Annotated in this window: 49 protein-coding genes and 1 tRNA gene (2 of these 50 cut by a window edge); 28 read left to right on the top strand and 22 right to left on the bottom strand. The window is 68.2% G+C overall.

Annotation, left to right across the window (positions count from 1 at the left end):
• The 7 genes from ACSYDW_RS09465 to ACSYDW_RS09435 all read left to right on the top strand — a co-directional run.
• Positions 1-894: the 3' portion of an FtsB family cell division protein gene (locus ACSYDW_RS09465; protein ID WP_438338479.1), read on the top strand. 45 nt of this gene lie to the left of the window's left edge; only the last 894 of its 939 coding nucleotides appear in the window; its start codon lies beyond the left edge, outside the window; the stop codon is at positions 892-894.
• A 34-nt stretch (positions 895-928) separates the two neighbouring features.
• On the top strand, positions 929-1,633 hold the full coding sequence (locus tag ACSYDW_RS09460) for a DUF501 domain-containing protein (RefSeq protein ID WP_438338478.1): 705 nt from the start codon (positions 929-931) through the stop codon (positions 1,631-1,633).
• A 13-nt stretch (positions 1,634-1,646) separates the two neighbouring features.
• The gene (locus ACSYDW_RS09455) at positions 1,647-2,597 is read left to right on the top strand and encodes a Ppx/GppA phosphatase family protein (protein WP_438338477.1); all 951 of its coding nucleotides are present in this window, start codon (positions 1,647-1,649) and stop codon (positions 2,595-2,597) included.
• A gap of 24 nt (positions 2,598-2,621) precedes the next feature.
• The gene (locus tag ACSYDW_RS09450) at positions 2,622-4,133 is read left to right on the top strand and encodes a S8 family serine peptidase (RefSeq protein ID WP_438338476.1); all 1,512 of its coding nucleotides are present in this window, start codon (positions 2,622-2,624) and stop codon (positions 4,131-4,133) included.
• A 65-nt stretch (positions 4,134-4,198) separates the two neighbouring features.
• Positions 4,199-5,572, top strand: a complete 1,374-nt coding sequence (locus ACSYDW_RS09445) for an NAD(P)/FAD-dependent oxidoreductase (RefSeq protein WP_438338475.1) — start codon at positions 4,199-4,201, stop codon at positions 5,570-5,572.
• 142 nt (positions 5,573-5,714) lie between these two features.
• A tRNA-Leu gene (locus ACSYDW_RS09440) sits at positions 5,715-5,796 on the top strand.
• A gap of 335 nt (positions 5,797-6,131) precedes the next feature.
• Complete coding sequence (locus ACSYDW_RS09435; RefSeq protein ID WP_438338474.1) at positions 6,132-7,409, top strand: ABC transporter substrate-binding protein; 1,278 nt, start codon at positions 6,132-6,134, stop codon at positions 7,407-7,409.
• 96 nt (positions 7,410-7,505) lie between these two features.
• On the opposite strand, the gene ACSYDW_RS09430 is transcribed toward ACSYDW_RS09435, so the two are convergent.
• The 4 genes from ACSYDW_RS09430 to ACSYDW_RS09415 are packed head-to-tail and all read right to left on the bottom strand — an operon-like array spanning position 7,506 to position 11,565.
• Positions 7,506-8,291, bottom strand: coding sequence for an ABC transporter ATP-binding protein (locus ACSYDW_RS09430; RefSeq protein WP_438338473.1), 786 nt, complete (start codon positions 8,289-8,291; stop codon positions 7,506-7,508).
• Positions 8,288-9,322 carry an ABC transporter ATP-binding protein gene (locus ACSYDW_RS09425; RefSeq protein WP_438338472.1) on the bottom strand — a complete coding sequence of 345 codons (1,035 nt, stop codon included), beginning with the start codon at positions 9,320-9,322 and terminating at the stop codon, positions 8,288-8,290. Before ACSYDW_RS09425 ends, ACSYDW_RS09430 begins: the two co-directional genes overlap by 4 nt.
• The gene (locus ACSYDW_RS09420) at positions 9,319-10,299 is read right to left on the bottom strand and encodes a branched-chain amino acid ABC transporter permease (protein WP_438338471.1); all 981 of its coding nucleotides are present in this window, start codon (positions 10,297-10,299) and stop codon (positions 9,319-9,321) included. The genes ACSYDW_RS09425 and ACSYDW_RS09420 overlap by 4 nt, the downstream gene beginning before the upstream one ends.
• 12 nt (positions 10,300-10,311) lie before the next feature.
• Positions 10,312-11,565, bottom strand: a complete 1,254-nt coding sequence (locus tag ACSYDW_RS09415) for a branched-chain amino acid ABC transporter permease (protein ID WP_438338657.1) — start codon at positions 11,563-11,565, stop codon at positions 10,312-10,314.
• Positions 11,566-12,108: 543 nt separating this feature from the next.
• Between ACSYDW_RS09415 and ACSYDW_RS09410 the strand changes: the two genes are divergently transcribed.
• The 3 genes from ACSYDW_RS09410 to ilvA all read left to right on the top strand — a co-directional run bounded on the left by ACSYDW_RS09410 (position 12,109) and on the right by ilvA (position 15,788).
• Positions 12,109-12,924: a Bax inhibitor-1/YccA family protein gene (locus tag ACSYDW_RS09410; protein ID WP_438338470.1), complete on the top strand. Its 816-nt coding sequence runs from the start codon at positions 12,109-12,111 to the stop codon at positions 12,922-12,924.
• Between the two features lie 348 nt (positions 12,925-13,272).
• Positions 13,273-14,463 carry an AI-2E family transporter gene (locus ACSYDW_RS09405; protein ID WP_438338656.1) on the top strand — a complete coding sequence of 397 codons (1,191 nt, stop codon included), beginning with the start codon at positions 13,273-13,275 and terminating at the stop codon, positions 14,461-14,463.
• A gap of 74 nt (positions 14,464-14,537) precedes the next feature.
• Entirely contained in the window at positions 14,538-15,788 is a 1,251-nt protein-coding gene (ilvA, locus tag ACSYDW_RS09400) for a threonine ammonia-lyase (protein WP_438338469.1), read from the top strand.
• A gap of 238 nt (positions 15,789-16,026) precedes the next feature.
• Here ilvA and greA read toward each other — a convergent pair whose 3' ends face one another.
• The gene (gene greA, locus ACSYDW_RS09395; RefSeq protein ID WP_438338468.1) at positions 16,027-16,521 is read right to left on the bottom strand and encodes a transcription elongation factor GreA; all 495 of its coding nucleotides are present in this window, start codon (positions 16,519-16,521) and stop codon (positions 16,027-16,029) included.
• Positions 16,522-16,772: 251 nt separating this feature from the next.
• Positions 16,773-17,174, bottom strand: a complete 402-nt coding sequence (locus tag ACSYDW_RS09390) for a DUF4307 domain-containing protein (RefSeq protein ID WP_438338467.1) — start codon at positions 17,172-17,174, stop codon at positions 16,773-16,775.
• A 113-nt stretch (positions 17,175-17,287) separates the two neighbouring features.
• Between ACSYDW_RS09390 and mca the strand changes: the two genes are divergently transcribed.
• The 3 genes from mca to ACSYDW_RS09375 all read left to right on the top strand — a co-directional run bounded on the left by mca (position 17,288) and on the right by ACSYDW_RS09375 (position 20,778).
• Entirely contained in the window at positions 17,288-18,205 is a 918-nt protein-coding gene (gene mca / locus ACSYDW_RS09385) for a mycothiol conjugate amidase Mca (protein ID WP_438338466.1), read from the top strand.
• Between the two features lie 49 nt (positions 18,206-18,254).
• On the top strand, positions 18,255-18,527 hold the full coding sequence (locus ACSYDW_RS09380; protein ID WP_438338465.1) for a hypothetical protein: 273 nt from the start codon (positions 18,255-18,257) through the stop codon (positions 18,525-18,527).
• A gap of 94 nt (positions 18,528-18,621) precedes the next feature.
• Positions 18,622-20,778, top strand: a complete 2,157-nt coding sequence (locus ACSYDW_RS09375; protein ID WP_438338464.1) for a thioredoxin domain-containing protein — start codon at positions 18,622-18,624, stop codon at positions 20,776-20,778.
• Here ACSYDW_RS09375 and trhA read toward each other — a convergent pair.
• The gene (gene trhA, locus ACSYDW_RS09370; RefSeq protein ID WP_438338463.1) at positions 20,775-21,479 is read right to left on the bottom strand and encodes a PAQR family membrane homeostasis protein TrhA; all 705 of its coding nucleotides are present in this window, start codon (positions 21,477-21,479) and stop codon (positions 20,775-20,777) included. The two genes, ACSYDW_RS09375 and trhA, sit on opposite strands and share 4 nt — an antisense overlap.
• Before the next feature lie 172 nt (positions 21,480-21,651).
• On the opposite strand from trhA, the gene ACSYDW_RS09365 reads away from it, so the two are divergent.
• Complete coding sequence (locus ACSYDW_RS09365) at positions 21,652-22,413, top strand: isoprenyl transferase (RefSeq protein ID WP_438338462.1); 762 nt, start codon at positions 21,652-21,654, stop codon at positions 22,411-22,413.
• 341 nt (positions 22,414-22,754) lie between these two features.
• The gene (gene phoH2 / locus ACSYDW_RS09360; RefSeq protein WP_438338461.1) at positions 22,755-24,086 is read left to right on the top strand and encodes an RNA 5'-3' helicase PhoH2; all 1,332 of its coding nucleotides are present in this window, start codon (positions 22,755-22,757) and stop codon (positions 24,084-24,086) included.
• A 46-nt stretch (positions 24,087-24,132) separates the two neighbouring features.
• Here the strand turns inward: phoH2 and ACSYDW_RS09355 are convergent, their stop codons facing one another.
• Positions 24,133-24,978, bottom strand: a complete 846-nt coding sequence (locus tag ACSYDW_RS09355; protein WP_438338460.1) for a hypothetical protein — start codon at positions 24,976-24,978, stop codon at positions 24,133-24,135.
• Between the two features lie 136 nt (positions 24,979-25,114).
• Here ACSYDW_RS09355 and ACSYDW_RS09350 point away from each other — a divergent pair, with 136 nt between their 5' ends.
• Together ACSYDW_RS09350 and ACSYDW_RS09345 are read left to right on the top strand one after the other, a co-directional pair.
• Positions 25,115-25,633 carry a prepilin peptidase gene (locus tag ACSYDW_RS09350; RefSeq protein WP_438338459.1) on the top strand — a complete coding sequence of 173 codons (519 nt, stop codon included), beginning with the start codon at positions 25,115-25,117 and terminating at the stop codon, positions 25,631-25,633.
• A gap of 55 nt (positions 25,634-25,688) precedes the next feature.
• Positions 25,689-26,159, top strand: a complete 471-nt coding sequence (locus ACSYDW_RS09345) for an NUDIX hydrolase (RefSeq protein ID WP_438338458.1) — start codon at positions 25,689-25,691, stop codon at positions 26,157-26,159.
• A 70-nt stretch (positions 26,160-26,229) separates the two neighbouring features.
• Here ACSYDW_RS09345 and ACSYDW_RS09340 read toward each other — a convergent pair whose 3' ends face one another.
• Positions 26,230-27,909 carry an MDR family MFS transporter gene (locus tag ACSYDW_RS09340; protein ID WP_438338457.1) on the bottom strand — a complete coding sequence of 560 codons (1,680 nt, stop codon included), beginning with the start codon at positions 27,907-27,909 and terminating at the stop codon, positions 26,230-26,232.
• A gap of 65 nt (positions 27,910-27,974) precedes the next feature.
• Entirely contained in the window at positions 27,975-28,658 is a 684-nt protein-coding gene (locus ACSYDW_RS09335; protein WP_438338456.1) for a TetR/AcrR family transcriptional regulator, read from the bottom strand.
• 150 nt (positions 28,659-28,808) lie between these two features.
• Here ACSYDW_RS09335 and ACSYDW_RS09330 point away from each other — a divergent pair, with 150 nt between their 5' ends.
• Positions 28,809-30,050 carry an FAD-dependent oxidoreductase gene (locus tag ACSYDW_RS09330; RefSeq protein WP_438338455.1) on the top strand — a complete coding sequence of 414 codons (1,242 nt, stop codon included), beginning with the start codon at positions 28,809-28,811 and terminating at the stop codon, positions 30,048-30,050.
• A 53-nt stretch (positions 30,051-30,103) separates the two neighbouring features.
• Here ACSYDW_RS09330 and ACSYDW_RS09325 read toward each other — a convergent pair whose 3' ends face one another.
• From ACSYDW_RS09325 to ACSYDW_RS09315, 3 genes are all read right to left on the bottom strand, one after another.
• Positions 30,104-31,516 (bottom strand): class II fumarate hydratase, encoded by a 1,413-nt coding sequence (locus ACSYDW_RS09325; RefSeq protein WP_438338454.1) that lies wholly within the window; start codon positions 31,514-31,516, stop codon positions 30,104-30,106.
• 108 nt (positions 31,517-31,624) lie between these two features.
• On the bottom strand, positions 31,625-32,263 hold the full coding sequence (locus ACSYDW_RS09320) for a carbonic anhydrase (RefSeq protein WP_438338453.1): 639 nt from the start codon (positions 32,261-32,263) through the stop codon (positions 31,625-31,627).
• 129 nt (positions 32,264-32,392) lie between these two features.
• Positions 32,393-33,055 (bottom strand): DUF4245 domain-containing protein, encoded by a 663-nt coding sequence (locus ACSYDW_RS09315; RefSeq protein ID WP_438338452.1) that lies wholly within the window; start codon positions 33,053-33,055, stop codon positions 32,393-32,395.
• Between the two features lie 136 nt (positions 33,056-33,191).
• On the opposite strand from ACSYDW_RS09315, the gene glpX reads away from it, so the two are divergent.
• Positions 33,192-34,226: a class II fructose-bisphosphatase gene (glpX, locus tag ACSYDW_RS09310; RefSeq protein ID WP_438338451.1), complete on the top strand. Its 1,035-nt coding sequence runs from the start codon at positions 33,192-33,194 to the stop codon at positions 34,224-34,226.
• Between the two features lie 119 nt (positions 34,227-34,345).
• Here glpX and manA read toward each other — a convergent pair whose 3' ends face one another.
• From manA to ACSYDW_RS09290, 4 genes are read right to left on the bottom strand one after another with little or no spacing between them, the layout of a single operon-like run.
• The gene (gene manA, locus ACSYDW_RS09305) at positions 34,346-35,581 is read right to left on the bottom strand and encodes a mannose-6-phosphate isomerase, class I (RefSeq protein ID WP_438338450.1); all 1,236 of its coding nucleotides are present in this window, start codon (positions 35,579-35,581) and stop codon (positions 34,346-34,348) included.
• 23 nt (positions 35,582-35,604) lie between these two features.
• Positions 35,605-37,239, bottom strand: a complete 1,635-nt coding sequence (locus ACSYDW_RS09300) for an LCP family protein (RefSeq protein WP_438338449.1) — start codon at positions 37,237-37,239, stop codon at positions 35,605-35,607.
• Between the two features lie 8 nt (positions 37,240-37,247).
• Positions 37,248-37,778, bottom strand: coding sequence for a 5-(carboxyamino)imidazole ribonucleotide mutase (gene purE, locus ACSYDW_RS09295; protein WP_438338448.1), 531 nt, complete (start codon positions 37,776-37,778; stop codon positions 37,248-37,250).
• Positions 37,779-38,966 carry a 5-(carboxyamino)imidazole ribonucleotide synthase gene (locus ACSYDW_RS09290; RefSeq protein ID WP_438338447.1) on the bottom strand — a complete coding sequence of 396 codons (1,188 nt, stop codon included), beginning with the start codon at positions 38,964-38,966 and terminating at the stop codon, positions 37,779-37,781.
• Positions 38,967-39,162: 196 nt separating this feature from the next.
• Here ACSYDW_RS09290 and ACSYDW_RS09285 point away from each other — a divergent pair, with 196 nt between their 5' ends.
• Entirely contained in the window at positions 39,163-39,717 is a 555-nt protein-coding gene (locus tag ACSYDW_RS09285; RefSeq protein ID WP_438338446.1) for a GtrA family protein, read from the top strand.
• Between the two features lie 137 nt (positions 39,718-39,854).
• On the opposite strand, the gene ACSYDW_RS09280 is transcribed toward ACSYDW_RS09285, so the two are convergent.
• The gene (locus tag ACSYDW_RS09280; RefSeq protein ID WP_438338445.1) at positions 39,855-40,589 is read right to left on the bottom strand and encodes a TIGR03089 family protein; all 735 of its coding nucleotides are present in this window, start codon (positions 40,587-40,589) and stop codon (positions 39,855-39,857) included.
• Between the two features lie 286 nt (positions 40,590-40,875).
• Here ACSYDW_RS09280 and ACSYDW_RS09275 point away from each other — a divergent pair, with 286 nt between their 5' ends.
• The 3 genes from ACSYDW_RS09275 to ACSYDW_RS09265 are packed head-to-tail and all read left to right on the top strand — an operon-like array spanning position 40,876 to position 46,783.
• A complete protein-coding gene (locus ACSYDW_RS09275; protein WP_438338444.1) occupies positions 40,876-41,406 on the top strand; it encodes a WhiB family transcriptional regulator in 531 nt (176 codons plus the stop codon).
• 29 nt (positions 41,407-41,435) lie between these two features.
• A complete protein-coding gene (locus ACSYDW_RS09270) occupies positions 41,436-44,834 on the top strand; it encodes a glycosyltransferase (protein WP_438338443.1) in 3,399 nt (1,132 codons plus the stop codon).
• The gene (locus tag ACSYDW_RS09265; RefSeq protein WP_438338442.1) at positions 44,831-46,783 is read left to right on the top strand and encodes a DUF5719 family protein; all 1,953 of its coding nucleotides are present in this window, start codon (positions 44,831-44,833) and stop codon (positions 46,781-46,783) included. Before ACSYDW_RS09270 ends, ACSYDW_RS09265 begins: the two co-directional genes overlap by 4 nt.
• A 38-nt stretch (positions 46,784-46,821) precedes the next feature.
• Here the strand turns inward: ACSYDW_RS09265 and ACSYDW_RS09260 are convergent, their stop codons facing one another.
• Complete coding sequence (locus ACSYDW_RS09260; protein WP_438338441.1) at positions 46,822-47,400, bottom strand: metallopeptidase family protein; 579 nt, start codon at positions 47,398-47,400, stop codon at positions 46,822-46,824.
• Between the two features lie 110 nt (positions 47,401-47,510).
• Between ACSYDW_RS09260 and ACSYDW_RS09255 the strand changes: the two genes are divergently transcribed.
• The 3 genes from ACSYDW_RS09255 (at position 47,511) to ACSYDW_RS09245 (ending at position 49,681) form a co-directional block, all read left to right on the top strand.
• Positions 47,511-47,909 (top strand): DUF3499 domain-containing protein, encoded by a 399-nt coding sequence (locus ACSYDW_RS09255; RefSeq protein ID WP_438338440.1) that lies wholly within the window; start codon positions 47,511-47,513, stop codon positions 47,907-47,909.
• 10 nt (positions 47,910-47,919) lie between these two features.
• Entirely contained in the window at positions 47,920-48,132 is a 213-nt protein-coding gene (locus ACSYDW_RS09250) for a Trm112 family protein (RefSeq protein WP_438338439.1), read from the top strand.
• 169 nt (positions 48,133-48,301) lie between these two features.
• Complete coding sequence (locus tag ACSYDW_RS09245; RefSeq protein ID WP_438338438.1) at positions 48,302-49,681, top strand: TIGR01906 family membrane protein; 1,380 nt, start codon at positions 48,302-48,304, stop codon at positions 49,679-49,681.
• A 116-nt stretch (positions 49,682-49,797) separates the two neighbouring features.
• Here ACSYDW_RS09245 and ACSYDW_RS09240 read toward each other — a convergent pair whose 3' ends face one another.
• Positions 49,798-51,645, bottom strand: a complete 1,848-nt coding sequence (locus ACSYDW_RS09240) for an AMP-dependent synthetase/ligase (RefSeq protein ID WP_438338437.1) — start codon at positions 51,643-51,645, stop codon at positions 49,798-49,800.
• A gap of 125 nt (positions 51,646-51,770) precedes the next feature.
• Positions 51,771-53,381, bottom strand: coding sequence for a dolichyl-phosphate-mannose--protein mannosyltransferase (locus tag ACSYDW_RS09235; protein ID WP_438338436.1), 1,611 nt, complete (start codon positions 53,379-53,381; stop codon positions 51,771-51,773).
• 59 nt (positions 53,382-53,440) lie between these two features.
• Between ACSYDW_RS09235 and rsmI the strand changes: the two genes are divergently transcribed.
• Complete coding sequence (gene rsmI, locus ACSYDW_RS09230; protein WP_438338435.1) at positions 53,441-54,289, top strand: 16S rRNA (cytidine(1402)-2'-O)-methyltransferase; 849 nt, start codon at positions 53,441-53,443, stop codon at positions 54,287-54,289.
• A 200-nt stretch (positions 54,290-54,489) separates the two neighbouring features.
• Positions 54,490-55,971: an NAD-dependent succinate-semialdehyde dehydrogenase gene (locus ACSYDW_RS09225; protein ID WP_438338434.1), complete on the top strand. Its 1,482-nt coding sequence runs from the start codon at positions 54,490-54,492 to the stop codon at positions 55,969-55,971.
• A gap of 111 nt (positions 55,972-56,082) precedes the next feature.
• On the opposite strand, the gene rfbA is transcribed toward ACSYDW_RS09225, so the two are convergent.
• A protein-coding gene (gene rfbA, locus ACSYDW_RS09220; RefSeq protein ID WP_438338433.1) for a glucose-1-phosphate thymidylyltransferase RfbA crosses the window boundary here: on the bottom strand, positions 56,083-56,828 show its 3' portion. The gene runs 139 nt beyond the window's last position; the window shows 746 of its 885 coding nt (coding positions 140-885); its start codon lies beyond the right edge, outside the window; it ends in the stop codon at positions 56,083-56,085.

Here is a 56,828-nt window from a genome sequence, read left to right as displayed (position 1 = left end):
GGCGACCCGCGCCGGGACGAAAATCAGCCGGAAGCCACCCAAGCCCCGGAATCCCGCGGGGCCGCTGCCCCCCGCGGAGTCGCCCCGGGGAGGCCCGCCGCCGACGCGGTACCCAAGCGCCCGCGCACCGCACGCGAACCCGGGAATCCGCCGGTGCAGCGCGGGGTTGCCCCGCAGCCTTCGGCAGCCCGGCAGAACCCGACGGCCAAGGTGATCCCCATGGGCCGGATCGCCGAGGCGGAACCCGCCGCCGAGCCCGCCCCGGCGCCCCGGAAGAAAACCCCGGCAAAACCCGCCGGAGACCACGCCGCGGCCAAGCCGGCGAAGACCGCCAAGACGCCCAAGGGGGCCAAGCCGGCGGACAAGCGGGACAAGAGCGAACGCCGGAAGTCGATGGACTCCCAGCGCAGGATCGAGGACCGGAACCTGCTCTCCGGCGCGGTGCGCCAGGACGGCAACGCGGCGAAGAAGCAGCCCAAGAAGGCCCCCGAGGGACCTTCCAAGCCGATCCCGGCGCGCAGCTTCTCCGGCCGCATCCTGGCCCTGAGCATCTCGCTGTCCGTCTTCGCCATGCTGCTGGTCCCCAGCATCGGAACCTACGCGCGCCAGCGCGATGAAATCGCGGCCCTTGAGGCATCTATCGCGGAGAAGCAGGCCGAGCAGGAGGGCCTCAAGGACCAGATCGCCCGATGGGACGATCCGCTGTACATCAAACAGCAGGCGCGAGACCGGATAAACTTGGTCATGCCCGGCGAGCGGAACTACATGGTTGTTGGCAGCAAGCCAACAGACGCCCCGCCGGCGGAAGCAAACAAGAGCCCCAACGAGATTCGTACGGATCTTCCGTGGGTCGATGCGCTGTTCGACTCGGTCCAGCGTGCCGCCACGGACTGATCCCCACCCCCGACATGAGGAGAAGGCCCCAACCGTGGACGCCGAAAACCCAAATCACGAAGCACTTGATGCCGCTGCGCGCGTGCCCAGCGAGCAGGACCTGGATACGCTCTCGCGCCAGCTGAACCGCCCGGTGCGCGACGTGGTGGAGATCGGTGCCCGCTGCGTGTGCGGCAACCCGCTGGTGGCAACCACCGCCCCGCGTCTGTCCTCGGGCATCCCGTTCCCCACCACCTACTACCTGACGCACCCGGTCATCACCTCGGCGGTCTCCCGCCTCGAGGCCGCCGGACTGATGATCCAGATGAACACGGAGCTGGGCGAGGACGCCGCACTGGCCAAGGCCTACGAGCAGGCGCACCAGCATTACCTGGCCGTGCGCGACGCCATCGGCGAACGCTCCGGCACCGGCCCGGTCCCGGAAATCGCGGGCATCTCCGCCGGCGGCATGCCCACCCGCGTGAAGTGCCTGCACGTGCTGGTCGGCCACTCGCTGGCCGCCGGCCCGGGCGTCAACCCGCTGGGCGACCGCGCCCTGGAAGGCATCTCCGAGTGGTGGACCACCGAGAAGTGCTACTGCACCGGCGCCTGGGACACCGAGGGCCCGGCACCCAGCCAGGACCGCTCCCGCCACGTGAAGACCCAGTCGGTCGACCCGGCCATCAAGCAGGCCGAGCGCGCGGCGGCCCGTGCGGCCCGCGAGGCGGCGGCAGCGAACGACTCCGACACCGGGAAGTAGGCAGCACCCCTCCATGGCACGCGTTGCAGCAATCGACTGCGGAACCAACTCCATCCGCCTGCTCATCGCAGACATCGAGCAGGGCCCGGAAGGACCCGTGCTCACCGATGTGCTGCGCCGGATGCGGGTGGTGCGGCTGGGCCAGGGCGTGGACGCCACCGGTGAGTTCGCTCCCGAGGCCCTTGAGCGCACCTTCGAGGCGATCGACGAGTACGCGGCACTGATCGAGGAGCACGGGGCCACCCGGCTCCGCTTCGTCGCAACCTCCGCCACGCGCGATGCCAGGAACCGCGACGAGTTCACCGCCGCGGTGAAGGAACGCCTCGGCGTCGAACCCGAGGTCGTGGCGGGCGACGAGGAGGCTGCGCTGTCCTTCACCGGCGCCATCTCCGTCGCACCCCCGGCGGAGGGAACCACTGTCCTTGTTGTGGATCTCGGCGGCGGATCCACCGAGTTCGTCCTCGGGGGAGCTGGCGGCCCACAGGCCGCACGAAGCATGGACATGGGGTGCGTGCGCCTCACCGAACGATTCTGGGGGCAGCAACAGCCCACCGCTGAGCAGATCGATGCGGCCCGGGCCGAGGTCAACGCGGTGCTCGACGAGGCGGCGCGCACCATCGACTTCTCGGCCGTCGACGCCATCATCGGTGTCGCGGGAACCATCACCACGCTCACCGCCGCGGCGCTGGGGCTCGAGGCCTACGATTCGGCGGCCATCCACGGCGCCGAACTCGGGATCGACACGCTGCTCGCGGGCATCGAAACCATGCTGGAGGCCGACCGCGAAACGCGGGCCGCCATGGGCTTCATGCACCCGGGCCGGGTCGACGTCATTGCGGCCGGCGCCTTGATCTACGGGTGCATCCTCGAACGGGTCCGGACGGCCACGGGCGGGGCCATCGGCACCGCCACCGCCTCCGAGCACGATATTCTTGATGGAATTGCCTGGGGCCTCTACGGATAAGCACCGTAGCTGCACCAGCAACGGATGAAGCTAGGAGAGCCCTTGAAGCGACGACTGCACCGCACCGGTGCCCTGATTCTCAGCATCGGCCTCTGCGCGGTGATGACGCTTGCCGGCGCCTCGAGCGCCAGCGCGGACGCCGTGCGGGACAGCGAATGGTGGCTCGAGTCATCGGGCGTCACCAAGGCCTGGGAAGTCTCCAAGGGCAAGGGCGTGAAGGTCGCCGTCATCGACACGGGCATCGACTCCTCCCACCCGGACCTCGTCGACGTCGTGGTCGGCGGCAAGGATGTTTCCGGGGCTGGCGAGGCCGACGGTTCCAAGCCGCTGGGAAACCTGCCGGAGCACGGAACCCTGGTGGCGACGCTGCTGGCGGGCCGGGGCAACAACTCGGCGGAGATCGACGCCGCGCGCGCCGAGGCCGAGGCACAGCAGATCGCCTACGACAGGGCCGTGCAGGAGGCGACGGCGGCGGGGGAGACCCCGCCGGTGAAGCCCGAGCCCGTCGAGATCCCCAAGCCTGGCCCCGGGCCCGACGGCGTCGTGGGCGTCGCCCCGGAAGCGGAACTGCTATCGGCATCGCTTTGGATGGGCACCGAGAACCCAGCGGGCATCAGCGTCGAGGACCAGGTGCCGGCAGCCGTCATCTGGGCCGTGGACAAGGGTGCCCGGGTCATCAACATGTCGCTGGGTTCCACCCGGCCGGAATGGCCGGTCAGCTGGGACAGGGCCTTCAAGTACGCCGAGGACCACGACGTGGTCGTGGTGGCCGCAGCGGGCAACCGCGCCGGCGGCATGAGCCAGGTCGGCGCCCCGGCAACGATCCCCGGCGTGCTGACGGTGGCGGGCATCGACCGCGAGGGCAAGGCCAGCGTGGATTCCTCGACCGAGGGCATCAGCATCGGCGTCGCGGCCCCCGCCGAGCCGCTGGTCGGCGGCCTGCCCGACGGCGGCTACGCCGACTGGTCGGGCACCTCGGGTGCCGCCCCGCTGGTCTCCGGAGTCGCGGCCATGATCCGCTCGAAGTACCCGGAGATGAAAGCACCCCAGGTGATCAACCGCATCCTCTACACGGCCAAGGACGCGGGAAAGCCGGGGGTCGACAACCTCTACGGGCACGGCATCCTCGATGCGAACGCGGCACTGACGGCGGAGGTGCCGATGGCCGCGGAGAACCCGATGAACACCATCACCGAATGGATCCGGGTGCACCGGCGCGGGGCCAAGCCCAGCACCTCGCCAAGCCTGGACCCGGGGGTTTCCACCGAGACCTCCGACATCGCACCGATCGCTGCCCCGCAACCGCTGGCCCCCGCGACGGACGGCCAGGTCCTGCAGCCTGTGCTGGTGCTCGGGTTCGGCACGTTGCTGCTGCTCACCGTCGTTGTCGGCTCCACGCACTACGTGCGTTCCTCGCGGACCCGCAGGCGCGCGGAGGCGGCCGCTGTCGGGTCGGTTGCATCGCTGAAACTGGAGGAGCCGGGCGGGGAACGGGACATCTTCGACGACCTCCCGGAGTCCGGTCCCAAGGCCTGATGACGCCCCCGCGAAGCATTAGTGAACATTTTCACAAACGGCCTTTTTCGCGATAGCATGGAGACATGCCTATCACTGAACAACTTTCCGATCGCCCGCGCATTCTTGTCGTCGGCGGCGGCTACGTCGGCCTCTATGTCGCGATGAAACTGCAGAAGAAGGTCAAGGACCACGGCGGCATCGTCACCGTCGTCGACCCGCTGCCGTACATGACCTACCAGCCCTTCCTCCCCGAGGTTGCCGGCGGCCAGATCGAACCGCGCCACGTCGTGGTGTCGCACCGCCAGCACCTCAAGCACGCCGAACTGATCAACGGCCGCGTCTCCGCCATCGACCACAAGAACAACAAGGCCGTCATCGTGCCCGTGGTCGGCGAGCCGTTCGAGATCGAATACCGCGACGTCGTCATGGCCGCCGGCGCCATCACCCGCACCTTCCCGATCCCGGGCCTGGCCGACACCGGCATCGGCCTGAAGTCGATCGAGGAAGCCGTTGCCCTGCGCAACAAGATCCTTGAGCGCATCGAATCCGCGTCGCTGATGACCGATGCCGCGGAGCGCAAGCGCGCGCTGACCTTCGTCGTGGTTGGCGGCGGCTTCGCCGGCATCGAGACCATCGCCGAGATCGAGGACATGGCCCGCCACGCGGCCAAGCTCAACGGCCGCATCGAGAAGGGCGAACTGCGCTTCGTCGTCATCGAAGCCATGGGACGCATCATGCCCGAGGTCACCGCCGAGCAGGCGGAGTGGGTCGTCGACCACCTGCGCAGCCGCGGCATCGAGGTACTGCTCAACACCTCGCTGGCAGACGCCGAGGGCGGCGTCCTCCAGCTGATCAACATGGCAGACAAGTCCCCGGCCGAGACCTTCGCGTCCGACACCCTGATCTGGACCGCAGGCGTCATGGCCAACCCGATGGTCCGCTCCACCGACTTCCCGATCGAAGCCCGCGGACGTGTCATGACCGGCACCGACCTGCGCATCACCGGAGAGGACGGCGTCGCCATCGAGGGCGCCTGGGCCGCGGGCGACGTTTCCGCAGTGCCCGACGTGACCGGCGGCCTGCCGGACGGCACCTGCGTGCCCAACGCACAGCACGCCGTGCGCCAGGCCAAGCTGCTGGCGAAGAACCTGTACGCAACCCGCTACGGCGTCGGCCGCGTCAAGAACTACAAGCACAAGAACCTCGGCGCAGTCGCCGGCTTCGGTGCGCACAAGGGTGTCGCCAAGGTCATGGGCATCAAGCTCAAGGGCTTCCCGGCCTGGCTTGCACACCGCGGCTACCACGGCATGGCCATGCCGACGTTCGAGCGCAAGTTCCGCGTGGTCGGCGGTTGGTTCAACTCGCTGCTCTTCCAGCGCGACACGCTGCAGCTGAACAACCTGGACAACCCGCGCGCCACCTTCGTGGAGGCAGCAACCCCGAAGCCCCGCGCCTAAGGGAATTCCCGAGGCGCCGGGCATGGTGATAGGTATCGGCCAGGCGTCCCCGAGGACGTGAATGCGGCGGGATCCGGACTTCGTGTTCGGATCCCGCCATGTTTCACTTCAAAGTGCGTGATCGCGTAGGCTGGTCACGTAGGCCCCTATGGTGGAATTGGCATACACGACTGACTTAAAATCAGTTGCCGAGAGGCTTGTGGGTTCGAGTCCCACTGGGGGTACAAAGCGGGAAAAGCGGTTGTTGTGGGTCCGAAAAGGATCTACAACAACCGCTTTTTGCGTGTTACAGACGACTTTCGACATTTCCATTCTTTGGGCCGAATGCGCCGATTGCGGGCGTAGCGAGCGACGTCGGCGGAGTGGCAAGCCATGGGTCGGGCTGAGCTGACTCGGACAGAGGCGCAAGTGAGGTCGGGGGTTCCCGCTTCCCGTTACGTTGCTGTAATCAAATACGCCTTATATTGTCGTGTGATTTACGTTACGTTCCATAGTAGCCGGGGAGCCTCGGCTGCCTCGTGGGCCATAGCGCCGGGGCATACTTTTGAGGAGAGCCAACATGGTCGCACTTGCACGATCGCGTTTTACTCGAGGAAGCCGCCTACTCGCGGTAGGAGCCGCAGTGGCCTTGACCGCAACCGCCTGCGGAGGTGGCGGGGGCGCCTCACCCAGCCCGTCGGCCAGTGGCTCTGGTGCACCGGCGGCCTCGGGGGACGGCCAGCTGAAGCTCGGCACCCTGCTGCCCAACACCGGCGCGCTTTCCTTCTTCGGGCCGCCGATGACGGCGGGCGTCGATCTTGCGATCAAGGAAATCAATGCCGCCGGAGGGGTTAACGGCAAGGACGTCACCGCCGTCAACCGGGATTCCGGCGACACGACGACGAACATCGCCACCCAGTCGACCACCGAAATGCTGGGCCAGGGCGTCTCGGCAATCATCGGTGCCGCATCCTCCGGCGTGACAAAGACGGTGATCAACCAGGTCACCGGCGGCGGCACGCTGATGATGTCGCCGGCCAACACCTCGCCGGACTTCACCACGTGGGACGACAAGGGTCTGTACTGGCGCACCGCGCCGTCGGACGTCATGCAGGGCCGCATCCTTGGCAACGTCATGGTCGGCGAAGGCGCATCAAGCGTCGGAATGATCGTGCTCAACGACGCCTACGGCACCGGCCTGGCCAAGAACATCAGGGCCGCAGTCGAGGGGGCCGGCGGCGAAATCGTCGCGGAGTCGATGTTCAACGAGGGCGACTCGCAGTTCTCCTCACAGGTTGACGAGGTTGTCGCGGCGAACCCCGACGCAATCGCAATCCTCAGCTTCGACCAGGCACGTTCCATCATCCCGCTGCTTGTCCAGAAGGGCGTCCCCGCCAGCAAGATGTACTTTGTCGACGGCAACCTGACGGACTACTCGAAGGACTTCGACAAGGGCACGCTGGAAGGCGCCCAGGGAACCCAGCCGGGTTCGTTCGCCAAGGACGACTTCAAGGAACGCCTTGCGACGGTCAACGACAAGCTCAAGGACTGGAACTACGCGGCAGAGTCCTACGATGCCGCAACGGTGATCGCCCTGGCAGCCACGGTGGCCAAGGCCACCGACGGTGCTTCGATCGCCAAGCAGCTCGAGGCGGTGTCGCGCGACGGCGAGAAGTGCACCGACTTCGCCTCGTGCAAGACGCTGCTCGACGCGGGCAAGGACATCGACTACGACGGGGTCTCGGGCCCGATCAGCTTCGACAAGAACGGCGACATCTCCGAGGGCATCATGGGCATCTACAAGTACGACGACAACAACGTGCCGCAGCCGCTGCGTGAAGAGGCCGGGGCCATCTAGCACCTGAAGCATTCACCAGATTGAACGGCAAGGGGGCCGGTTCGAAAGAACCGGCCCCCTTTCGCGTGGCCCGTGCAGTGGCCCGGGCGATTTGTGTCAGCTCCCGGGAGCCTGGTCCCGGCGCTCCTCGGCTTCCTCCTGCTCAACGGTCTCGGCAAGGTTGCCCAGGTAGAGCTGGATGACCTTGGGGTCCTTGAGCAGCTCCCTGCCCGTGCCCGTGTGGGCGTCGCGGCCCTGGTCCAGGACGTAGGCGCGGTCGCAGATCTGCAGGCAGCGCCGTGCATTCTGCTCGACCATGATCACGCAGACCCCGGCGCGGTTGATCTCGTGGACCCGCAGGAACGTCTCGTCCTGCTTGACCGGAGAGAGGCCCGCAGAGGGCTCGTCGAGCAGCAACACCGCCGGGTCCATCATCAGCGCCCGGCCCATGGCCACCATCTGCCGCTCGCCGCCCGAAAGCGACCCTGCCCGCTGGCTCCTGCGCTTGCCGAGCTCGGGGAAAAGGGATGCGACGAAGTCGAAGCGCTCGGAGAAGTCCTTCGGGCGCTGGAAGATCCCCATTTGGAGGTTCTCCTCGATCGTCAGTGTCTGGAAGACGTTGTTGGTTTGCGGCACGAATCCCAGTCCGCGGGCCACCAGCTTGTTGGCCTTGAGCCCGGTGAGGTCCTCGCCATGCACCACGACGTTTCCCGAATGCACCTTGACCAGACCGAACATGGCCTTCAGCAGTGTCGACTTGCCGGCTCCGTTGGGGCCGATGATGCCGATGAGCTCGCCCTTGCGGGCCTCCAGGTTGCAGCCGTTAAGGATGTTGACCCCGGGGATGTACCCCGCCACCAGGTCGCTGACGGTGACGACGGCCTGGCCGCCTGTTTCATTCATGGCTTCCCCTGGTTTTCGTCGGTTGGTTCGGTCGATTCGCCCATCTGCAGCAGTTCTCCGGCATCTTCCGTGCCGACCACGGAATCCTCGTCCTCGCTCAGGGCGTCCTCGAGCTTGGCGGCACCGTCCGCGGTGCCCAGGTCGACGTCGTGGTGCGCGCCGAGGTAGGCATCGATCACGGCTGGGTCCTGCATGACTGCCTTCGGCGGTCCCTCGGCCACCACGCGGCCCTCGGCCATGACGATGACCCAGTCGGCGATGTGCCGGACCATGTGCATGTCGTGCTCCACGAAAAGCACAGTTGTCCCGGTGCCCTTCAGGTTCTTGATGTGGTCAAGCAGCGACTGCGTCAGCGCCGGGTTGACGCCGGCCATGGGCTCGTCCAGCATGACAAGTTTCGGGTCCGCCATCAGTGCCCTGGCCATTTCCAGAAGCTTGCGCTGGCCTCCGGAGAGGGACGCCGCGTAGTCCTCGCGCTTTTCATGGAGCTTGAACTTCTCCAGCAGCCCGTCCGCGGTTGCCGTGAGCTCGGCTTCGCGAGCTCTCCACAGCCATGGGAACATGGCCTTCCACAGGGATTCCCCGGGCTGGTCCTTGCCGCCAAGGCGCATGTTCTCGATGACGGTGAGCTTGCCCATGACCTTGGTCAGTTGGAAGGTGCGAACCATTCCCAGCCGGGCCACCTTGTGCGGGGAAACCCCGGAGAGGCTGTGCCCGTCGAAGGTCCACGAACCGGAGTTCGGGGAGTCGAACCCCGTGAGCAGGTTGAAGAGCGTGGTTTTCCCGGCACCGTTGGGACCGATCAGCGCCGTGATCTTGTGCCGTGGGATTTCCACATGGTCCACGTCGACTGCATGCAACGCGCCGAAGGTGCGTCGGACGCCGTCGGCGACGATGATCGGGTCCCGTTTGGCGCAACCGGGTTCGGCCGGGCCGACCGCGATGGGCCGTGAGTCGTTGACGTACGGGTTGTCGGTTTCGGGGGAGAGGCCCGTCGAGGGCGTGTCTGCGAACTGCTGCGCGTCGGTCATGAGAATGCCAGTTCCTTCTTGTTGCCCAAGATTCCTTGGGGTCGGAAAATCATCAGCAGCATCAGGGCGACGCCGACCAGGATGTAGCGCAGCTGGCCGGCCTGGATGCTGGTCAGGAACGTGATCGCGCCCGATTCGATGAGTCCCAGCAGGATGCCCTGGGTCAGCGAGAGCACGACCCAGAAGATCATGGCGCCGAGTACTGAGCCGAACACGGTGGCCATGCCGCCAAGCAGCAACGCCGTCCACAGGAAGAACGTGAGTTCGGTTCCGTAGTTGGCCGGTTGGACGGCTCCCGTGGGCAGGGTGAAGAGGATCCCGGCCAGCGAGCCGAAGATGCCGCCGATGATCAGCGCCTCCATCTTGTAGACGAAGACGTTCTTGCCCAGGGAGCGCACTGCGTGTTCGTCCTCGCGGATGCCCTTGAGCACGCGCCCCCACGGGCTGCGCATCAAGGCCCACACGACGCCGGCGCACAGCAGCACCAGGGCCCAGGCCACGATGGAAATCCAAAGGGTCCTGTCGTTGTACTGCAGCGGGCCGATCTGGTAGTTCCCCGGCGGGAACGGGTTCAGCTCGTAGAATCCCCGTTCAAAGGTCGCCAGGCCGTTGGCCGAACCGGTGAGGTTGGTCAGGGAGTTGGTGGTAACGACGTACCTGACGATCTCGGCTGCCGCAATGGTCACGATCGCCAGGTAGTCGGCGCGCAGGCGTAGCGTCGGGATGCCCAGCAGGAGCGCGAAGAGCACCGAGGCCACGACAGCTGTCAAGACGGCCAGTGGCAGCGGCGCCCCGAAGGTCAGCGTGGAGATGGCGAACCCATAGGCGCCGACGGCCATGAAGCCGGCCTGGCCGAAGTTCAGCAGCCCGGCGTAGCCGAAGTGCACGGCCAAACCGAGGGCCGCCAGCGCGTAGGAGGCGGTGATGGGGCTGACGACCTGGGTCAGCGCGTTGGTAAAGATCGTTGCGAAGTCCATGTCTGTTCTCCCTTAACCCACACGCTCACGACGGCCCAGGATGCCCTGCGGCCTGAACAACAGCACCAAGATCATGACGGCCAATGCCCCCACGTACTTCAAGTCGGCCTCGAGCCAGATCGTGGAGATCTCGACCATCAGGCCCACGAGCACCGAACCGATGAGGGCGCCGAACACGGTGCCCAGGCCGCCGAGGGTGACGCCCGCGAAGATCAGCAGCAGGATCTGCTGCCCCATGTTGAAGGTGACGCCGGGGCGGTAGTACGCCCACAGGATGCCGCCCAGGGCGGCCAGCATGCTGCCGACCACCCACACCATCCGGATCACCCGGTCGACGTCGATGCCCGAGGCCGCGGCCAGCGCGGGGTTGTCGGCCACGGCGCGGGTTGCCTTGCCGAACCTTGTCTTGAGCAGCAGCAGCGCCACGGCGATGATGACCACCAGCGAAACCACCAGCGAAACGAGCGTGTTGCGTGAAATGGAGATCCCCGCGAACTTCAGCAACGGGCTCTGCGCGCCGGGCAGCTGTTCGGTGGTTCCGCCGAAGAAGAAGAGGATGACGTAGCGCATGGCCAATGCCAGGCCGATCGAAACGATCATCATGGGCACCAATGCCGAGCCGCGGCGGCGCAACGGCTTCCACAGTCCCCAGTCCTGCACCCAGCCCAGCGCCCCGCCAAGCAGGACGGCGACTACGAGTGCCGCCCACAACGGGAACCCCCAGGCGGAGAGCGCGAAAGCGGCCACCGCGCCAAAGGTCACCATCTCGCCGTGCGCGAAGTTGGTCAGGCCCGTGGTGCCGAAGACCAGCGAGAGCCCGACCGCTGTCAGCGCCAGCAGCAACCCGAAACTGAGCCCCGCGACGATGCGTTCGCCGACGATGGACCCGAAGGAGGCCGCGGGCGGTGCGGCACTTTCACCGACCTTGAAAATCACGCCCATGTTGGATGACGTGCCGAACTCGACGATCCGCGGGTTGGGCTCTCCGCTGGAGAGCGGCTTGTCCGGAGGAAGGGTCGTCACGTCCAGCAGCACCTCGTAGGTCCCCTTCTCGGGGACGACGATGACCCATCGCCCGTCCTTGTCGGTGACGTCCTCGGCGCTGAATCCCGTGCTTGAGGTCGCAGTGATGCGGACACCCTCGAGGGGTTCCTTCCCGTCGCGCAGGGTGCCGCGGATGGTGAATTCCTGCGACTGTTTGGGTACCTGGGCCTCGACCTGCGCCGTGTCCGGCCGGCCTGCGGCAAGCGCCGTCGAGGGAGGCATCAGCGACGCGAACAGCACTCCGATGAACAATCCCAGGATCACGAACAAATGGCCAGTTGATGATTTGGCTTGACGAAGCACGGTGCGAGCCCTCTCGTCGCTTTCAGTCCGAATTCCAAGCAATTCGGGGACTGATGTGGCATAGGTCACTATATGTTTGATTATCGTAGTGCCAAGCCGGACAAAAACGGCAAGCATCCGTCCACGAAGTGCCTGATTCCCAAAACGGTCTGGTAAACGCGGGGTTTTCGGTTCCGGCGCCCACGTTTCCGTGTCGCGATGCACGCCCGTGTCGCCGGGCTCCGGAAGGGCGTCGCGTGCCGTGGCAGCGGGGCAGGGGTGGGCGTCGCCGGGTGCCGGCCGGCCTGCGGCCGGGTTTCACCGGAGCCGGGCCGCAAGGGTGCCGCAGGGCCGTTCGCCGAGTGGAAACCGGGACCCGTTCAGAATTCTTGAAGAAAGGTGGTCGGATCGGGATTTATCGGTCGTGCTCGTTCGTTGTATCAACGTAGGCTATTAACTGACAACCTACCAAGGAGAATCATCATGGCCCTGGGCGGAAACCCGGTCTTCAATTCCAAGAACTATCGCGAGCAGACCCGTGCGGCCGGCCCCGCGGGTGCCGCGCCCACGTCCTACGCAGAACCGGGCATGAGCCCGCAGGCCCTGCAGGATCTCTACTCGCAGCCGTCCGCATCGAACATGCAGATGGGGCGACTGACCTACACCGACGTCATCAACAAGACGGCGCTGTGCCTCGGCTTGGTCGTCATTGGCGCGGCCATCGGCTGGCAGCTGCCGGTGCTGATGCTGGTCGGCGCCCTGGTCGGTCTGGTCCTGGGCCTGGTGAACTCGTTCAAGCGCGAACCGTCGCCGATCCTGATCATGCTCTACGCGGGCTTCGAGGGGCTCTTCCTCGGTGGCATGTCTGCCTTCTTCGAGGCCCGCTACCCGGGCATCGCGGTCCAGGCTGTGCTCGCCACCTTCTCCGTGTTCGCCGTGACCTTGGTGCTGTACCGCTCGGGCAAGTACCGCGCGACCCCGAAGATGACCAAGATGTTCATGATCGCCCTGATCGGCTACGGCGTGTTCTCGTTGCTGAACTTCGTCCTGATGCTCACCGGCGTTGTCGGCGGCGAGTTCGGCCTGCGCTCGGGCGGATGGGGTCTCGCCATCGGCGCGTTGGCCGTATTGCTTGCTACCTATGCGCTGGTCATGGACTTCACCTCGGTTTCCGAGGGCGTGCGCCAGGGTGCCCCGGCCAAGATGGCCTGGACCGCCGCCTTCGGCCTGACCGTGACACTGATCTGGCTGTACGTTGAGATTCTGCGCATTCTGGCTATCTTGCGTGGCGACGACTAGTCATTCTGCTGTGTGACCGCGGGGCAGTACCCACTATTTGGGTGCTGCCCCGCGGTTTTTCTGCAATATGGGCGTCATCTTTGACGCGCGCCGAACTTTCTAGGGATACCGTATGTTCATGAGATTCATCGGCAGTGCAACCGCGGGGGGACAGACCATGCCTCGTGGCATGCGCACGGCCCGACTGTCACTGTCTTCGGCCGCCACGTGCAGGGTCCGCCATGCGGTGCCCGCGATGCGCCGCGTGCCGCATGCCGGAAACGGGGGCGCGGCATGAAATTCTCGGACTTCTTCAACCGCGCCCCGCAGAACGGCCCGGGCCTGCCGTCGGGAGCCGCTGGAGCGGGGTTGGCCCCGCTCCCCGAGGTGCAGCGGGTAGACCACAGCAACGCGGAGGACATGCCCTACGGCGTGCGCATCGCCGCCTCCTGGGGATGGCGCCTGATCGTCATCGTGGTCGCCGTCGGCATCGCCGTCTGGCTGCTGTCACAGGTTTCGCTGCTGATCATCCCGCTGATGATCGCCGCGCTGCTTGCCGGGTTGCTCAGCCCCGTCGTGCACTTCCTCAACGAAAAGGCCCGCCTGCCCAAGGGCCTTGCCGTCGGGCTGACCATGATCGGATTCCTTACCCTGGTAGTCGGCGGCCTTTCCGTGGTCGGACAGCGTTTGGCCACAGGATTCTCCAGCCTGTGGGCCCAGGCGCTGACCGGCGTGAGCCAGATCCAGCACTGGCTCTCGACGGGCCCGCTGGCGATGAGCAACGAGGACCTCGACGCGCTGTTCACCGATGCGTTGAACCAGCTCAAGAGCAATTCCTCGAGCATCCTTTCCGGCGCCCTGTCATGGGGCACCACGTTGGGGCACCTTGTCACCGGCCTGCTGCTGGTGCTCTTCTCGCTGATCTTCCTGCTGCTTGACGGCCCGCGCATCGGCAAGTTCTTCGTCAACATCCTGCCCCGACGTGCGCGGCTGGCCGCCGAGGGAGCCGGCAAGCGCGGATGGGCCTCCATGGTGATCTACGTGCGGGTCCAGCTCTTCGTGGCTTTCATCGACGCGGTGGGCATCGGCGTCGGCGCGCTGATCCTCGGGGTCCCGCTGGCCCTGCCGCTGGGCGTGCTGGTCTTTCTCGGGTCCTTCATCCCTGTGATCGGCGCCATGGTGACGGGCGCCGTCGCGGTGCTGCTCGCCTTGGTGGCCAACGGGCCGGTCAACGCGCTCATCATGCTGCTTGTGGTCCTCTTCGTCCAGCAGGCCGAGTCCCACATCCTCCAGCCGCTGATCATGGGCAAGGCCGTGAGCCTGCACCCGTTGGCCGTGGTCATGGCCGTCGCCGGCGGATCGATGGTCGCCGGGATCCCCGGGGCGCTCTTCGCCGTCCCCGTGCTCGCCGTGGCGAACACCGTCGTGAAATACATTTCCAACCGGGGCTGGGAAAACGACCCGGCCTTGGCCACCCCCGCACGAATTACCGAGCCGGTCCGCAACCCGGAACCGGCGCCCGCCGACCTCGACGGCGAAGAACCCGCACCCGGGTCCTGAATCCCGTCGCACGGCAAAACACCCCCTCATTCAGTTTGACCCCCGCGTCGTGACGCACAGCAGAAAGTCGTTCAATGATCCAGCAGACCAAGCTCCCGGTAAGCCTCGCCGACGTCGAACACGCGCGCACGATCCTTGACGGCGTCGTGGCGCGGACCCCCGTGGAGCACTCCCGAGCACTGTCCCTGGCCATCGGGTCCGAGGTGTTCCTCAAGTGCGAGAACCTGCAGCGGGCCGGCTCCTTCAAGGTGCGCGGCGCTTACGTGCGCATGTCCAAGCTGTCGGAGGAGGAGCGTGCCCGCGGCGTGGTGGCGGCCTCCGCAGGCAACCATGCCCAGGGCGTCGCCCAGGCCGCACGCCGCCTGGGCATCAAGGCGCGGATCTACATGCCGCTGGGTGTCGCACTGCCCAAGCTCACCGCGACCCGCGACCACGGCGCGGAGGTCGTCCTGCACGGTCACAACGTCGACGAGGCCCTCGCGGAGGCCGAACGCTACGCCACGGCCTCCGGCGCCGTCTTCGTGCACCCGTTCGACAACCCGGACATCATCGCCGGGCAGGGAACCATCGGGCTGGAGATCCTCGAACAGCTCCCGGACGTCGACACCGTGCTCATGGGAGTGGGGGGCGGTGGATTGCTGGCCGGCGTGGCCGTCGCGCTCAAGGCCAAGGCCGCGGAGATGGGCCGCGACATCAAGGTCATCGGCGTGCAGGCGGAGAACGCCGCGGCCTACCCCCCGTCGCTGGCCGCCGACGCGCTGGTGCCGCTGGACACCGTGCGCACCATCGCCGACGGCATCGCCGTGGGCCGTCCGGGGCAGCTCCCGTTCCAGATCATCCGCGAACTGGTCGACGACGTGGTGACGGTCTCCGAGGACGGCCTGGCCCGGGCCCTGGTGTTCCTGCTGGAACGCTCCAAGTTGGTCGTCGAGCCTGCCGGAGCCGTGGGCGTCGCGGCCCTGCTGGAGGGCAAGCTCGAGGAACTGGGCATCAACCCGAGCAAGACCGCCGTCATCCTCTCGGGTGGCAACATCGACCCGCTGCTCATGCTCAAGGTCATCCAGCGCGGCCTTTCGGCCGCCGGCCGCTACCTGACGGTGCGCATGATGCTTGACGACCGCCCGGGCGAGCTGGCCACCATCTCGCGGGTCATCGCCGAATCCGACGCCAACGTCACCCGGCTGGACCACACCCGCGTGGGTGGTTCGCTGTCCATGGGCGACGTGGCCATCACGATCGACATGGAAACCAAGGGCCACGCGCACTCGGAGCAGGTGCTCAACAACCTGCGGGCCGAGGGCTTCCAGCCCATGGTCATGAGCTAGCTCCTGACCGCCGCGGCCAGGCCGCACTGGCCGGCACACCAAGGGCCCGGGGTCCGTCGTGAATGCGACGGACCCCGGGCCCTGCTGCGTGTGCCGGATATCCGGGGAAGTGCCCATGGCAATGCCCGGCCTGCCTGCCGTTTAACGGACGATGGCTGCCCGTTCATCCCCGGCGGGGGAGTGGCGGGCAGCCATCGGCACAGCGTGTGGTCGCGACGGAGCGCGACAATGCGTCCTGCTAGGCGCTGTACGGCTTGCAGGAAACGATCTCGACGGCGATCTGCTTGCCGTTCGGGGCCGAGTAGGTGAGCTTGTCGCCGGACTTGGCACCGTGCACTGCGGCACCGATCGGGGACTTCTCCGAGTAGACCTCGAGGTCGGTGTCGCCAGCGACTTCGCGGCTGCCGAAGAGGAAGGTGGTCTTGTCGCCGGCAATGATGGCCTCGACGAGCATGCCCGGTTCGACGATTCCGTCATCGGCCGGTGCTTCGCCCACGTGTGCGCGGCGCAGCAGGTCCTTCAGGTAGGCGATGCGTGCCTCTGCCTTGCCCTGTTCTTCCTTGGCCGCGTGGTAGCCACCGTTTTCCTTGAGGTCGCCCTCGGAACGAGCCTGCTCGATGCGGTCGACGATCTCCGCACGGCCCGGGCCCGACAGGTGCTCAAGCTCGACGTTCAGGCGGTCGAAGGCCTCTTTGGTCAGCCAGACGACTGGTTCGTGGTTGGTGGTAGTCACGGTGGTACTCCTTGTGTAATCAGGGCGGTTGTCCCCGCAGGGGGCGCAACGTGCCGAGACGGTTCCTGCTGATGCTGCGACGAACATCCTGCAAGCAAAGACCCCGCACAGATGGGTGATGAACTTCGTCCGTCACGTTCTGTAGCGGGGCATAACGTATTAGAAAGATATTAGCCGTCGTAGGGCTTTTACCCAAGAGTTTGAGCTTTTGGCGTACTGGGCGAGTCGCCGGCTGATCCGTGGCGGGTGGGTCAGGACGCCTTGACGATCTTGCATTCCTCGATACCGACGGTGGTAGCCAAAGATTCGGTGCGCAGGTCCACGTCGAAACGCAGCGTCTCACGGCCGGAACCCTCGGTGGGTCCAACCGTCAGCGTCTTCCAACCGACGATCGCGTAGGACTCGTTCATGGCCCTGACCTCGCACTGGGCGGTCTGGTCCGCATCCTTGGAGATGTCCACGACGGCGCTGGCCCGGGTCGGGGAGGTGACGACGAAGGACTGGTCCTTGAAGTCGACGCCGCTCTGCGTTGCCCACGCCAGGTAGAACGCGCCGATCACTCCCACGGACAGGCCGCCGACGATCAGGTAGCGGCGCGTCTTCTTGGCAAGGCGTCGCTTGGGTGAACCGTACCTATTAGTTAAGCTGGACAATGGCGCCTCTTTCGGATTCATGGGCGTCGCGGCCGGGGAGAACTCATCCCTACCAGTCTAAGCCTTGGGCAGGGGGAACCCCCGACCGAGCATACGGAGTTGGAGTTACACACGTGGAAGATCACAACGCGGGGCGGATCGCTCCCTCCCAGGGCCTGCGCTTGCTGGCTATCCATGCCCACCCGGACGATGAATCCTCGAAAGGCTCCGCGACGATGGCGGCCTATGTTGCGGCCGGCGCACGTGTCATGGTCGCCAGCTGCACGGGCGGCGAACGCGGGGACATCCTCAACGCAGCTGTCGGCGAGCTGGCCCACGCCCACCGCGACCTCGCAGGTGTGCGCCGTGGCGAGATGGCCGAGGCAGCCGCGGTGCTGGGCATCGAACACCGCTGGATCGGGTTCGTGGATTCGGGCCTGCCGGAGGGCGACCCGCTGCCCGAGCTCCCGTTCGGCGCCTTTGCACTGCAGCCGCTGGAGGTTGCTGCTGCCCCGTTGATCAAGCTCGTCCGCGAGTTCAAGCCCCACGTGATCATTGCCTACGACGAAAACGGCGGATACCCGCACCCGGACCACATCCAGGCGCACAAGGTCGCCGTGCATGCGTTCGAGGAAGCCGCGAAGGCCGAGAGCCACCCGGAACTCGGCGAGGCGTGGGCGACCTCCAAGCTCTACTACGACCGCGCCTTCGCACCCGAACGCTTCAGGACGCTGCACTACGCGATGCTGGAGGCCGGCATGGATTCGCCGTACGCCGAGCGCATCGCCGAATGGGAGAAGCACCCGGACGAACAGATGTTCGGCTGGGTGTCCCCGCACAAGACCACCACCCAGATCCACAGCGCGGAGTACTTCAAGCACCGCGACGCGGCGCTGCTGGCGCACCGCACCCAGATCGACCCGGAAGGCTTCTTCTTCGCGGTGCCCGAGGCGATCTACGCGGAGTCCTGGCCGTGGGAGGACTTCACATTGATCCGGTCCTCGGTCCCCACCGAGCTGCCCGAGACCGACCTGTTCGCCGGTCTAAGATAGATAACGTGCCGGTGCCCCCGGCTGCCAACTTTTAGAAAGAGCCTCGCGCGTGTATTCGTTCCTGCTGTATGCAGCCTCCGTATCGCCTTCCCCCGTTCCCGTCGTCCCGCCGGGTGATGCCGCACAGTCCATCGGCCCGGGTTTCGTCGGCTTCGTGGCGACCGCAGCACTGGTCATCGTCACCATCTTCATCATCCGCGACATGACCCGCCGGATCCGCCGTGTCCGCTACCAGGGCGAGGCCGAGGCCCGCCAGCAGGAACTCGTCGAGCGCGGCAAGAAGATCCAGCCGGACGAGCCCGGGGACAAGCCCGCACGCTAGGCTCCGGCCGCCGGGCCCGGCGGTGTTGCACGCAGGCTGCCGGTGCCGGGCCGTCCGGTGCCGGCAGCCGCGTGCGTGCAGTAGGCTCACGGGCATGGGTCAACGAATCGCCGGCAGTGCGTCGGCCTACCTGCGCCAGCATGCGCACCAGCCCGTCGACTGGTGGCCGTACTCGGATGAGGCGTTCGCCGAGGCCGTGAGGCGCGATGTGCCGGTCTTCCTGTCCATAGGCTACGCCGCCTGCCACTGGTGCCACGTGATGGCCCTCGAGTCGTTCGACGACCCGAGGATCGCCGCCTACCTCAACGAGCACTTCGTGCCGGTCAAGATCGACAGGGAAGAGCATCCCGCCGTCGACCAGGTCTACATGGCCGCCACCCAGACCCTCACCGGGGCCGGAGGCTGGCCCATGAGCGTCTTCACGCTGCCGGACGGCCGGACGGTGCACGCCGGCACGTATTTCCCTCCGGTTCCACGGCCCGGCATGCCCTCCTTCGGGCAGGTGCTCGAGGCGGTGCACGACGCATGGGTCAACCGGAGGCCCGGGCTCATCGAGCAGGCCACCGCCCTCGCCGACCACCTGGGATCTGTGGCCGCCGGGCAGGCCCGGATGTTTTCCGGTTCGCTGCCGCTTCCCGGCCGCTCCGGCGAGCAGCCGTTGGCGTCCGTGCTGGCCACGGCCGTGGAGAAGCTTGCCGCGCTGGAGGACCCCACCGGCGGCTTCGCCCCCGCGCCGAAGTTCCCTCCCTCGGCGGTGCTCGATTTCCTGCTGCGCGCCGGGCTCGGGGCTGGACCCGAGGCGCGCCGGGCCACGGAGCTTGCGGCACGGACCCTGGGCACGATGGCCCGCGGCGCACTGGCCGACCACGTCGGAGGCGGATTCGCCCGCTACTGCGTCGACGCCGGATGGAAGGTCCCGCACTTCGAGAAGATGCTCTACGACAACGCACAGCTGCTGGGCCTTTACGCGCGAGCCGCCGTGCAACTGCCGCGGGCGGCCGACCGTGAACTTTCACGCCGGGCAGCCGCCGGCATCGCTGTCTGGCTGGAGCGCGAGATGCTGCTGTCCGGCGGCGGTTTCGCCTCCTCGCTGGACGCCGACACCGTGCTGCCCGACGGGACCCACAGCGAGGGTGCCACCTATACATTCACCCGCGCCGAGGCAGAGGCGCTGGTGCCCGATCGCGGGAACCCCCTCTGGTCCCTGTGGGACGGGCGCGCCGTGGAGGGCGAACCCGGCGACGCCGAACCACGGCTGACGATTGCGCTGTCGCGCACCCCGGAAGCGGGGGAATGGGCTGAACTCGATGAGGCATTCGGGGTGCTTCGGGAGGCCCGCTCGCAGCGCGCCCAGCCCGCACGCGACGAGAAGGTCGTGGCGGGCTGGAACGGACTGGTGGTGCAGTCGCTGGCAGAGGCATCGGTGCTGCTGGAGGACCAGGGCCTGCTGCGCCTGGCCGCCGGTGCCGCCGGATACCTGTGGGACACCCACTGGGATGCCGCAGAGGGGTCGTTGCACCGGGTGAGTTACAGGGGCCGGGCCAACACCGGAATACCGGGAATGCTGGAGGACCATGCGGGTGTGGCGCTGGGGTTCCAGGCCCTGGCCGTGTGCGGCGGGGACCCGATGTGGATCGGGCGGGCGGACGCCGTCCTTGGCGCTGCCCTCGAGCGGTTCATGCCCGGCGGGCAGCCGGTTGACGCACCGGGCGACGACCCGCGCGTGCTCGCCGGGCGGGCCGGGGCGCGCACCGCGGAGGCACTTGACGACGCGGTGCCGGCTGCGACCTCGCTGCTGGCCTCGGCGCTGCTGAACCGGGCGGGCCTGGCCCAGCTCGAAGGGGAGGACGCCGCTTCGGAAGCCGGCGCGCGGATCGAGGACGACCTGGAGGTGGTGCGCCGGCTGATGGGTTTCGTGCCGTCCATTGCCGGGCGGGCCCCGCAGGCCGCAGGCAGTGCCCTGGGGGTCGTGGCGCGTTTCGCGGATTCCTCAAGCACCGAGCTGGCGGTTGCGGGCGGCACGTCGCAGGAACGCAGAATCGCGATGCGCTGGGGCATCCTGGCCGGCGTGGCCCAACGGGGCGGGATGCCGCCCGGCGGTTCCGCCCAGGCCGCCTACCCGGCGGGGCCCGATGGCGCCTTGAGGCTCTATGTGTGCAGCGGCGGCGTCTGCCACGCACCGCTCGGGGACCTGGGGTCCCTCGGGACGCTGCTGGCGCCCGGCCTGGGGAAGCCGTCCGGCCAGGACTAGGCGGTCCCGAGAACCGCCATCGTGATGGCGATGTAGTGGCAGGTGAACCCGGCGACGGTGAACGCATGGAAGAGTTCGTGGAAGCCGAACCAGCGTTCGCTGAAGTTTGGCCGTTTGAGCGCGTAGAACACTGCGCCTGCAATGTAGAAGGCCCCGCCGGCGCAGAGCAGGACCGTTGCTGCCTGGTTCGCGGCGAAGAAGTCGCCGATGAACAGCAGCGAGGCAAGGCCCAGCAGCACGTAGACGGGGGTGTAGAGCCAGCGCGGGGCATCGGTCCAGAAAACCCTGAAACCGACCCCGGCCAGCGCCCCGATCCAGATGGCGACCAGCAGCGCGGTGGCCTTGGTCTGTGGGAGCAGGGCCCAGGCCAGTGGGGTGTAGGACCCCGCGATGACAAGCATGATGTTGGTGTGGTCAAGGCGCTTGAGCACGCGTTTCACTCCCGGGGACCAGTTGCCGAGATGGTACGTCGCGCTGACGGCAAACAACATCACCCCGGTCAGGGCGTAGACGGCGCTCGTGGTTTTTCCACCCCCGCTCGGGGCCAGGACGACCAGCACCACGCCCGCGGCAAGGGCCAGCGGTGCCATCACCGCGTGGATCCAGCCGCGTACCAAGGGTTTGGGCTCCGGGGCTGAGGGCCCCAGCGGGGATGCGGGGGATGTCGTGTCGGCGGGCTGGGAACGGGGTGCCGTGGTCATGGCCCCATCGTAACTTACGCTTTGGTAGGTTACTGAAAAGTAGTGAACATTTCGCAGCAATTTCACACGTGGCCGCACCGCGTCATGCCCCCACGGGGTCCCGGCAAAAGGTAGCGTTGGGTGTAGGGTTCGGCAATCGTCGCACCGGCCAGAATTATTGCGGGAGTATGCGGTGGAATTACCGGGGTTCGTTTATCGGCTCTATGAGCGGAGAATCCGGCGTTCGCTGAGCCCGGAGAAGCTTCCGACGCACATCGGCGTCCTGGTGGACGGCAACCGCCGCTGGGCCAAGCTTGCCGGTGCCACCACCGCCACCGGCCACCAGGCCGGTGCGGACAAGATCCTCGAGTTCCTTGGCTGGTGCCAGGAGCTCGACATCAACATGGTCACCCTCTACATGCTCTCCACGGACAACATGAGCCGTTCCAGCCAGGAGCTGGACGACCTGATGGGCATCATCGCCAACACCCTCGACCGGCTCGGGGAAACCAAGACCGTGCGCGTGCACCCGGTGGGCGCGCTGGAACTGCTTCCGGACTACCTTGCCGACAAGCTCCGAGAACTTGAGGCCTCGACGGCAGGAATCACGGGAATCCACGTGAACGTGGCGGTCGGCTACGGCGGACGCCGGGAAATCGTCGACGCAGTCAAGGCACTGCTGCTCGAGGGCCAGTCGAAGGGCCTCGATGCATCCCAGATCGCCGCGGACCTGGATCCCGACCAGCTGGCCAAGTACCTGTACACCAGTGGCCAGCCCGACCCCGAACTTGTCATCAGGACCTCGGGCGAGCAACGGCTTTCCGGATTCCTCACCTGGCAGAGTGCCTACTCGGAGTTCTACTTCTGCGAGGCGCTGTGGCCGGACTTCCGACGCGTGGACTTCCTGCGTGCCCTGCGCGACTTCTCGGACCGACAGCGCCGCTTCGGTTCCTGACCGCGCGCTCCAGCTCCCGTGTGCGGCCCGGCGGCCTTGGCCTGCCCTCGACGCGCGGCATGGTTTTCGCCCGCGTTCCCGGCGTCCCGAAATGTTTACTCACCAGACCCCAAGAGTTCGAAAAATGCCACGTGACTAGCCAACCAATCGGGCGTAGGTTTGGGTTAACGGCGTTGTAAAGTTCACCGCCGTTCGGGGCAACTCCGCAGGCAGGACGGGGGGACGGCATGGATGCATATGGCGCTCAAACACCCCCATGCCGGATCCTGCCCGCCCACGGAGCTGCCCCCTCACCCCCGCCAACAACCGTGGTGGGGGACCGCGCCCCGTAGGGAGTCAAAGTGGCAGAGAACCTGGAACACCCGGCAGACGGCACCTCTGAGGCCGAGCGCACCTTTGTCCTGGACACGTCGGTGCTGATCGCCGACCCGCACGCCATGCTGCATTTTGCCGAACATCACGTGGTGCTTCCGCTGATCGTGATCATGGAGCTGGAGCACAAGCGCAACGACCCCACGATCGGCTTCTTCGCCCGGGAGGCCTTGCGCACCCTCGATGAGATGGGCAGAAAGGCAGGCGGAATGGCAAATTCCATGCCGGCCGGCAAGATGGGCGGAACCCTCCGCGTCGAGGTGAACCACATTTCCCCCGAGGTGCTGCCCGTCGGGTTCCGCAACTCGGACAACGACTCCAAGATCCTGGCGGTGGCCAAGTCCCTGCTCGACGAGGGCGTGGATGTCACCTTGGTGTCCAAGGACCTGCCGATGCGCGTCAAGGCCTCGGTGATGGGGTTGAACGCGGAGGAATACCGCAACGAGCTCGTTGCCTCCTCGGGATGGACAGGGGTTGCGGAGCTGAACATCACCGAGGAGGACATGAGTTCCCTCTACGCCTCGGAATCCATCGACCTGCCGGAGGTTGCCGACCAGCCGTGCAACACCGGGTTGGTGATCCATTCCCCGCGCGGGTCGGCTCTGGGCCGGGTGGACCGGAACCACCTGGTCCACCTGGTGCGCGGGGACCGGGAGGCCTTCGGCCTGCGCGGACGCTCGGCGGAGCAGCGATTGGCCCTCGACCTGTTGCTCGACAAGGAAGTCGGCATTGTCTCGCTCGGTGGCCGGGCCGGCACCGGAAAGTCGGCGCTGGCGCTCTGTGCCGGGCTGGAGGCGGTCATGGAGCGCCGCGAGCACCGCAAGATCATGGTCTTCCGCCCGCTGTATGCCGTCGGCGGCCAGGAACTCGGCTACCTTCCGGGCGCCGAGAACGAGAAGATGAACCCGTGGGCGCAGGCGGTCTTCGACACGCTCGGTTCGGTGGTGTCGAAGAACGTCGTCGACGAGGTGCTGAGCCGGGGCATGCTGGAGATCCTCCCGCTGACCCACATCCGGGGGCGCTCCCTGCACGACGCCTACGTGATCGTCGACGAGGCACAGTCGCTCGAACGCAACGTGCTGCTCACGGTCCTCTCGAGGATCGGGCAGAATTCCAAGGTCGTGCTCACCCACGACGTGGCCCAGCGCGACAACCTGCGGGTCGGGCGCCACGACGGCGTCGCGGCGGTGGTCGAACTGCTCAAAGGACACCACCTCTTCGGGCACGTGACCCTTGCCCGTTCCGAGCGCTCCGAGATCGCGGCACTCGTCACGGAGCTGCTGGAAGAGAAGTTCGGCTGACACCCACACCGCCGGCACGCGGACAACGCGTGCCGGCGGTTCAGTCCTAGAGCTGGTGGCGTCCGGGCGGATGGGTTCCTGGCGCGGGGATCGGCCACAACGGCGCCTCGCGCACGTCGGAGAGCGACGCCTGGGGTTGGGTGAACAGCCCGTCGATCATGTACTGGTCCACGGCCAGGATCTTCACATGGTGCTCAGCCCCGGCATCCTCGCCGCTGAGGATGGTGCGTTCGACGCACAAGCCGGTGGCCCGGTCGAGGCGCAGCCGGGTGACGCCGGTGCCCAGCAACGGGGCACCGGGAACCACGGGGGAGTAGGAATGCCCGCGCGAAAGGTCTGCCTCGAGGCAGGGGCGGCCCGACGAATCATGGACCTCGCGCAGCGCATGGATCATGCTGGGGTGCGGGAAGGGCAGGTCGGCCGGGCCGGGGGCGAAGCCGGCGATCTCCACCGGGTCCAGGAAGGCGTTCCACATGCCCACCGGCATGAACTCGTTGACGTAGGCGGCCTCCGGGCGGCGCGAGACAAGCCCGTCGTCGCCGTACACGGGGGCCAGCAGCTGCGGGGGCAGCAGCCAGGACTTCCGGGTGCCGGCGACGAAGGACGCGGAGCGCGAGTCGTTGATGTGCTCGGTCCGGAACAGCACCTTGCCCGCGGAGTCCTCGACGCGCACCGCGTCGGGACGCCGGATGAGCACCGTGAGGCGCTCGGGTCGGTTCTCCGCGTCGAAGGGGATGGCGCGGTGGGCTGGGTCGTGCGCGCTGATTTCCACCTGGATGCTCGTCCACAGCCAGGGGGAGGATCGGGCGAGCCGCCGGAAGTGCCCCATCAGTTCCTTGTCTGGGGAGGCGCCGGGTTCCGGGAGCACCGGGGTGCCGTCGAGTTGGTCCATGGCACAAGTGTAGCGAGGGCGGATCCCTCTGCGACCGGAGGCCGCGGAGGGTCTTTCGGCGCAGGTGGCAGCGGTTTATGCACAGCAGGGGCGCTACCCCTCCCGCACGCCGTGCGGGGCGCATAGGGTGTTGCACATGCCGGTACAAATCTGGGGTTGGCTCACCATGCAGAGCCAGTTGAGCATCGCGGCGGGAATCCTGTCGGCCCTCGCCGCCCTGCTGTTCATGGTCAACGCGGTAAGGCTCAGCGCCATCGACGTCCGCTCGCACCGGCTTCCCAACCGGATCCTCTGGCCGTGGTTCCTGTCCGCGGTGGTGCTGCTCGGGGCCGCCGCCCTGCTGGCGGGCGATCCCGCGATGCTGTTGCGCACGTTGCTGGGCGGCGTCGTGCTCTGTGCCGGCTACCTGGTGCTGCACCTGATCGCCCCCGCCGGGATGGGCCTGGGAGATGTGAAGCTCGCGGCCGTGCTGGGGCTCTACCTGGGGTTCGTGTCCTATTCGCACCTGCTCATGGCCACGGCACTGGCGTTCATTCTGGGGGCGCTGTGGTCCTCCGTGCTGCTGCTGGCGCGCAGGGCCACCCTGCGTTCCTCAGTGGCGTTCGGCCCGTTCATGCTGCTGGGCGCGGCCTTCTCGCTGGCGGTTTCCGCCTAACTTCGGCCCCCGGCGGGATTCGTCGCCGGTTGCGGCGCATGGCAGGATGAAGCGCATGGCCACCCCAGACTTCATCCTCGAGCTCCGCAACAAGATCGGCACGGATCCACTGTGGCTCCCCGGCGTCAAAGTGGTGCTGCTCCATGGGGGCCGCGTGTTGCTGGTCCGGCGCGCGGACAACGGGCTGTGGACGCTTCCGGCCGGGATCCTCGAACCCGGGGAAGAGCCGGCCGTGGCCGCGGTGCGCGAGGTGTTTGAGGAAACCGGCGTGCATTGCCGGGTGACCCGGCTGGTCGGCGTTGCCACCACGGACCAGGCCGTCTACCCCAACGGCGACCGCGCCCAGTACCTCGACGTCATCATGTCCGCGGATCTCCTGGGCGGGGAGGCACGCGTGAACGACGACGAGAACCTCGAGGTCGCCTGGTTCGCATTCGACGAGATGCCCGAGGTGCCGCCCAAGCATGCGCGGGCGATAGCCTGGGCCCGCGAACCGCGCACCGAGGGCCACTTCATCGCCGGTTAAGCGCCGGAGCCCCCGGCCGTGCGGACCCGGATCGGGTGCCGCGCGGCCGGAGGCTCCGGTGCGTGCCTCGCTAGTGTTCCTTGCGTGCCGGGTCGGAGTTCGACCCCGCGGCGTCGTGGTCCTCGCCGGCAGTGCGGGCCGTGCGGGCCTCGGCCTCGAGGGCTTCGGCTTCGTCCCCGCCGATCGCCTCGCCGCGTGCCACCATTCCGGCGGTGTCGGAGAGCTTGACCTGCTTCAGGAACAGGGCCAGCACGAAGGCGATGAGGATGAACGGGATGAGGTACCAGAACACGGGTGCCAGCGAATCGGCGTAGGCGTTCACGATGCCCTCGCGCACGGCGTCCGGAAGCTGCGACATGGTCTGCGGATCCAGCGTTGCCGTGGCGCTGCCGGCCTCCGAGGCGTTGGCCCCGGCGGCCGTGAATACCTCGGTGAGCTTCTCGGAGAGGCGGTTGGTGAACATCGCACCGAAGATCGCCACGCCCAGGGCGGCACCCACCTCGCGGAAGTAGTTGTTCGTGGAGGTCGCGGTGCCCACCATCGTGGGATCCACGGCGTTCTGCACCACCAGCACCACGACCTGCATGATGAGGCCCAGGCCGGCGCCGAAGACGAACAAGTACACGCAGATCAGCCACAGCGGGGTGGTCGCGCTCAGCGTGGTGAAGGCCAGCATGGCGGCCGCCGTGACAAGTGCGCCGGCGATCGGGTAGGCCTTGTACTTGCCGGACTTGGTGATGGAAATGCCGGAGTAGATGCTGGTGCCCATCAGGCCGACCATCATCGGCAGCATCAGCAGGCCGGAGACCGCGGCGGAGGTCCCGGAGGACATCTGCAGAAACGTCGGTACGAACGCGATGGCCGCGAACATGCCCAGGCCCAGCGTGAAGCCGATGGCCGTGGCGTTGATGAAGACCGGGTTCTTGAAGAGCGAGAGCGGGATGATCGGGTCCTCGGCGCGGGCCTCGGCGACCACGAACAGCGTGGCGGCAACGAGCAGGCCCAGGCCCCAGGCCCAGGTCTCCGGGGCGCCCCAGCCGTGGTTCTTGGAGCCGCCGAAGTCGGTGAAGAAGATCAGGCAGGTGGTGGCCGCGGAAAGCAGCAGCACGCCGAGCACGTCGATCTTCTTCGTCGACTTCTTGTTCGGGATGGTCAACGCGAACCAGGCGATCAGGAATGCGCCGATGCCGATCGGGATGTTGATGTAGAACGCCCACTGCCAGCTCAGGTGGTCGACGAAGAAGCCGCCGAGCAGCGGCCCCGCCACGGCGGAGAGGCCGAAGATGGCGCCCAGCGGGCCCATGTACTTGCCGCGCTCGGAGGCCGGGACGATGTCGGCGATGATGGCCTGCGAGAGGATCATCAGGCCGCCGCCGCCCAGGCCCTGCATGGCGCGGAAGAAGACGAAGACCCAGAAGCTGCCGGCGAAGGCCGCACCGATGGAGGCCAGCGTGAACAGCGCGATGGCGACGAGGAACAGGTTGCGCCGGCCCAGGACGTCACCGAACTTGCCGTAGATCGGCATCACGATGGTGGTGGCCAGCAGGTAGGCGGTGGTGATCCAGGCCTGGTGCTCGACGCCGCCGAGCTGGCCCACGATGGTGGGCATGGCGGTGGAGACGATGGTCTGGTCAAGTGAGGAGAGCATCATGCCCGCGATCAGCGCGGAGAAGATGATCCAGATGCGCCGCTGCGTCAGCAGCAGGGGCGCGGATCCCGGGGCGGGCCGGGATGCTGTGGCTGTGGACATGTGTGGGTTCCTTGGGATCGTGGCGGGGGAATCGGGGTGGGAGGTGCCCGGCGGGGAGTGCCGGGCTAACGGGGCGGGAGGGCCCCGGAAAGGTCGCGGTGCAGCGGCTGGGCGAACAGCTGGCGGGTGTGCCGCATCAGGTCCAGGAACTCGTCCTCGAGGGAGGTTTCCCGGGAAGATGCCGCGTAGCGCTGGATGGCCTGGTGGGTGGCGAACTTGACGGTGTGGACGAGCATGGCCAGCCCGGGGTGGTCGGCAGCGACTCCCTCGCGCTCGGCCACCAGGGCCATGAACTCCTTCAGACGTTCGGGCCCGACCTCGACCATCTTGGCCAGCAGTTCCGGCTCTCGGTGGGCGGCTTCGAAGAAGCCGTGCGCGCTCAGGATTTCTTCCTCGTCGCGGCGCAGTTGCGTCACCACGAGTTCCACGAGGTCCGCGAGCAGCGTGGGGGAGATCCCCTCGATGCCCGGCGGGCGGGCCTGCCTGAAGCGTTCGAGGGCCTCTTCGGGCACACCGTCGTCGGTGTGCCCGAAGACGGCGTCGAGCTTCGTGGCGAAGTAGTTGAAGAAGGTCCTGCGCGAGATGCCGACGCGCGCGCACAGCTCCTCGACGGTGAAACCTGAGAGGCCGCGTTCGGCGGTGAGCTCGCGCGAGCATCGGGTGATGGCGAGGCGCGTTCGCTGCATGCGTGCGCTGCGCGTCGGCGGAGCCGGCGCATCGCCCGGGGAAGTAATTGCACTTTCGCTCATATAGTGCATTTTTGCACTAATGGTTGCGTGATGCAACTTTTGTGGCTCGGCTCACCGGGCTCCGGGAGGTGAACGGCCGATGGCACGGAAGGCGGGATGGTGCGCCGCCGTCCCCTGCCGCGGGGGAGCGTCCCGGCGTAGCCTTGGGACATGGAAAGGACCGGGTGCGCGGTGGTCGGCGGCGGACCTGCCGGCATGATGCTGGGCCTGCTGCTGGCGCGGGCCGGGGTGCAGGTGGCGGTGCTGGAGAAGCACGGCGACTTCCTGCGCGACTTCCGCGGGGACACGGTACATCCCTCCACCATCCGGCTGCTTGACGAACTCGGCCTGGGCGCGGAGTTCCGCAGGCTTCCGCAGAGCCGCCTGCAGAACATCGCCTTCCCGGTGCGCGGCGGCAGGCTGGTGACCCTTGGCGATTTCGCGCTGCTCAAACCGCCCTACAACTACGTGGCGATGATGCCGCAGTGGGATTTCCTGGACTTCCTGGCCCGTGCCGCCGAACCCGAGCCCACGTACACGATGCTGATGGAGCACACCGCGACCTCACTGGTCTCCGACGGCCGCAGGATCACCGGCGTCCGCTACCGGAGGGCGGACGGGAGCGCGGGAACCCTGCACGCGGACCTCGTCGTCGCCACGGACGGCCGGCACTCGGTGCTGCGCCGCGACGCGGGACTTGTACAGCGGGACTTCCCGGTGCCGTTCGACACCTGGTGGTTCCGCCTGCCGCGCCATGCCGACGAACCCGGGGAGGTGGCGGGCATCGTCCCCTCCTTCGGGGATGGCGAGGGCGTTATCGCGCTGTTCCGGGACGACTACTACCAGATGGGGTACTTCGCCCCGAAGGGGTCCGATGCGCGGCTGCGCGGCGAGGGGGTGGAACGCTTCCGCGGGCGCATCGCCGCGGCCCGACCCGACCTCGCGGACCGCCTGGACGCGATCGGCTCCATGGACGACCTGCACCTGCTTGACGTGCGGCTGGACCGGCTGCGTCGCTGGTACACGGACGGGCTGCTGTGCATCGGAGACGCCTCCCACGCGATGTCGCCCGTGGGAGGGGTGGGCATCAACCTGGCCATCCAGGACGCCGTGGCGGCCGCGAGGCTTCTTGCGCCCGCCTTGTTGCGCGGCAATGTGACGCTCGGCGACCTCGCGGCCCTCCAACGCCGGCGCAGGTACCCGACCCACCTTATCCAGGGTGTCCAGCGGATCATGCACCGCCAGGTGTTTGCCCCGCTGTTCACCGGCAGGCGCTCCGGGCTGCCGCCGGCCGTGCTCTTCGGGGCGCGGCACGTGCCGGTGGCGCGCACCCTCATGCCCCGGCTGATCGGGCTCGGGCCCCGGGCCGAACACGCCCCGGACTTCGCCAGGCGGCCGGAACCGCAGCGCTGAGGCCGGGGCGGCCGGATTGCCGGAAGGCCCCCGCGCGGCGCCTTCCCGGGCGCCTAGTGCTTGCCGGTCATCGTCGTGACATCGAGCAGTTCGTCGAGCTGGGCCTCGGTGAGTTCCGCGCGCTCCACGTAGCCGAGCGCGATCGTCGCCTGGCGCACCGTCAGACCGTCGGCCACGGCCTTCTTGGCGATCTTCGCGGCGTTCTCGTAGCCGATGTACTTGTTCAGCGGGGTCACGATCGAGGGGGAGGCCTCGGCAAGGAACCGCGCGCGCTCCGTGTTCGCGGTGATGCCGGAGACCATTTTCTCCGCCATGACCGTGGTGGTGTTGCCCAGCAGGCGGATCGACTCGAGAAGGTTGGCGGCCATCACCGGGATGCCCACGTTCAGCTCGAACGCGCCGTTGGTGCCGGACCACGCGATGGCCGTGTCGTTGCCGATCACCTGCGCGGCGACCATGATTGCGGCCTCGGAGATCACCGGGTTGACCTTGCCCGGCATGATCGAGGACCCCGGCTGCAGGTCGGGGATGGCGATCTCGCCCAGGCCGGTGTTGGGCCCGGAGCCCATCCAGCGCAGGTCGTTGTTGATCTTCATCAGCGAGATCGCGATGTTGCGCAGCTGCGCGGAAGCCTCGATCAGCCCGTCGCGGTTGGCCTGGGCCTCGAAGTGGTTGCGGGCCTCGGTGATGGGCAACCCGGTGTCCTCGGCCAGCAGCTCGATGACGCGCTGGGGGAACCCGGCGGGGGTATTGATGCCGGTGCCCACCGCGGTGCCGCCCAGCGGCACCTCGGCAACGCGCGGCAGGGTGGCCAGGATGCGTTCGACGCCGTAGCGCATCTGCGCCGCGTAGCCGCCGAACTCCTGGCCCAGGGTCACCGGGGTGGCATCCATCAGGTGGGTGCGGCCGGACTTCACCACGTCGGCGAACTCCGCGGCCTTGGCCTCCAGGGACGCGGCCAGCGTTTCCAGGCCCGGGACCACGTCGCCGAGCAGGCCGGCGGTCGCCGCGACGTGAACGGAGGTGGGGAAGACGTCGTTGGAGGACTGGGATGCGTTGACGTGGTCGTTGGGGTGGACGACTGTGTTCGAGCCGGCGGCCGCGAGCGCACGCGTGGCAAGTTCGGCCAGCACCTCGTTCATGTTCATGTTCGAGGAGGTGCCGGACCCGGTCTGGAACACGTCGATCGGGAAGTGCTCGTCGTACCTGTTGGCTGCGACCTCGTCGGCTGCCGCCACGATTGCCTGCGCCCGCTCGGCATCGAGCACGCCGAGTTCCAGGTTGGCCAGCGCCGCGGCCTTCTTCACCTGGGCCAGCGCCCTGATGTGCGCGGGCTCGAGCCGCTTGCCGGAGATCGGGAAGTTCTCCACGGCGCGCTGGGTCTGGGCCCGGTAGAGGGCCGCGGCCGGAACCCGTACCTCGCCCATGGTGTCGTGTTCGATGCGGAAGTCAGCAGAATTGTCCATGGCTCCCACGGTACGCCCGCGCGGGGTCCGGCGGCAGGTCCCCACGCAATCGGCGAAACCGGGAATAGAACCGGTCACTGCCGCTTTTCGTCGCGCGCGGTGTGTGTCCTAGAGGACGCCGAAGCCCGAGACCATCTCCGCCTTGCCCTCGGCCAATCGGTAGGTCACGCCGATCACTGCGGTGCTCCCGTTCTCCACGGCGGAGGAAATGATGCGGGACTGCTCGACCAGCCGGTGGGTTGTCTGCTGCACGTGCTCCACCACTGTGGTGTTCACGTCGTGGATGCCGTTGCGGCGCGCGGCGATGACCGAGGGGGTGATGTGCTCGACGAGGTCGCGGATGAAGCCGGTGGGCATCTGGCCGGTCTCGACGGAGTCGATTGTCGCGGTGACAGCACCGCAGGAGTCGTGGCCCAGGACCACGATCAGCGGGACGTTGAGCATGGCGACGGAGTACTCGAGGGAGCCCAGGGCTGCCGCATCGATCACGTGGCCGGCGGTGCGGACCACGAACACGTCGCCCAGGCCCAGGTCGAAGATGATCTCGGCGGCGAGGCGAGAATCCGAGCAACCGAAGATCACTGCGAAGGGGTTCTGCTTGTCGACCAGGGCGTGGCGGCGCATCGCGTCCTGGTTCGGGTGGTCCGTGCTTCCGGCGACAAACCGGGAGTTCCCCTCGCGCAGTTTCCGCCATGCTTCGGCGGGGGTGAGGGTCGGGGCTTCGGCTGTGGTGTCGGCTTCGTTCATGTTTTTCAGCTTAAACCCATCGATGCCCTGCGTCCGTACCGGGGCAGAAGCATGAAGCGGTTCCGTGTGTGAAAAGTCTCACCGGGTGCCGGGATGCGTGCCGAGCCTGAGGGGCCGGCCTGCGCCGGGTCAGGAAGCGGGGATCTGCTGCTGTGCCAGGCGGGCCAGGGAGTCGAGGGTCTCGATGCCGCTGTCGCTGGTGAGCACCACCGTGGAGTCCCCGATCGTGGAGATCAGGACCTCGGTCTTCTCCTTCTTGCGCAGTTCCCAGGCCTTACCGTCGACAAGGTGTTCTCCGGCCGGTGCCGCGTTGTCGGTGACGGTGGCCAGCCACGAAGGGTTCGCGTCGGCGCTCTGGCGGACCCAGACGAACTTTGCGTCGTCTGTGACGACGCCGAACTCCCAGTACTTGATGCCGTCGATGTTTCCGGTGATCCAGCGTGCGAAGTTCACGTAGTCGCCCTCCGGCAGCACCGGCGCCCACGGGGTGAAGGCCGCGTCGGCGGCGGCCTGCGAGGCGACTGCCGAGACCTCGACCGGCTGGCGGTAGGTGTCGGCCTTGTTGGCCGGGTTGATCAGCACCACCGGGATGGCCACCGCGACGGTGAGCACCACGGAAATGATCATGCCCTTGAGCGTCTGGTTGGCGCGCTTGGCCTGCGACGGGGTCAGGACCGGCTTGAACGGTGGCTGGGTCTCGCCGTCCGCGGGGGTCTCCGGGGCCGCCGGCGGCTCGGTGGCTGCGGCGGGGGCGGATGCGGGCGCGGAGGGGTGCTCGGGGTGCTGGGTCACCCAACCATTCTCGCGCATCGGCGCCGCAGAATCTAAACGCGGTGCCGGGCTCCCGGAGGCCCTGCCGGGGAACGAGTTGACCACGGGCGATATGATGGAGGATGTTGGCCCCCGGCAAACGAAGCAGATCTCAACGATGAGGAAGACCGTGACTGAAGCCACGAATTTTGCCCACCTGTCCCCACGACTTTCGGTCGGCGACGCCGAACCGGACCGCAACCTGGCCCTTGAACTAGTGCGCGCCACCGAGGCAGCAGCCATCGCCTCCAGCCCCTGGGTTGGCTTCGGCGACAAGAACGCCGCCGACGGTGCCGCCGTCGACGCCATGCGCTCGCTGCTGTCCACCGTGTCCTTCAACGGCGTCGTCGTCATCGGCGAGGGCGAAAAGGACGAAGCGCCGATGCTCTTCAACGGTGAGCACGTAGGCGACGGAACCGGCGCCGAATGCGACGTCGCCGTCGACCCGATCGACGGCACCCGACTGACCGCCCTGGGCATCGGCAACGCACTGTCAGTGCTCGCCGTGGCCGACCGCGGATCCATGTTCGACCCGTCCGCTGTCTTCTACATGGAAAAGCTCGTCACCGGCCCGGAAGCAGCCGAGCTTGTCGACCTGCGCCTGCCGGTCAAGCAGAACCTGCACCTGATCGCCAAGGCCAAGGGCAAGAAGATCTCCCAGGTCACCGTCTGCATCCTTGACCGCCCGCGCCACGCAGGACTCGTCGAGGAGATCCGCGCCGCCGGGGCGCGCACCAAGTTCATCATGGACGGCGACGTCGCCGGCGCGATCGCCGCGACCCGCGAGGGCACCGGCGTCGACGCGCTGATGGGCATCGGCGGCACCCCCGAGGGCATCGTCACGGCCTGCGCCATCAAGTCGCTCGGCGGCATCATCCAGGGCCGCCTGTGGCCGACCGACGACGACGAGCGCCAGAAGGCCATCGACGCCGGCCACGACCTGGACCGCGTGCTGACCACCAACGACCTTGTCACCTCCGACAACTGCTACTTCGCGGCCACGGGCATCACCGACGGCGACCTGCTGCGCGGGGTGCGCTACAAGAACAACCGCATCCACACCCAGTCGATCGTGATGCGCTCCAAGTCGGGCACCATCCGCTTCGTCGATGGCGAGCACCAGGCCGACAAATGGGACGCCTACACCCGCTAGGGAAGGACCGCTCCGCCAACGACGAGGGCCCCGTTCGAATCATCGACGATGATTCGAACGGGGCCCTCGGGCATTGACGCGGGGTTTTCCCGCTGCCGGGTTGTTCCCGTTGGCCGGGGTCAGGCGCGGGCGGGAACCGTGACAGCGAAGGCGCGCGCACCGGAGCCCACGGAACGCCGGGCCATGGCGGGGGCCTCGGCGGCGCCGATGAACACGGACTCGCCACGGTGCAGGACCATGTCACCGCGCGGGGTGTCGAGCACCAGCTGCCCGTCCACACACACCATCAGCACGGGCCCGTTGGCCGCGACAGGGACGTCGGCGTCGGCCATGTCCGCCGAGTCCCCGGCGGCCGGGATCTCGATGTGCTGCAGCTGGAACTCGTCGAACGGCGGGGCGAAGACCTGCTGGCCGAAGGCCGTGGTCTCGGGGGCCAGCAGCGGGACCTGCTGCGGCTCGAACACGGTGATCCGCAGCAGTTCCGGCAGGTCGATGTGCTTGGCGGTCAAACCGCCGCGCAGCACGTTGTCGGAGTTCGCCATGACCTCCACGCCCAGCCCGCGCAGGTACGCGTGGGCGTTGCCCGCGGCCAGGTAGATGGCCTGGCCCGGGGAGAGCTGGACCAGGTTGAGCATGAGCGAGACCAAGATGCCCCGGTCGTTCGGGTAGTGGGCGTCCAGCGAGGGCAATTCCGCCAGCGCCGGGTGGGCGCGCAGGGACTCCTCGGCCCGGACGGCCTCCAGCGCCTGGGCCGTCAGCTCGGAAAGCTCGGGTGCGCCGCACAGCAACCTCCCGAAGGTGGCGCGCAGGGCGTCCTCGCCGTCCAGCAGGCCGAGGATCCCGGCGCACGCCTCGGCGGCGACGCCGGAGAGCCGGGGGAGGAGCAGGGAGAACAGCTCGCGGATCTCGGCCGGCTCGCGGAACCCGCTCAGGGCCGCGAAGTCGGTGAGCGCATAGATCATCTCGGGCTTGTGCGCTGCATCGCGGTAGTTGCGGTGCGGTGCGTCGATCGGGACGCCTGCCTCGTTTTCCGCAGCGAACCCGTCGGCGGCCTGCGCCGCGTTCGGGTGGACCTGGATCGAGAGCGGCTTCTCGGCAGCCAGGAGCTTGAGCAGGAACGGCAACGAACCGCATTCGGCGGCCACCTCCGGGCCAAGCAGCGACTGCGCATCGCGGGAAATAAGCTCGTCAAGCCCCGGGTTCACACCGGGACCGTCGGAAAGGACCCGGGACGGAGCGCTTGGATGCGCACCGATCCACATCTCGGCCTCGGGCTGGTCCACGGCTTCACGACCCAGCAGGTCGGCGATCAGCGTGCGGGAACCCCAGGGGTAGTTGCGAAGGGGATTTTCCAATCGATACAAGGTGGCACGTCTCTCTACGGAACGGAGCATTCGTTGTTGTTGGCCGCGATTTTCGACAGGATGTCGGTGCGTCCAATCTGTTCCAGGGTGACCAGGTACTCTTCGGTGAGTGGGGACCCATCGGGCTTGGTGGTGGGCACGGAGGCCTCACCTTCGTTGACTTTCGAGGGTTCGCTGTTGCGTTTGGTGGAGCCGGACGTCGAGCTGCCGGTGCTCGGCGAGGAGCTCTTCGGGCTGCCGCCCGAGGAATCGGCCTTCTTCTGAGACTCGGCCGCCTTCGGCTTCTTGGATTCCCCGCTGGTTGCGATCATCGAGGAGATGCGTTCGTGGATCTTGTCGAAGTCGGGGTAGGTGGAGAACTTGTCGGCGGCCGAGCCGAAGTCCGGGGCACCGAGGGTGAGGTGCTCGAACGGGGTGGCCCGGGCCTTGTCCGCGAGGTTCAGGAAGGACCCCAGCTGCTGCTGCGGGATGTCGGTCTCGACGAGGTCCTCGCCGGCATCCATGATCGACGTGAACCGGGTGAGCATGGTCTGCGGGCTGAACTGGGAAATCATCGCCTGCTGCAGGCACTGCTGGCGCGCGATGCGGTGGTAGTCGGTGGTGAACTCGCGGGAGCGGGCGAACCAGAGCGCCTGCTTGCCGTTGAACGTGTGCACCCCTGGTTCGAACCAGTGGGTGTTCACCGTGGAATTCGGCCACTTCTTGGCGTTGTAGGGGACCCATCCGCCGGAATCTACGGTGACCCCGCCCATGGCGTCGATGAACCCGGCGAACCCGGCCATGTTGATCATGACGTAGCCCTGGACTTCCAGGCCGGTGGTTCCCTCGATGGCCTCCATGGTGGCCTGCGCCCCGGGGTTTTCCACGCCGGGGTAGAGGTCCGCGTGCTGGTCCGTCGCGTTGCGGTAGATGGCGTTGAACAGGCATTCGTCGCCGCAGTTGTAGCCATCCGGATAAACCTTGCGCATCGGCGAGTCCTCGGAGAACTGTGCGTTCTGGAAGTTTCGCGGGATGGAAATCAGCAGGGTCTTGCCGGTCTTGGCGTCGACGCTGAGCAGCGACATGCTGTCGGTGCGCACGCCCTCGCGGTTGCCCGCGGAGTCGGAGCCGAACACCGCGATGTTGTAGCGCCCGTCGACCGGCTTGAAAGCAGGCCCGGAGCTGAAGACGTTTGAAAGGGTGGCCCGGCCCTTGTTCAGCACGAACCCGCCGTAGCCCAGTGCGCCGCTGGTGGCCACGACGGCCACCACCAGGCCGCCGACGACGATCATCCTGGCCCCCGGGGCCAGCAGCTTGGGTCGGATGATGGCCAGCGTGTTCAGGAACACCAGCAGCCACCCGGCCGCCAGCGCAAAGAGCACGATGCTGGCCGTCAGCTGCACCCATGATTGTGCGAAAAAGCTCAGCAGCCAGTCGCGCTTGACAAGGGCCAGCACTATGATCGCGACGAGCAGGGCCCAGCAGGCCATGGTGACGCGCATGGCGATCCCGCCCAGCTCACGCTTTCCCGAAACCCATTGGGCACTGCCGGGGAAAAAGATGGTCAGCAGTAACAGCACCACGGCGCGCTTGGTGCGCACCGGTGCCGTGGCCGACTCGGGGTCCGGCAGGAGGTCGGTCGAGCGTGCGGAAGGGCGGGACGACGTCATAGGGTTCCTTACTCGCCGAACTCGGCGACGGCGGCGGCACGCAACGCGGTGCCCTTCTCCGAGGCTACCTCGCGCAGTCCCTCGGCGAACGCGAGGAGGCGGGTGCGCAGCAAGGCGGCGAGCTCGTCGGTTCCTGTGGCAAGCATGCGCACGGCCAGCAGGCCGGCGTTGCGTGCCCCGCCGATCGAGACGGTTGCCACGGGGACTCCGGCAGGCATCTGCACGATCGAGAGCAGCGAGTCCATGCCGTCGAGCGTCTTCAGCGGCACCGGGACGCCGACGACGGGCAGCGGGGTGACCGAGGCAAGCATGCCCGGCAGGTGTGCGGCGCCGCCGGCACCGGCGATGATCACGCGGATGCCGCGGGTGTGGGCTTCCTTGCCGTAGGCGATCATGTCCTCGGGCATGCGGTGCGCGGAGACGACGTCCGCCTCGAAGGGGATGCCGAACTCGGCCAGTGCCTCGGCGGCCGGGCGCATGACGGGCCAGTCGGAATCCGAGCCCATGACCAGTCCGACGAGCGGGGTTTCATTCGACATCTATGCTTTTCCTTCGGTGCTTGCTGCGGTCGTCGCTTCGACGCCGTCGCGGATGATGGAGGCCACGGTGTTGGCGCGGGCGCGCAGCGACTCGGCGCTCTCGCCGGGTTCGGAGACGACGTTGACGTGCCCGATCTTGCGTCCGGGACGCACCGACTTGCCGTAGGCGTGGACCTTGACGCGTGGTTCGGCGGACAGGGCCGCGCTGAACGCGGAGTACAGGTCCTGGTTCTCGCCGCCGAGGTAGTTCTTCATGACGGTGATTTCGCCCAGCGCGTCGGTGGCGCCCAGCGGCAGGTCAAGGACCGCGCGCAGGTGCTGCTCGAACTGGCTGGTGATCGAGCCGTTCATGGTCCAGTGCCCGGTGTTGTGCGGGCGCATGGCGAGCTCGTTGATGACAAAGCCGGCACCGGATCCGGGGGTCTCGAAGAGCTCGGCCGCCATGACGCCGGTGACACCGAACGCGTTGGCGATCTTCAGGGCCGCGGATTCGGCAGTGTGCGCGACCTCGGGGGAGATGTCCTGGGCCGGGGCGATGACCTCGTCGCAGACGCCGTCGACCTGGATGGTGTGCACCACGTCCCAGGCCTTGGAATCGCCGGACGGGGTACGGGCTACCAGAGCGGAAAGTTCGCGGGTGAACGGGACCTTGTCCTCGGCGAGCAGGGCGCCGTTGCCGAACCAGTCCGCGGCGGCGCGGGCCTCGTCGGCGTCGTCGATCATGCGCACGCCTTTGCCGTCGTAGCCGCCGCGCGGGGTCTTGAGCACGACGGGCCAGCCGATCTGCTCGCCGAAGGACACGAGTTCCTCGACGGTTTCGACGGCGGCCCAGGCCGGGTTGGGCAGGCCGAGTTCCTCGATCGCCGCGCGCATGACCAGCTTGTCCTGGGCATGAATCAGCGCGGCGGGGCGTGGCTGGACGTTGACACCCTCGGAAATCAGCGCCTGCAGGTGCTCGTTCGGCACATGCTCGTGGTCGAACGTGAGAACGTCGACGCCGCGTGCGAACTGCCGCAGCGTTGCCAAATCCTTGTAGTCACCCACCGGTGCGTCGGCAACGGAGCGCGCAGCTGAGACATCCGGGCCTTCGGCGAGGATGCGTAGTTCGAATCCGAGGTTCAATGCCTCGGGGGCCATCATGCGTGCGAGTTGGCCTCCGCCAACAACGCCAATTACTGGAAACGTCACCTACATAGCCTACCCAACGACGGTCGCGCGCCGCGGAGCCAAAGCGACTTTGGACACCATTCTTGGGTAACTTTCAGTGAACCGCATTAGAATACTTAGGTTGACCGGGTCATGAAGTCGCGGTTCGGCAGTACCGATGCACCCGGATTCCGATAGTCTCGCGGGGCGGTGCCATCAAACCAATCCGTGGAGGATCATGCAGACCAAGCTCTGGGGCCGGCTCACCGGCCTCGTGTCGATGATGTGGCGCGAAGTCGCCAAGTTCGGTGTTGTGGGCGGTGTCGCCTTCGTCATCGACTCGGGCATCTACCTGTGGATGCTCGAGGGCCCGATGCACGACTCGGAAGTCAAGGCCAAGATCGTCGCCGGTGTGGTCGCCACCTTGTTCTCGTGGGTTGCCAACCGCTTCTGGACCTTCCGCCACCGTCGCCAGGCCAACGTGGTGCGAGAGCTGGTGATGTTCCTCATCATGAACGCCATCGGCCTGGGCATTGCCGCTGCCTGCGTCTGGGTCACGAAGTACTGGATCGGGCTGACCGACACCACCAGCCTGTTCATTGCGGGCTCGGTCGTGGGCCTGGTGCTGGGTACCATCTTCCGCTTCTTCGCCTACCGCTTCTGGGTCTTCGGCGCCGAACTGGACGAGGAAGAGGCATTCGCACACGACCGCGAGCTGATCGGCATCGGTGCGGAGACTGGCAGCACCGCGACGGTCGCAGCCCGGAAGACCTCAAACGAGGCAGCCAACTAGTTTTCCCCCGCGGCATGGCTGTGCCAGGCCGCGGAAACCGCAAAGGTTCCCGTCGTTTCCTTCCCAATGGGCAGGAAACGACGGGAACCTTTCTTGTTTTGCGGGCCGGGCACGAGTTGCACCCGGCGTCGCGGCCGCTAGCCCGCCTGGTCCAGGCGGTTCACCACGCGTTCGCCCGAGAGCAGTCGGTCGGTGATCTCCACGCCCTCTTCGACGAGGACCACGGGGGAGCCGTTCGCCCACAGTCCCACGAGTTCCGGCAGCAGTCGTTCAAGCGGCCACGCGGTGGTGGCCAGCGTTGTTCCCTCCAGGTTTCCCGGGGTGAACAGCTCGCTGAAGCTTCGGGCACCGGCGGTTCCCTCGGCGGAGGCCAGGGCCGGAGCTCCGGTGTCTATGGGCGAGGCAAAGAAGGAGTCCGCGTAGGCACGAACCTCGGCTGCGTAGTCGGTGGCCCCCACCGGGAGCTCTCCGTCGTAGGACATGGCCAGTGAGGGGAGCGGGACCACCAGCACTTCGACCGAACCGCCCACCTCGAGGGTGTCGGGGTAGGCCGTGACAAAGAGGTCGACGTCGCCGGGGTCCGTCCCCGGTGCGATGCAGTGAAGCTCGGCCCCCAAATGCCAGCATGCGAGCGCCAAGGCAGCGGATTTCCAGTGCCCGGGCATGTCGGTGGCAACGGTGTCTCCGGGGGCTAAATCAAACTCTTCGCTCAAAAGGTTCGCGCTCTTGGCAACCCAGTTGTCGAAAACCCTGCCACTGAGCTCAACGCGCTCACCGCTGTGCGAGTACCAGGTGAGCCATGGATGGGTGGAGTGCCGGACCGGTGACAGCAGGGCCTCAACCGGAGATAACGAATTGGTATCAAATGTCATGGGAAGATCCTTGTCATGCCCGAAATTCACGGGGAATTCACGGGGTTGTGGTTTTGCCGGTATCCATCACCGAGCATGCGGGCGTGGCGTGACCCTGAATCAGCGAATACTTTCGCTAAAATCGTCGACCCCACTTGACGCATCCGGAGTTACACCAGTGTAATTAGATAGTGAACCGTCCGGGAGAGCGAAATTGTCTCGCGGCGGCTTTTTGTTGAAGAGTCGCCGCTGTTTTCCCGGGGTCTGGGCAAGTGTCGAATTCGTTACAGCGGAAGGTAATTGAACCATGGGGAACGTGGATCGCGGCTTCGAAGAAGCGGCAGTACGGGCCGTCGCGCCGACCCGGTTCGGGTCGCGCAACGTGCCGTCGGACTGGTTTGTCGATCCGGCAACGGCCAACGCGGCCGAGAGCGACAGTGATTCCCAGGTTCTGGGCAGCGAAGAACAAGTAGCTGCCTTCTTGTTGGCCCACGACGCGGCCAACGAACTTGCGGGAGCACCGACTCCATCGTGGGCACCGAGCCTCGACGCGGAGTTGGATGGCGGGAACCCGTCGAAGGCCATCTGGATCGGCTTGGGGGCCGAATCCGAGGATGGCGAACTGGGCTGGCAGTCCCAGGCGCTTTGCGCCCAAACCGACCCGGAGGCGTTCTTCCCCGAAAAGGGCGGATCGACCCGGGACGCGAAGCGCGTATGCGGCTCATGCAGCGTGCGCTCCGAGTGCCTGGAATACGCATTGACCAATGATGAACGATTCGGTATTTGGGGCGGATTGTCAGAGCGTGAACGTCGACGTTTACGGAAACGAGCAGTCTAATTCTCCCTACGATCCACGTTACCGCCGTTGTGGCATCCCGCAACGGCTCTGCTTTCCTCCCACGAACCCTGACCGCGCTGCGGGATCAGACACGCCTGATCGACAGGTTCGTGGGAGTGGACGCTTCATCCGCCGACGACTCCGAGGCGCTGCTGCGCAAGCACCTGCCCTCGGATGCGAGCATCCTCTCCGTCGCGCCACACAGCTTCGGGCGGTCGGTGAAGACGGCCGTCGACTCGCTGGGACAGCCGAAGCCGGGGCGCACCGAATGGCTGTGGCTGATCCACGACGACTCGGTGCCAGAACTCGACGCGCTGGAGAAGCTTCTCACCGTCGTCGAGGCCACCGAGTCGGTGACCATTGCCGGCTGCAAGCAGCTTGACCTCGATTCCCCGCGGCGCCTGCTGGACGTCGGCCTGGGCGTGAACGAGCACGCGGAACGCGTCACCCTCATCGAAATCGACGAAGTCGACCAGGGGCAGTACGACGGACGCACGGACTCCTTCGCCGTGACGAGCGCCGGCATGCTGATCCGCCGCGACGTCTTCGAACAACTCGGCGGGTTCGACCCCGCCCTTCCCGGCCTGGGCGACGACATGGACCTGTGCTGGCGAAACCGCCTCATGGGACACCGCGTGGTGGTCGTGCCGCAGGCCCGCATGTACCACAAGGCCGAGGTCGTCAGGGCGCTGGCCGGACCGCACGAGACCCGCCGCGCCGAGGTCTTCATGCGCCTGAAGCACGCCGCCGCGTGGAAGATCCCGTTCCTGGTGGTGGGCGCCGTGCTCGGCGGGCTCTTCCGCTTCGTGGACTCGCTGCTGGCCAAGGACCCCGCCTACGCCTTCGGGCAGCTGGGCGCCACGCTGCGAGCCGTCGGCTCGCCCCTGAAACTTTCCCGCTCCCGGGCCGCTGCCGCCGAAACCCGGCGCGTGCCGCGCAACTCCATAGCGCGCCTGCTCACCGACCAGTCAACGGTGCGCGAGCACCGCAAGCACATGCTTGAAAGCATCGACCACGCACAGGTGTACGGCGACGGAACCGGCGCCCTGACCTCCGAGGCGCCCAGCGGCGATGCCCGCAACGACTTCGCGGCCCTGGCCGGGCCGGCCCGCACCTCGGCCGTCGTCAGCGCCATCCTGGCCGTCCTGGGCACACTGGCCGTGTCCCTGGTGGGCCTGCGCGCACTGATCGGTGCGCCTGCGGTCGCCGGGGGTGCGCTGCTTCCGCTCTCGCGGACCGCCGGCGAGATCCTGGCCAACGCCACCACCTGGTGGCAGGACCTCGGCGCCGGGGTACCCGGCGGGGCCGACCCGTTCGACTTCCTGCTCTGGCTGGGCGCACTGCTCGGCGGCGGCAACGCCAACGCCGCGGCCGTTGTGCTGACGCTGCTGGCCATGCCGCTTGCCGCGCTGAGTGCCTGGCTCGGACTGGGTGCGGTGACCCGTTCCCGCGCGGCCCGCATGGTCGGCGGGCTGCTCTGGGGACTCGCCCCGGTGCTGCAGGTGTCGCTGGCCTCGGGCCGCGCCGGCGCCGTGGTGGTTCACGTTGCCGCGCCGCTGCTGCTGATGGCCCTGCTGCGCACCGTCGGTGCCGCAGCTGATACAAAGGCACGCACCCCGTGGTCCACGGAGCAGAACCTCTCCCGCCCCGGGTTCGGAGGTGTCCCCTCCTGGACGGCAGCGGCCTCGGCGTCGCTGCTGCTGGCCGTCGTCGCTGCCTCCTCCCCGGCACTCGGCCTGGTCCTGGTGGTGCTCGTCCTCTTGGCCGCCATCCCGCTGGGATCGCGGGCCAAGACCCTGTGGTGGGTTCCGCTGCCGGCACTCGTCTTCCAGCTGCCGCTGGTCATCGCCGCGCTGGGCAACCCGCGCGCGCTGCTCGCCGACCCCGGGCTCCCGCTGGCCTTCACCCCGGCCCCGCTGTGGGCCCAGGCGCTGGGCTTCGCCGTCGACTTCGACCCGTGGGCCGTCCCGGCCGGCTTCGGATTCCTGCCCGAGGGCCCCTGGGCCCTGGTCCTGGCGCTGGTGATCGGCGCGCCGCTGCTGCTTGCCGCGGTGCTGTCGCTGTTCCTGGGCGGCCCGAAGGCCTCGCTGCCCAGGGCCCTGTGGCTGCTGGGCCTGCTGGTGCTGGCCGCCGGCTACGGTGCCGGGCTGGTCCCCACCGGGGTCTCCGGCAACTCGCTGGTGGGGCCGTTCAGCGCCCCGTTCGTCTCCGCCTTCCTGCTGGCGATGCTCTTCGCCGCGGCGCTGGGCATGGGGGCACTGCGCCGGGAACACGAAGCCCCGGCAACCCCGACGCTGGTGGACCGTTCGGGCTCCACCGCAGAACCCGCACGCAGGGCCCCGTCCGGCGTGCTCGTCACGGCTTCCTCGCTCATGGCGCTGGCCATCGTCGCCGGCGGAGCCAACTGGGTGTTGTCCCAGGGCCTCCGCCCGCAGGCAGGGGAGACCTCGTGGGGGACCACGAGCGCGCTGCGTGCCGTGGCCCCGCGCACGCTGCCGGCCACGGCCGCCGACCGCGGGCTGGGCCAGTACGAGGACCGCACCCTGGTGCTCGCGCAGGGTACCGACGGCGCCATCTCGGCGGCGCTGATGAATGGCTCGGGAACCACCGCCGACTCGCTGTCCCAGGTCGCCACCGCCGAACGCCTGCACGGCAGCCCGCTTGACCCGCAGGTCCGCGCGGACGACGCGGCGGAGAAACTCATCGAATCGACAACTGCCATGCTCGTCTCGGATTCCTCCCTCGACCCGCGCGCGGCGCTGGAGTCCCTGGGCACCGGATTCGTGGTGCTGCAGGAAAACGACGACACCGCCTCCGCCCTTGTCGCACAGCTGGATTCCGTGCCGGGCCTGGTGTCCGTGGGCAAGACCGACGCCGGCTGGCTGTGGCGCGTCGAGCAGCAGCAGGAGGTGGCCGGTGCCGACAACGCCACCGACTTCACCTCCCGCGTGCGGGTGACGACCAACGGGCAGACCACCGCGCTGGTGCCTTCGCACCGGGCAGAGGTCTCCAACGCCACGGTGGCGCCGGGGGAGGGCAAACGCATGGTCGTGCTCTCCGAACGCGCCGATGCCGGCTGGTGGGCAACCCTCGACGGGGTCCCGCTGAAGCGGGCCACCGTTGGGCCGGACAGCGCCGCACTGGCCGGCGCGGCGGGCGCGCAGTCCCTGGCCTGGGCCCAGGGCTTCGAGCTGGGCGCGGAGGGCGGGACCCTGGACGTCGGCTACGCCAGCCCGTTCGAGATCCCCGTGGCCGTCGCCCGGTGGGTGGTGCTGCTGCTGGCCGTGCTGCTGGCCATCCCGATCCCGCGCAGCCGCCGGTTCGCCACGCGCCGGTTGGACGAGTACCGCACCCGCGGAAACGCCGAAAGCATCAACGAGCTCGATCGCGGCATGCACGAGACGCACGCCAAGGAGAACAAGTCATGAGCGAATCACGTCGCGAACGACGAGAAGCAGAACGCGGATCCGCGCGCCGGCGCAGTTCGCTGGGCAAGCCCGGGGCCGGCAAGCCCGAAGCCGGCGCTCCGGTACCCGCCGATCCGTCCGCGAAGGAACCGACCCCGCAGGATCGGGCCCCCGCGGGCCCGGCCGGCGCCTCCGCCGCCGCCGACGAGGTGGCGGACCGGGAACCCGGCCGCTCCGGCGGCCCTGCGGAACCCGCCGCCCCGAAACCCGGCCCGGGGGCGGGCGAGCCCGCCGAAGCACCATCCGCGGCCCCCACGGCACCCTCTGCCTCGCCGGACCAGTCGAAACCGGCTGCCTCCGCGGCCCCGGCAAAACCCGGCGCACGTGCCGGGCGGCGCGGCCGCAAGGCCCTGGGCGTCGCCGGCTCTGTGGCAGTACTCTGCCTGGGCGCCGCGGCCATCGCCGCCGGCTCCCTGTTCCCCCCGGAGCTCCCCGCACAGGGCGCCACCACGGAACTGACAACGCTGCCGGCGGGGGATTCGCTGGCAAGCTGCCCCGCCTCGGTGCGCCTGCTCAAGGGCGCCGGAAGCGGAACCGACCCCGAGTTCGCCCCCGCCTCGAAGGACGCCAAGTCGCTGGTGCGCGCCGCGGCACTCTCGGACACCTCCGGGCGCATCTCCGGTGCGCAGCTGGTCGAGGCCAACGGGACGGCCGCAACCCAGCTGTCCCCGAGGCTCGACGACGCCGAGGCCGCCACGCTCAGCGGCGCGGCCAAGGACGGAACCTCCCAGCGCCGCGGCGTGGTCGGCGGCGGGGTCTCCCACGACGCCCCGCTGGGCCTGCGCACCCAGCCGCTGGGCGGGGTGCAGTCGCTGTCCTCGGCCTCCCGCTTCTACGCTGCCACGGACGGGGACCTGGCCGGGCTGGCCGCGGCCCCGTGCACGGCCCCCGCGGCGGAGTCCTGGATCACCGGCGCCTCGACCACGGGCGGCACCACCTCGGTGCTGCACCTGGTGAATTCCTCGTCCTCGGTGAGCCAGGTCCGCATCGACCTGCGCGGCGCCGGCGGCATGATCGCCGCGCCCAACCTGGAATCAGTGGCCATCGCACCGGGCGAGTCGAAGTCGCTGGTGCTGGCCGCCTACGCCCCGAACGAGAAGTCGCTCTCGCTGAAGGTCGTGGCCTCCGGCGGCCGGGTGAACGCCAGCATCCAGCAGAGCACCCTGCGCGGACTTGTCCCCGGCGGCGTCGACTACCTGGTGGCCGGAACCCCCGCGGCCAACCACCAAGTGATCCCCGGCGTGCTGCTGATGGACCCGAGGCAGGCGGGCGAGCTGGCAGGCTCCGCGGCCACGGCCGACGCCGTGCCAGAACTCCACGTGGCGGCGACGGCCGCCGAGGGCGCCACCGTCAAGGTCCGCCTGCTGGGTGCCTCCGGCGAGGTGGCAGTGCCCGGCGGCGGGGAACTCGTGGTGGCCTCGAACGCGACGGCACGGTTGCCGCTGACGGGCCTTCCCGCCGGAGCCTACACCGTGGTGCTTGAATCGGATTCGGCGGTCAGCGCCGCGGTCCGGATGGTGCGCGGCACCAAGGCCGCCGAACCCATGGACCAGGCCTGGGCCGCCGGGGCGGACCGCATCGGCAGCGAGCACCTGGTGGTCCTGCCGGAGTCGGGCACCGCGAAGCTGGTGCTCAATGCGCCGGTGGACAGCTCCACCGTCACCCTGCGGCCGCTGCGGAAGGACGGCACGCTGGGCGCCGAGCGGAAGATCGAGCTCGCTGGCTCCAAGACCGTGGCGTTGGCCGCCTCGGAACTGGGCCCCGACGTCGCCGCCGTCATGCTCTCGGCCAGCGGGGCCCCGAGCTACGCGGCGACGACCATCGAGGAAGGCGCCACGGGCATCGCCGTGCTTCCGCTGGGTGATGCCCCGATGGGCCGCGAGGGCGTCCAGGTGCAGCTGCGCCACTGAGCCCGCCGCAACCCGGCCCGCGGCATGCCCGGCGACTGCTAGTCGCCGGACCCGTTGCCCCAGGCACGGTAGCCGGGGTCGATGTCCTGTGGGTCCATGGCCCACAGCTCGGCCAGCTGCTCGACGACGGCCATGTGCACGAACTCGGCCAGTTCGGTCGGCAGCGGGCAGGCCTGCTCGATGGGCCGCCGGTACAGGGTGATGCGTTCGGGTCGCCCGGGCCGGCCCGGGCGGCTGGTGGCCCAGGGCACCCGTGACCCGGTGGCCTGCGCCTTCGCCAGGACCTTGGAGTTCGGCACCAGCATCAGGCGGAAGTCGATGCCGGTGACGCGCTCGCCCCACCGGTCCGCCAGCCGCTCCGCGGATTCCACCAGCAGGTCCTCGAAGTGCTCCTCGCGGGTGCGTGCCCCGGGCAGCCGGGCATCGAGCATCGGCCCGCGCCGCCCGCGCCCGTGGCGGTTGCGGGTGCGGCGGCTGAAGCCGCGGCCGGTGCCGTCCCCGGAGCCCCGCGGGACGTGGCCCGTGCCAGGCGCCGGGCCCTGCCCGGGATCATCCGGGCCCTGCCCGGGATCATCCGGGCCCCTGGGTTCCAGGTCGATCGACAGGTGTTTGTCCATGACCCAAGACTAGACCCGGGCATGCGCCCGCCGGGCGGCGGCACGGCATTGTGCCGGTGTGCGGCGGTGCGTCGCGGGAATCGGCGCGGAACCGGGTAGTCTGTCTAACCGTGGGATCATCCAGACTTTGTTCACGTTCGGCGTGCCGTCAACCGGCCATCGCGACCTTGACGTACGTGTATGCCGACTCAACCGCTGTTTTGGGCCCGCTGGCCACCTTTGCGGAACCGCATTGCTACGACCTGTGCGCCGGTCACGCCGCACGCCTGACGGTGCCGCTGGGCTGGGAAGTGCTCCGCCTGGCGCTGCCCAGCGAGGCCCCGCTGAGCAGCGACGACCTCTACGCCCTGGCACGCGCCGTGCGCGAACAGGAAGCCGAGGCCGCCGTCGAACCCGCGGGCGATGTCCCCGCACCGCGCACCGCGCCCCCTGCCATCGAACCCGGTTCGGGCGCCCACCTGACCCGCAGGCACCTGCGCGTGCTGCGCGAGGGGAACCTGGAGCCCTAAACTGGGTTGCATGTCTAAACTTTCCGCTGAATTTTCCTCACTGCTGCGCTGCCCCCTGACGGGCTCCGAACTCCGGCAGTCCGGCGCCGTGCTGGTCTCCTCCGGGACCGGTGCCCACGGCGAACGCTACAGCTACCCGATCGTCGAGGGCATCCCGATGCTGCTGGCCGGCGAGGCCACCGAGATCCCTGCCGGATCCGCGACAGCGGACGCCGGGCAGTAGCCCCCGACCACGTGCCCGCAACCGACACGCTGGGCCGCGAACACCGCGGTGAGCAGGCGGTTGGGCACATGTCTCGATAGGCTTGCACGGTGGTGTGTGCCGGACCCCGCACGGGTGCCCGGCACCGGCACAGGCACGTCGCCCAAAGTCATCAGGTGTGAGGGAGAACATGGCAGAGCAGGACGAAACCCAGGCCGGAGCCCGGGAGCCCCGGACGGCGCCGCCGGCGGAGCCGGCCTCCGCGGTCCGGGCCGCCGAGCCCGTCAAGGTTCCGGCCGAGGCCATGCCGCTGAGCGCCGCGGCTGCTGCGGCCGCCGCGAAGATCGAGGCGAGCATCGCCGCCTCCCGCGCCGCAGCCGCGGCGCAGGGGTCCGCACCGGCACCGATGCTCCTGCCGGAGCCCGAAACCCTGGCCGAACCCGTGGATGAACCCGTCGAGCACCAGCTTCCGGCAACGTCCCCGGCCGTGCCCAACCCCGCCATCAGCGCCGCCGCGGCTGCCGCCTCCGGCGTCGCTGCCACCGCGGGTCCCGCACAGCCCGCGACGGCGGACTCCCGGGAGGTCGACGACGTCATCGCGCGGATCCCCGTCGAGCCCCGCACGCCCGAGGCGCCGCAGCCTGCCCCGACCGCCGCGACGCCCGCGGACCCGGGCACCCCGCCCAGCGCCACCCGCGCGCTTCCCGCTTCCGCGAATGCCGGATCCGCGGCCGGCAGCCCGGCCACTGCCTCCGCCGTGGCCGAGGCGCGCAACCGCGTCTTCGGCGCCTACACCCCGGGCCCGGAGCCGACCCCCGCCGCCCGCGAGCGCCGGGCCGCCCGCGAGGCGGCGCTCGGTGCCAAGCCGCTGCTGGCCCGCACCCTGCAGGTGGTGCTGGCCGCCGCCTACCCGTTCGTGCTGCTGATCCTGGCCATCCGCCTGATCGCCAGCCCCGCTTTCCTGTGGATCGCCTACCAGCGCCCGGGCTTCCCGGCGGACGGCTTCGGCTTCAGCACCGCCGACCGGTTGCTCTACGGCTCCTACGGCGTCGACTACCTGAACAACGTCGCCGACTCCCGCTACCTCGGCGAGCTGCGCGACACCCTGGGCAACCCGTTGTTCCTGAACACCGAGGTCCAGCACATGCTGGACGTCAAGAACGTCATCTCCACCACCTACCTGGCCGGCCTGGTGCTTGCCGCGATCATGGTGGTGGCCCTCGTCTACCTGGGCCGGAGCTACAGCGGGGGCATCCGCCGCGGGCTGTTCGCCGGCGCCGTCGCCACACTGGGGCTGTTCGCGGTGCTGGGAACCGTGGCCGCCCTGGGCTGGGAGGCCTTCTTCACCGGCTTCCACAAGATCTTCTTCGCGAACGGCACCTGGACGTTCAACTACTCGGACACGCTGATCCGCCTCTACCCGCCGCAGTTCTGGGTCGATGCGGCGATCGCCATCGCGGTGCTCGTGGCGGTGGCCTCGGTGGCCACGCTTATTGCCACGTGGCCGACGGCCAAGCGCCGCGAATCCTCGCGGCTGCGCCAGGAAGCGCGGGTCTTCGGCCTGAAGTAGCAGCGGCCCGCAACTGCCGCACGACGGCGGGCAACCGGCCGTGGAACAAACGGGGCCCTGCCGGGTCCGGGAGCAACATCCCGGACCCGGCAGGGCCCCGTTTGGCGCATCCGGCGCTAGCGCCGGTAAAGCGCGTCGATGTCCGCGGCGAACGACTCGATCACGCCGGCGCGCTTGAGCTTCATCGAGGGGGTCAGATGCCCCGACTCCTCGGTGAAGTCCTGCCCGAGCACCGTGAACTTCCTGATGGCCTCGGCCTGCGAGACGGTGGTGTTGGCCGCGTCCACGGCGTGCTGCACCGCAGCCAGCACCAGCGGGTGGACGGCCGCCTCCGCCGGGGACAGCGGAGCCAGCCCGTTGGCCTTGCACCACGGGCCCAGCTCGTCGGTGTCCAGGGTGACGAGGGCGGCGACGAACGGGCGGTTCTCGCCCACCACCACCGCCTGGGAGACCAGCCTGTCGGAGCGGATATATTCCTCCAGCGGGCCGGGCGCCACGTTCTTGCCGCCGGCCGTCACGATGATGTCCTTCTTGCGCCCGGTGATGCGCAGGAACCCGGCCTCGTCCAGGGACCCGGTGTCGCCGGTCCTGAAGAAGCCGTCGGCGTCGAAGGCCCCGGCCGAGGCCTCGGGGTTGTTGTGGTAGCCGGCGAAGACGCCGATGCCCTTGATGAGCACCTCGCCGTCGGGGGCGATGCGGATGGTGGTGCCCGGGATCGGGATGCCCACCGTTCCCACGCGCACGTCGTCGGCCATGTTCACGGCGGCGGGCGCCGTGGTCTCGGTCAGCCCGTAGCCTTCGAGCAGGCCCAGCCCGGCGCCGCGGAAGAAGTGCGCCAGGTCCGCGTTCAGCGCGCTGGCCCCGGAGATCGTGTAGCGGGCATGCCCGCCAAGCACCGCGCGCAGCCGGGGGTAGAGCACCTTGTTGAACAGCGCGTGCTTGGCCAGCAGGACGGGGGAGCGGAAGACGCGTTCGCCGCGCCCGCGCGCATCGGCCGCCTTCGAGTATTCGATGGCCACGGCCTCCGCCTGCGCGAAGAGCCTGCCCTTGCCGGCGGCCTCCGCCGTCGCGAACGCGGTCGCGCGGATCTTCTCGAAGATCCGCGGAACGGCCAGCAGGAAGCCGGGCTTCACCGCCGCCATGTCCTCGACAAGCGTTGCCGCGGACGGCGTGTGGGCGATCGTGGAGCCGGCGTGCAGGCAGACCTGTTGCACGGCGCGGGCGAAGACGTGCGCCAGCGGCAGGAACATCAGGGTTCGTTCCCCGTCGCCCAGCACCTTTGACATGTGCGGGGCAAGGTTCACGGCGACCTCGGAGAAGTTCGCGTGGGTCATCATGCAGCCCTTGGGCCGCCCCGTGGTGCCCGAGGTGTAGACGAGCGTCGCGGTGTCCGCCAGGCCCGCGGCCAGGCGCGCGGCCTCCACCTCCGCCTCGGAGACGGACGAGGCGGCGCCGCGCTCCAGCAGCTGTTGCAGCCCGCCGGAGGGGATGCCGGAATCTGCTTCCCCGGACCCCTCGTCGAAGACCCGGATCGCAACGGGCTCGCCCAGCAGCGCCAGCGCCGCGCGGACCACGCCGGCCCGCTGGGCATCCTCGGCGAACACGTACCTGGCCCCCGAGTCGCGCAGGATCCATTCGACCTGGAACGGGGAGCTGGTCTCGTAGACCGGCACGGAGACGGCGCCGGCAAACCAGACGGCCTGCTCGGCCAGGGCCCACTCGTAGCGGGTGCGGGACATGATGACCACGCGGTCCCCGGGCCGCACGCCGTCGGCCATGAGCGCCTTGGCCAGCAAGCGGACGTCGGCCACGAAGTCGGCCGTCGAGACATCGTGCCACCGCCCGCCGCGCTTGACGCTGAACAGCGGGGCACCGCCGCCGGATTCGAGCCGGTCCACCAGCAGCTGGGTGGTGTTGAAGCCCGGGGGGAGGTCGATCAGTTTTTCGGTGCTTGATTCGCGCATGCGGGGTGTTCCTGCTCGTCGGGGTTGCCCGGGGCCGCCGCGTGCGGGGTGTCCGGGGGTGGTGGCATTCCGTTGGTTCGGGTGTTCAAGTCTAGGCGCAGCCGGCGCCCGGCCGCCTGTCGGGGCTAGGACCAGCTCGGCATCCAGATGTGCATGCGCCAGTTGTCGTAGGTGATCATCTGCCCGGTCCAGACCGGCCAGAAGAAGGCAGACACGGCGATGACCAGTGCCACGAACATGCCCGCCAGCAGCAGGCGCTGCCCGCGCCACGGGGAACGCGGGTCCGCGGGCAGGAACCTGCCCAGCACGTAGGTGAGCGAGAGCACCATGAAGGGTGCGAAGGGCAGGGTGTAGAAGAAGAACATGGTGCGTTCGGGGTACATGAACCAGGGGAGGAATCCCGCGGCGATACCGGCGAGGATCGCCCCGGCGCGCCAGTCCCGGGCGCCGGCCCAGTAGAAGAGCAGCACCAGCAGGCTCAGCGTCGCCGCCCACCACATGAGAGGGTTGGGGAGGTCGGTGATGCCCTGCACGCAGTTCGCATCCAGGCAGCCGTACTCGCCGTTGGTGCGCGATTCGTAGAAGAAGAGGACGGGGCGGCCCGCGAAAAGCCACGACCACGGGGAGGATTCCCAGCCGTGCGGGGAACCCAGCCCCTCGTGGAAGGCGACGGCTGCCCGGTGGTACTCGGTGAGCGAGCGCAGCGGGGCGGGTACCCAGCCCCAGGTGTCCGACGGGTTCTGCCCGGCCCAGTTCCTGTAGCGCCCGCCGGATGTCGCAAACCAGCCGGTCCAGGTGGCAAGGTACACGGCAAGGGCCGTGGGGATGATGGTGAGGAATGCGGGGATCCCCTCGCGCAGCACCCCTCCGGCGAACCAGTGCCGGATGCCCGCGCGGCGGCGCGCCGCCAGGTCCCACAGCACCGTCATCAGCCCGAAGACCGCGATGAAGGAAAGCGCCGACCATTTCACCCCCGCCGCGCAGCCGAACATCACGCCCGCCACCAGCCGCCAGGGCCGCCACAGGATCCAGGGTCCGTAGGCCAGCAGCCGCGGATCCGGCATGGCCCCGTCCACGGTGGCCAGGGCGCGGGCCAGTTTTTCGCGGCCGTGGAAGCGGTCGTTGAGCAGCGCCCAGAACCCGGCGAGGATGAAGAACATCAGGAAGATGTCCAGCAGCCCGGTGCGGGACATCACGATCTGGTGGCCGTCGACGGCCGCGAGGGTGCCGGCCAGCCCGCCCAGGACCACCGAGGAGAAGAGCTTCTGGGCGACGAGGGCCACCAGCAGCACCGACAGCGTGCCGAAGAGCGCGGCGCTGAAACGCCACCCCAGGCCGTTGTCCGTGCCGAAGAGCCACATGCCGCCGGCGATCAGCCACTTGCCCAGCGGCGGGTGCACCACGAAGGAGGCGGAGTCCTTCGGTTCGGGGTGCCCGTTGATGAACGCGTCGTTGGGTTCCTCGCCCCATTCCAGCTCGTAGCCCGCGTGCATCATGGTGTACGCGTCCTTGACGTAGTAGGTCTCGTCAAAGATCAGCAGGTGCGGGTGGTTGAGGTTGGTGAAACGCAGCAGGCCGGCCAGCACCGTCACCGCCAGCGGGACGATCCAGCCCCAGATCCCCGGGGCGAAGGCGCTCCCGAGGAGCCGCTCGCGCAGCGCCTGGAGGCCGTAGGCCCGGCCGGGGTCGAGGGCCCAGCGGCGCGTGGCCTGCGGGAATGCTGTATTCACCGTCATTACTCTACCGAAGGGCCCTTCGTGCGCGGGGAAGGCGGCGCGGCGAGTAGTCTTGGCGTGTGGAAACTCAAGAAAAGCCGGGCCAGATTGTCCTTGCGGCAACCCCCATCGGCAACCTGTCCGACGCCTCCCCGCGACTGATCGAACTCATGACGAGCGCCGACATCGTCGCCGCCGAGGACACCCGGCGCTTCCTGCACCTGGCCCAGGGCCTGGGCGTGCGCGTCCCGGGACGGCTGATCAGCTACCACGAACACAACGAGACGCACCGGCTGGCCGAGCTGCTGGAACTCGTCGCCGGCGGCGCCACGATCCTGGTGGTCTCCGACGCCGGCATGCCTGCCGTCTCGGACCCCGGCTTCAAGCTGGTGGAGGCAGCCGTGGCGGCGGGTGTCACCGTCACCGCCGTCCCGGGCCCCTCGGCCGTGCTGACCGCGCTGGCACTCTCCGGCCTGCCCACCGACCGCTTCACCTTCGAGGGCTTCCTGCCGCGCAAGGCGGGGGAGCGCGCCAAGCGCCTCGAGGACCTGGCCACCGAGCAGCGCACCATGGTGTTCTTCGAGGCGCCGCACCGCCTCGATGCGATGATCCGCGCGCTGCGCGACGCCTTCGGAACCGACCGTCCCGGGGCCATCGCCCGCGAACTAACGAAGATGTACGAGGAAGTTATCCGCGGCAGCCTCGGCGAGTTGCTGGTGTGGGCCGAGGGCGAGGTCCGCGGGGAAATCGCCGTGGTCGTCGGCGGTGCACCCGCCGGGGAACCCGCCCGCGCCGTGGACCACGTCGCCCAGGTCCAGCAGCTCGTCGCCGAGGGCCTGCGGCTGAAGGAAGCCGTGGCCGCCGTCGCCGAAAAGGAACGGGTCTCCAAGCGCGAGCTGTACACCGCGGTGCTTGAGGCGCGCGCCTAGCCACAGGCGTTTTCCGGGGCCGGGTCCCGGCGCTTCCCGGCCGTCCGGCCCGGAGCCGGAGGCGGTTCCTTTGGGATACCTGCACAACGCCCGGGGCCTGTCATAGTGCAGATAGAAATTTACAGCCACACTCTGCCCCACTAGCGTGGGCAGGGAAACGTTCCACCGCCAGATTCCTTTCGTTCAAGGGAGAACACCCGATGACCATTACCCCAGAGCGCGAAGCCGCGCTGATCGCCTCCGTACCCACCGGCCTGCTGATCAACGGCGAATGGCGCGATGCCTCCGACGGCGGCACCTTCGACGTGTTCGATCCGGCCACCGGCGAAAAGCTTGCCACCCTGGCCAGCGCCACCACCGAGGATGCCATGGCAGCCCTCGACGCCGCCGACGCGGTCCAGGCCGAATGGGCCCTGACCCCGCCGCGTGAACGCGCCGAGATCCTGCGCCGCGCCTTCGACATGGTCACCGCGCGTGCCGACGACTTTGCACTGCTGATGAGCCTGGAAATGGGCAAGCCCGTGGCCGAGGCCCGCGGCGAGGTCACCTACGGCGCCGAGTTCCTGCGCTGGTTCTCCGAGGAGACGGTGCGCGACTACGGCCGCTACCTGACCACCCCCGAGGGCAAGAACAAGATGATCGTGCAGACCAAGCCGGTCGGCCCGTGCCTCTTGATCACCCCCTGGAACTTCCCGCTGGCCATGGCCACCCGCAAGGTCGCCCCGGCCGTCGCCGCCGGCTGCACCATGGTGCTCAAGCCCGCCAAGCTCACCCCGCTGACTTCCCAGCTCTTCGCCCAGGTCATGATGGAAGCCGGCCTTCCGGCAGGCGTGCTGAACGTCGTGTCCTCGGCCAGCGCCTCGAAGATCTCCGGCCCGCTGATGGCCGACTCCCGCCTGCGCAAGGTCTCCTTCACCGGCTCCACCCCGGTGGGCAAGATGCTCATGAAGGACGCCACCGAGAACGTGCTGCGCACCTCCATGGAACTGGGCGGCAACGCACCGTTCCTGGTCTTCGAGGACGCCGACATCGACGCCGCAGTCGAGGGCGCCATGGCAGCGAAGATGCGCAACATGGGCGAGGCCTGCACCGCGGCGAACCGCTTCCTGGTCCACGAGTCGGTGGCCGAGGAATTCACCGCCAAGTTCGCGGCCGCCATGGGCGCGCTGAAGACCGGCCGCGGCACCGAGCCGACCACCAACGTCGGCCCGCTGATCGACGGCAACGCCCGCGACGACGTTCACGCACTTGTCGTGAAGGCCATCGAGGCCGGCGCAGTGGCAGTCACCGGCGGCGCCCCGGTCGAGGGACCGGGCTACTTCTACGCACCGACCGTGCTGACCAACGTCGCAAACGACGCCGAGATCCTCCGCCAGGAAATCTTCGGCCCGGTCGCGCCGATCACCACCTTCCGCGACGAAGCACACGCCATCGAACTGGCCAACGCCAGCGAGTACGGCCTGGCGTCCTACGTCTTCACCAAGGACCACAACCGCCTGTTCCGCGTGGCCGAGAAGATCGAGTTCGGCCTGGTTGGCTTCAACGCCGGCGTCATCTCCAACGCCGCGGCACCGTTCGGCGGCGTGAAGCAGTCCGGCCTGGGCCGTGAAGGCGGAGCCGAAGGCCTTGCCGAGTACACCACCACCCAGTACATCGGCATCGCCGACCCGTACGCGGTCTAGCAACAACCGCCTGCGGCCCACCGGGCCGCGGCAACGCGAGCGGTGTTCCGCCTTCCCTTCCCGGGGAAGGGGGAACACCGCTTTTTCGTGCGCGGGATGCCGCCGGAAGCCTCAGTGGTAGGGGTCCTCGAAGTCGTTGGAAAGCAGCATCCTCAGGTAGTCGCCGTAGCCGCTTTTGCCCAGCTTGCGGGCACAGGCCTCCAGGGAGGCGTCGTCGATGTACCCGCTGCGCCAGGCGACCTCCTCGGGCACCCCGATCTTCAGCCCCTGGCGGGCCTCGATGGTGCGGATGAAGTTCGACGCGTCGTTGAGCGAATCGAAGGTGCCGGTATCCAGCCATGCTGTGCCGCGGGCCAGCACGTTGACCCGCAGCGACCCCTCGTCCAGGTACTGCCGGTTGATGTCGGTGATTTCGAGTTCGCCGCGCGGCGAGGGTGCCAGGTTCCGGGCCCGCTCGATGACCGAGTTGTCGTAGAAATACAGCCCGGGCACCGCATAGTGGCTCTTGGGCCGCAGCGGCTTTTCCTCGAGGGAAACGGCCCGGCCCGAGTCATCGAATTCGACGACACCGTAGGCTCCGGGATCCTTGACCCAGTACCCGAAGATCGTCGCTCCGGGGGCGTCCCGGAACTCGGCGAGTTGGGTTCCGAACCCTGGCCCGTAGAAGATGTTGTCGCCCAGCACCAGGGAGACGGGACCCTCCCCGATGTGCTCCTCGCCGATGATGAAGGCCTGGGCCAGCCCGTCCGGGGAGTCCTGGACGGCGTAGTCCAGGCGGATCCCGAATTGCGAGCCGTCCCCGAGCAAGTCACGGAACTGGCGGGCATCCGTCGGGGTCGTGATCACCAGGATGTCCC

Origin of the sequence: Paeniglutamicibacter selenitireducens (assembly GCF_051550675.1) — a bacterium.
Taxonomy (GTDB): Bacteria; Actinomycetota; Actinomycetes; order Actinomycetales; family Micrococcaceae; genus Paeniglutamicibacter.
This window is presented reverse-complemented; position numbering and strand designations above follow the sequence as displayed.

What these genes read in the sequence shown, in the direction of transcription:
- ACSYDW_RS09455 (WP_438338477.1), top strand. Translation starts at nt 1,647, where the DNA reads ATGGCACGCGTTGCAGCAATCGACTGCGGAACCAACTCCATCCGCCTG.
- ACSYDW_RS09450 (WP_438338476.1), top strand. Translation starts at nt 2,622, where the DNA reads ATGAAGCTAGGAGAGCCCTTGAAGCGACGACTGCACCGCACCGGTGCC.
- ACSYDW_RS09445 (WP_438338475.1), top strand. Translation starts at nt 4,199, where the DNA reads ATGCCTATCACTGAACAACTTTCCGATCGCCCGCGCATTCTTGTCGTC.
- ACSYDW_RS09435 (WP_438338474.1), top strand. Translation starts at nt 6,132, where the DNA reads ATGGTCGCACTTGCACGATCGCGTTTTACTCGAGGAAGCCGCCTACTC.
- ACSYDW_RS09430 (WP_438338473.1), bottom strand. Translation starts at nt 8,291, where the DNA reads ATGAATGAAACAGGCGGCCAGGCCGTCGTCACCGTCAGCGACCTGGTG.
- ACSYDW_RS09425 (WP_438338472.1), bottom strand. Translation starts at nt 9,322, where the DNA reads ATGACCGACGCGCAGCAGTTCGCAGACACGCCCTCGACGGGCCTCTCC.
- ACSYDW_RS09420 (WP_438338471.1), bottom strand. Translation starts at nt 10,299, where the DNA reads ATGGACTTCGCAACGATCTTTACCAACGCGCTGACCCAGGTCGTCAGC.
- ACSYDW_RS09415 (WP_438338657.1), bottom strand. Translation starts at nt 11,565, where the DNA reads ATGCCTCCCTCGACGGCGCTTGCCGCAGGCCGGCCGGACACGGCGCAG.
- ACSYDW_RS09410 (WP_438338470.1), top strand. Translation starts at nt 12,109, where the DNA reads ATGGCCCTGGGCGGAAACCCGGTCTTCAATTCCAAGAACTATCGCGAG.
- ilvA (WP_438338469.1), top strand. Translation starts at nt 14,538, where the DNA reads ATGATCCAGCAGACCAAGCTCCCGGTAAGCCTCGCCGACGTCGAACAC.
- ACSYDW_RS09375 (WP_438338464.1), top strand. Translation starts at nt 18,622, where the DNA reads ATGGGTCAACGAATCGCCGGCAGTGCGTCGGCCTACCTGCGCCAGCAT.
- trhA (WP_438338463.1), bottom strand. Translation starts at nt 21,479, where the DNA reads ATGACCACGGCACCCCGTTCCCAGCCCGCCGACACGACATCCCCCGCA.
- ACSYDW_RS09355 (WP_438338460.1), bottom strand. Translation starts at nt 24,978, where the DNA reads ATGGACCAACTCGACGGCACCCCGGTGCTCCCGGAACCCGGCGCCTCC.
- ACSYDW_RS09350 (WP_438338459.1), top strand. Translation starts at nt 25,115, where the DNA reads ATGCCGGTACAAATCTGGGGTTGGCTCACCATGCAGAGCCAGTTGAGC.
- ACSYDW_RS09345 (WP_438338458.1), top strand. Translation starts at nt 25,689, where the DNA reads ATGGCCACCCCAGACTTCATCCTCGAGCTCCGCAACAAGATCGGCACG.
- ACSYDW_RS09340 (WP_438338457.1), bottom strand. Translation starts at nt 27,909, where the DNA reads ATGTCCACAGCCACAGCATCCCGGCCCGCCCCGGGATCCGCGCCCCTG.
- ACSYDW_RS09335 (WP_438338456.1), bottom strand. Translation starts at nt 28,658, where the DNA reads ATGAGCGAAAGTGCAATTACTTCCCCGGGCGATGCGCCGGCTCCGCCG.
- ACSYDW_RS09330 (WP_438338455.1), top strand. Translation starts at nt 28,809, where the DNA reads ATGGAAAGGACCGGGTGCGCGGTGGTCGGCGGCGGACCTGCCGGCATG.
- ACSYDW_RS09325 (WP_438338454.1), bottom strand. Translation starts at nt 31,516, where the DNA reads ATGGACAATTCTGCTGACTTCCGCATCGAACACGACACCATGGGCGAG.
- ACSYDW_RS09320 (WP_438338453.1), bottom strand. Translation starts at nt 32,263, where the DNA reads ATGAACGAAGCCGACACCACAGCCGAAGCCCCGACCCTCACCCCCGCC.
- glpX (WP_438338451.1), top strand. Translation starts at nt 33,192, where the DNA reads ATGAGGAAGACCGTGACTGAAGCCACGAATTTTGCCCACCTGTCCCCA.
- ACSYDW_RS09300 (WP_438338449.1), bottom strand. Translation starts at nt 37,239, where the DNA reads ATGACGTCGTCCCGCCCTTCCGCACGCTCGACCGACCTCCTGCCGGAC.
- purE (WP_438338448.1), bottom strand. Translation starts at nt 37,778, where the DNA reads ATGTCGAATGAAACCCCGCTCGTCGGACTGGTCATGGGCTCGGATTCC.
- ACSYDW_RS09285 (WP_438338446.1), top strand. Translation starts at nt 39,163, where the DNA reads ATGCAGACCAAGCTCTGGGGCCGGCTCACCGGCCTCGTGTCGATGATG.
- ACSYDW_RS09280 (WP_438338445.1), bottom strand. Translation starts at nt 40,589, where the DNA reads ATGACATTTGATACCAATTCGTTATCTCCGGTTGAGGCCCTGCTGTCA.
- ACSYDW_RS09275 (WP_438338444.1), top strand. Translation starts at nt 40,876, where the DNA reads ATGGGGAACGTGGATCGCGGCTTCGAAGAAGCGGCAGTACGGGCCGTC.
- ACSYDW_RS09265 (WP_438338442.1), top strand. Translation starts at nt 44,831, where the DNA reads ATGAGCGAATCACGTCGCGAACGACGAGAAGCAGAACGCGGATCCGCG.
- ACSYDW_RS09260 (WP_438338441.1), bottom strand. Translation starts at nt 47,400, where the DNA reads ATGGACAAACACCTGTCGATCGACCTGGAACCCAGGGGCCCGGATGAT.
- ACSYDW_RS09250 (WP_438338439.1), top strand. Translation starts at nt 47,920, where the DNA reads ATGTCTAAACTTTCCGCTGAATTTTCCTCACTGCTGCGCTGCCCCCTG.
- ACSYDW_RS09245 (WP_438338438.1), top strand. Translation starts at nt 48,302, where the DNA reads ATGGCAGAGCAGGACGAAACCCAGGCCGGAGCCCGGGAGCCCCGGACG.
- ACSYDW_RS09240 (WP_438338437.1), bottom strand. Translation starts at nt 51,645, where the DNA reads ATGCGCGAATCAAGCACCGAAAAACTGATCGACCTCCCCCCGGGCTTC.
- ACSYDW_RS09235 (WP_438338436.1), bottom strand. Translation starts at nt 53,381, where the DNA reads ATGACGGTGAATACAGCATTCCCGCAGGCCACGCGCCGCTGGGCCCTC.
- ACSYDW_RS09225 (WP_438338434.1), top strand. Translation starts at nt 54,490, where the DNA reads ATGACCATTACCCCAGAGCGCGAAGCCGCGCTGATCGCCTCCGTACCC.